The organism is Aquimarina discodermiae (assembly GCF_040786235.1).
Taxonomy (GTDB): domain Bacteria; phylum Bacteroidota; class Bacteroidia; order Flavobacteriales; family Flavobacteriaceae; genus Aquimarina.
Genome location: NZ_JBFMKP010000008.1, coordinates 115343 through 165779, shown reverse-complemented (window position 1 = coordinate 165779; position 50437 = coordinate 115343). Strand labels below are relative to the sequence as shown.

Here is a 50437-nt window from a genome sequence, read left to right as displayed (position 1 = left end):
TTAATAGTCGATGAGGGAGAGACGCATATTTCATTTGATATAGAATATTGTACAGACTTATTTACCGAGGCTACGATTCGACGTATGGCGTTACACTATAAAGAATTGTTAAGTAGCATTGTCGCAGATAGAGCAAGTAGTATTGCAGACTTATCAATAGTAACCCAAGAAGAGCAAAAAGAATTAGTAGCAATTTTTAATGATACAGATCAGTCGTATCCTTATGACAAATCATTGGCTACTCTTTTTAACGCTCAGGTAGCACAAACGCCAAATAACATTGCATTAACTTTTAAAGATAAAAGTTATACTTATCAAGAGTTGGACGAAATCTCTAATCGATTTGCCAACTATTTACAATCAAACTATACTATCAAGGTAGAAGATTTTATTGGTATTAAGCTAGACCGTAGTGATGATGTCATCATTAGTATACTGGCAATTATCAAATCGGGAGGCACCTATGTTCCTATAGATACTAATTATCCACAAGATCGTATTTCTTATATAGAACAGGATAGTAATTGCAAGGCGATTATAGATCGAGAGCTATTAGCATCGTATCAAAAAGAAGCACTTTCTTATAAGACCAACTTACCAGAGGTAGTTATGAACAGTGATGCCCTTGCGTATGTAATGTATACCTCCGGGAGTACAGGTACACCAAAAGGAGTAATGGTTACCCATCAAAATATCGTGAGTTTATGTACTTCTTGCGATTATATTGACTTATCAGAGGATACCGTGTTATTATCTACAGGTTCTGTTTCTTTTGATGCTACCACGATAGAGTTTTGGGGGCCACTTTTAAATGGAGGGCAACTGATCGTAACCGATAAAAATACCTTATTAAATACCGAAAAGTTAGGCACTACTATTTTAGATCATGGTGTTAATACATTATGGATGACTGCATCTTGGTTTCACCAGGTTACCGAGGAGAATTTGTCTGTCTTTAAAGGCCTTAAATATCTTATGGTTGGAGGAGATAAGGTATTATTCAATTATACAAATAAGGTGAAGGAGTGTTATCCAGACTTGAATATTATTAATGGATACGGCCCGACAGAAAATACGACCTTCTCGACGACACATCTCATACCGGCTGCTATGGATAGGGATATTCCTATAGGTAAACCTATAAAAAACAGTCAAGCCTATATTTTTGATACTACCATATCTCATTTACAACCTATTGGAGTGGTCGGAGAATTATGTTTGGGAGGTTCAGGATTGTCAAGAGGGTATTTGAATCAAGAAGAATTAACAGCAGAGAAGTTTATAGATAATCCGTTATCTCCAGGAGAACAGCTATATCGTACAGGGGACTTGGCTAGATGGCTGCCCGATGGTACTATAGAGTTTATGGGTAGACAAGATAGTCAGGTAAAGATTCGAGGATATCGTATCGAATTAGGAGAAATAGAAAATGCCTTACTAGAGTTTGAAAATATAAAGGGATGTTGTGTAGAAGTTAAAGAAGACCTAAACCGTACCAAACGTTTGGTAGGATATGTGGTTAGTACAGATAATTTTGATAGAGAAATTGTTCAAAAACAGCTACAACAAAAGCTACCTGATTATATGGTACCTCAACTATGGGTGAGCTTAGAATCTATGCCATTAACCTCTAATGGTAAAATCGATAAAAAGAGTTTACCAGAACCAGATACAACAGCATTGTCAAGCACTACCTATGTAGAAGCGAGTAACTCAATCGAAGAACAATTAGTAAAGATCTGGCAAGATTTATTGGGGGTAGAAAAAATAGGTGTTCATGATAATTTCTTCGAGTTAGGAGGAGATTCGATTATAACGATTCAGATGGTAAGTCGTTTAAAGCGATTTGGGCATCAGATACAACCTAGAGATTTATTCGAAAACCAGACTATTTCAGAACTGGAACAGGTAATCACCTCAAATACTCATAAAATAATCGGTGAACAAGGAATTTTAACCGGAACAAGTGAGTTGTTACCAATTCAAAAATGGTATTTCGAAAATGTTCATGTGGCAAATACTCATTTCAATCAATCCATGTTCTTGTCCATTGACAAATCTGTTAAGGATTCATATCTGGAAGAAGCTGTCAAGTTAATTGTTTCTCAACATGATGCCTTACGTTTCAGATATAAACAAGAAGGAGAGGAATGGATACAGACGTATACCGAGTCAGAAGGAATTTTGATTAGAGAAGATTTGAGCAACGCTAATGAAGAGCTATCAACATTGATTTCAGAAGTCTGCGATTCATATCAAAAAAGTATGATCGTAGAAAATGATCAAATCTTTAAAGTAGTTTTAATAAAAACTCCAGATTCAGAAGAAATGGATCGTCTATTAATTATAGCTCATCACTTGGTAATTGACGGGGTTTCATGGCGTATTTTATTAGAAGACTTCTATAATATTTTGGATGATTTAATAAATGAGAGAACGGTTAAGTTAGCAGAAAAGAGTAGTTCTTTTAGAGAATGGAGCACAGCTATAAAAGAGTATGCCAATAGTCATTCGGTATATGCACAACTACCGTATTGGGAATCTACTATAAGCGATTATCAAGTAATTCCTGTAGATAAAGAAGGTCAGGTTGCTACACAACTAGACATGGTAGAGTACAAAAATACACTGGATGAAGAACATACTTCATTATTACTAACAGAGGTACATAAAAGTTATGCTACAGAAATTAATGATATTCTATTAAGCTGTTTGGCACAGACCATTAATCAATGGTCATCTCATACAAAAATCCTTATTGGTTTAGAAGGGCATGGACGTGAGGATATAGCTAAGCATGTCGATATCAGTAACACAATAGGGTGGTTTACGAATTTATATCCTGTTCTATTAGCGATAGAAAATGAAATTTCTACAGAGAACCTTATTAAATCTGTCAAAGAACAACTTCGAAGTATTCCTGATAAAGGTCTTGGGTACGGAGCATTAAAATACCTTAATTCTTCAGAAGAAGTTAGAGATCGTCTATCCAAAACACAGTGGGATATCATCTTTAATTATTTAGGACAATTTGATAGTGCGGTAAGCTCTGATACAGAAAATGATAAAGATTGGTTTGGAGGAGCAGAAGAATTTTCGGGTCAACAAGTTGGAGAAAGAACGCCAACTAATAGTAAGCTGGAGATTAATTGCTCTGTAGTAGAAAAAGGGTTAACCATCAATTGGAGTTTTTCTTCCAAAGAGTATGAAGCGACAACTATAGAACAGTTGGCAAATAAATTCTTAGACAATCTAAAATCATTAATTATCCATTGTAAAGAGAAAAAATCTACAGACCTCACGCCGTCAGACTATGGATTAGGGAAAGATGTCGGCTATCAGGAGTTAGATGAGTTTTTTAATGAAGAATTAGACTCAGAAGAGATTTTCAAATTTTAAAAAAGAAAAAAAGTAATGCGCAATTTCATTGAAAAATTAGAGGCTTTAAATCTTTTTCTGGTTGAAAAAGATGGAGAAATATCATTGAAAAAATATAAAAACAGACCAACGATTCCATATGATTTCAAAAAAGATAGTGATCATATCATCCCATTTATAAAGAGTAATAAAACAGCATTGATCGAATTCTTAAGAGAGAATAAGAGTGTAAATGAGAGTACCAATATTGTATACAAATTAAGCCCTCTTCAAGAAGGAATATTGTTTGAAGGATTGTATAATACAGAGTCAAGTGCCTATACAGTTCAGATAATTCTTGACTTTTTTGACGGAGTAGATGCTGAAATCGTAGAAGCCTCCTGGGCACATGTTTTAGGCAATCACAGTATCCTTAGAAGTGCATTTTTTTATAAAGAATTAAGTATTCCGGTACAACGAGTATATGAAAATGTAACCTTGCCTTTTAAAGAATTGGATTACAGGTCATATACTGAAGCCGAAAAGGAAGAAAAAGTAGCTGACTTTCTTAAAAGTGATTATAATGCCGGTTTTTCTTTTAATGAAGCACCTTTATTACGAGTTACACTAATACGATTAGACGACCTGTCTTATAAAATGGTTTTTACCAATCATCATATATTACTTGATGGTTGGTCTACCGCTGTACTTCTCGAGGAGTTTGTAGAAACCTACGAGGCACTATCCAGAAAAGAAACTCTCGTAAATAGAAAAGAATATCTATATGAGGATTATATAAAATATGTTGCCAATAAGGATATCGAACAAGAAGAAAAGTTTTGGAAAAACCATCTTAAAAATATTGAATCTCCAAGCTTGTTACCTTTTTCGAAAACAATAGTATCCAGAAATGAGGTAAAGGGTAGTCTTAAAAAATCTAATTTAGGATTTGATACTTCTTTTACAGAGAAACTGAAAGAATATGCACAAGAGCATCATGTTACTGTAAATACAATTGTACAAGGAGTATGGGCTTTATTGGTGTCAAAATATACGGGTAGTAAAAATGTAGTATGTGGGGTAACGGTTTCTGGTCGTCCGTCAGAGTTAGAAGGTTCAGAACAGCGTGTTGGTTTGTATATTAATACCTTACCATTGTGTTTTAATCTGGATGAAAATCAGTCATTTTTAGAATGGTTGGTAGAATCACAAAAAGAGCACACAGATTGTAGAGAACACCAATATGTAGATCTTGCTAAGATTCAAAAATCTACAGGTGTACAAGGAGATTTGTTCGACAGTATTTTTGTCTTCGAAAATTACCCTATTTCTGATGCATTACTAGGCGAGGATGAAGATACTAAAAGTACTTTAAGTATCGGAAATGTTACGTTTAATGATCAAACAACATATCCGTTAACGGTGATCGTTAATTTGGATGATGAGTTGAAAATGAGTTTTGATTATAATGATTCTTATCTGGATGAAGATACCATATATAGAATTCAGGGACATTTTAAAGAGGTTTTACATCAAATTATTGATTTACATATTGGTAGTACACTGGCAGATATCGATATATTATCAAGCTCAGAACAAGTAGAGTTATTAGATACTTTTAATACTACCGACCAACCCTATCCAAAGGACAAGACATTGGTTCAAATTTTTGAGTCACAAGTAGAGCAAACTCCCGATGCGATTGCTTTGCTTTTTGAGGATTGTAGTTGGACCTATCGCGAGTTGGACGAGGCCTCTAACAGGATGGCACATTATTTACTGGCTACGTATACTTTTGATGTAGAGGATTTTATTGGAATTAAGTTAGATCGAAGTGCAGATTTGATGGTTAGTTTACTAGCTATTATCAAATCGGGATGTGCTTATGTTCCAATAGATGCTAATTATCCAGAGGATCGTATTTCATATATAGAATCAGACAGTAATTGTAAGTTGATTATAGATCAGGAGGTGATGCGCTCCTATGAGAAAGAAGCACTTCGTTATGGGGTTAATTCTCCAGAGGTGGTATTTAGTAGTGATACATTAGCTTATGTAATGTATACTTCAGGAAGTACAGGTACCCCAAAAGGAGTGATGGTTACGCATCAAAATATAGTGAGTTTATGTACTTCGTGCGATTATATAGATTTATCAGAAGATACCATTTTATTAGCTACAGGTTCTGTTTCTTTTGATGCTACCACAATAGAGTTTTGGGGACCATTGTTAAATGGAGGTCAGTTGGTATTAACCGACAAGGATACCTTGTTAAATACCGATCGATTGGCAGCTACTATTTTTGAATATAGTGTTAATACCTTATGGATGACAGCTTCATGGTTTCATCAGGTCAGTGAAGAAAACTTATCAGTTTTCAAAGGTCTTAAGTATCTTATGACGGGGGGAGATAAGGTGTTGTTTAATTATACCAATAAAGTACAAGAACGTTACCCGGATCTACATATCCTAAACTGTTATGGTCCTACCGAGAATACTACATATTCTACAACCCATCGTATATCGGGTCAAATGGACAGGGATATTCCAATTGGTAAGCCTATCAAGAACAGTCAAGCGTATATTTTTGATAACAGTTTATCATACCTACAACCTATTGGAGTTGTGGGAGAACTGTGTTTGGGTGGATCTGGACTATCGAGAGGGTATTTAAACCAGGAGGAGCTCACTGCCGAGAAGTTTGTGGGTAATCCTTTGGTCCCTGGAGAACGTATGTATCGTACAGGTGATTTGGCCAGATGGTTACCCGATGGTAGTATCGAGTTTATGGGTAGACAGGATAGCCAGGTTAAACTACGTGGATATCGTATCGAGTTAGGAGAGATAGAGAATGCTTTGTTAGAACTTGAAAGTATCAAGAGTTGTTGTGTAGAAGTGAAAGAGGATGAGCTAGGTACAAAACGTTTGGTGGGTTATGTCGTAGGTGTAGCCGGTTTTGATAAGGAGGCTACCCAAGAATCTTTGAAGGAAGTTTTACCAGATTATATGATCCCACAATTGTGGGTCGAGTTAGAAGCTTTACCGTTAACCAGTAATGGTAAGGCTGACAGGCGTAGTTTACCAGTACCAGATATGTCTACTTTATCGAGTGAAACTTATGTTGCAGCCAGTACTCCTACAGAAGAGACTTTAGTTATGATCTGGCAGGACTTATTAGTATTAGAGCAGGTAGGTGTACATGACAATTTCTTTGAGTTGGGCGGTCATTCTCTATTAGCAACCCGCCTAATAGCTATGGTTCGTAAAGAGCTAGAGGTAGAAGTTACGATCAAAGATGTTTTTACTCATTCTCGCCTAAAAGACCTGGCAATTTACATCGATAAACAATCAAAAGGGACTTCTTTACCAGCTATTATTACTCAGGAACGTCCAGAGCGTATCCCGTTATCATTTAGTCAGGAGCGCTTGTGGTTTTTAGATCAATTACAAGGAAGTGCAGAATATCATATTCCAGGAATTTTTGCAATCTATGATACGTTTAATACAGCAGTATTAGAGAAAGCCATTAATGAAGTTATAAATCGTCATGAGGTTTTACGAACTGTCTATAAAGAAAAAGACGGAGTCCCTTATCAAGAGGTTTTAGGTAAGAACAAATGGAAATTTGAATCAGAAATTGACGTAAGTGATCTGGAAGCAAATGAAATTTCTAAGATTATTGAGCAGGAAATCGATAAGCCTTTTGATCTAAGTAGTGACCATATGTTGCGTATTACCATTGTGACTGGAAGAAGGAGACAAAGGCAATTGATTTTTACGATGCATCATATTGCTTCTGATGGGTGGTCTCATGATATTTTGATGAGTGAATTATTGTCATTTTATCAAAATGGATTAAAAGGAACTCCTGTTCAAATGCCTCCACTACAAGTTCAATATGCAGATTATAGCCTTTGGCAAAGAACCTATTTGTCAGGAGAGCAATTAGATACGCAATTGGGGTATTGGGTAGATCAACTTTCAGGCATTTCACCATTAAATTTGCCTTTGGATTATACAAGACCTTCAGAACAAAGCATAAAAGGAGAAAGCAAAACCTTTACGTTTAGTGCTGCTTTAATGAAACAACTGAAAGCACTGTCTCAAGACAACGAAACTACTTTGTTTATGACACTATTAAGTGCTTTTAAAGTTTTAATGTATCGATATAGTGGTCAGGAAGATATATGTGTCGGGACTCCTATCGCCAATCGAGAACAAGAAGAAATCGCAGGACTCATAGGTTTTTTCGTCAACACATTGGCTTTACGAAGTGATTTGGGAGGAAACCCAAAGTTTTCGGATCTATTATCCCAGGTAAAACAAATGACCCTGGAAGCATATCAATACCAGCAGGTGCCTTTTGAGAAAGTAGTGAATAATGTGTTACAATCCAGGGATATGAGCCGTAGCCCATTGTTTCAGGTATTATTCTCTATGCAAGATGGGGTGACATCAAAAATAGCATCACCTACAGATTCTGGTGATATAGGATTAGAACCCGTACTTTCTGAAGAGCATATTTCTAAATTCGATATGTCTTTTACAGTTACAGAATTTACAGACGAATTAGAAGTGAAAATAACGTATTGTACAGATTTGTTTGCGACTCGTACTATCGAACAAATGGCCTTTCATTTTGAGCAGTTATTATCTTCTATTGTAACAACTCCAAAGCAAAATATAGACACATTGTCTATGCTAACTGTAGAGGAGGAGCAAAAATTAGCCATTAGTTTTAATGAGACCAAGGTAGTGTATGCTGCCAAAAATACTACGGTATTAGACTTGTTTATAGAACAGGTCAAAAACACTCCAGAAGCAATTGCACTACAATACGGAAATATTCACCTTTCTTATCGTGATTTGGATGAAAAATCCAATCAGTTGGCAAATTATTTATTGAAACATAAAAAAGAGAGTAATGAGATTATAGGTATCTGTGTATATCGATCTGTTGGGATGATTATTGGTCTTTTAGGAATTCTAAAATCAGGAAAAGCATACATGCCAATTGATCCTGATTTTCCTGTAGATCGTGTACAGTATATGCTAGAAGAAGCAAAAATAAAATCTGTAATAAGCGCTTCTTCGAGTCAAGATGTTTTAAAAGATATTGCAGGGCTTGATCTTATATTGCTAGATGTTGATAAGGAGGTTATCGTTAAAGAATCTAGTGAAACTCCCGATGTATCGGTACCTTCAAGTGATTTGGCATATGTAATTTATACTTCTGGATCGACGGGACGACCAAAAGGTGTCAAAATAGCACATCATAACCTATTCAATTTAATCAAAAATCAAATCGATTATTTTAGAATAGATCATAATGATAGGATTGTACAGACGGCGAACTATATTTTTGATGCTTCTGTAGAACAAATTTTTATCAGCTTATCTGCGGGAAGCCGTTTAGTATTAATTCACAAAGACGAAGTCCTAAATCCGGCTGGGTTTATAGAATTTATGAGAGAAAATGAAATCACTCATTTTCATACCACACCAAGTCTTTTAAAAATGTATACACCTCCTTCTGATTTATCAAGTTTGAAGAGAGTGATTGTTGGAGGAGAAGCATGTCCTAAAGAACTGGCCAGTGCATGGAATACCTACTACAAGTTTTATAATAAGTATGGACCTACAGAAAATACGGTTACTACAACCATAGCTGCATACGGAAAAGGAAAAACGATTGAAAGAGTGTCTATAGGAACACCTATTTCAAATACCAGAGTTTATATTCTTAATTCCAATAATGGAATTGTACCAATAGGGGTCGTAGGAGAGTTATGTATCAGTGGTGCTGGATTATCAGAAGGGTATTTAAACCAGCCTCAACTTACAGAAGAGAGATTTGTTGACAATCCATTTGAGGAAAATGAAAAACTTTATAAAACAGGAGATCTGGCAAGGTGGTTACCCGATGGAAGTATCGAATATATCGGTAGAAAAGATGACCAGGTTAAAATACGTGGGTATCGTATAGAGCTAGGCGAAATAGAGAATGTTTTAGCAGAGGTTGAAAGGTTAAAAAATAGTTGTGTAGTTGCAAAACCTGATAAAAACGGTACGAACCATTTAGTAGGATATATTGCAGCAGATAACCCTATAGATACGCAGGAACTACAGGAAAAACTTAAGTTGAAACTACCCGAATATATGGTCCCTCAGTTATGGGTTGCTTTGGATGAGATTCCATTAACCAGTAACGGAAAGGCGGATAAGAAGAATCTTCCAGATCCGGATATGTCTGCAATGTCTACCAAAGCCTATGTTGCTGCAAGTAATGTTACTGAAGCACAATTGGTAAGCATATGGCAGGAGTTATTAGGCATTGATCAAGTAGGTATCCATGATGATTTCTTTGAGTTAGGTGGTCATTCGTTACTAGCGACCCGTTTGGTATCTATGATTCGTAAGGAATTAGAAGTAGAAATATTAATCAGAGATATTTTTACGTATTCATCGATATCAGAGTTGTCTTTGCATATTACTACAAACTCGAGTACTACTTTATTACCACCGGTAGTAGTTGGAGATCGTTCTGGGCGTGTTCCGTTATCGTTTAGTCAGCAACGTTTGTGGTTTATCGATCAGTTAGAAGGAAGTGTTTCCTATCATATGCCCATGCTACTTTGTATAGATGGCGCATTAAATATAGAAGCATTATCAGCTTCCTTAAAAGAAGTGGTAAACCGCCATGAAGTATTACGTACGGTTATTAAATCTGATAACGGAGTTGCTTATCAGGAGGTTCAACCTGTAGAGAATTGGTTATTAGAGGTGATAAACCTAGATGGGTCTGACGATGTTACATCGATATTACAAAGCTTTATTGCCACACCATTTGATTTGTCGAGTGATTATATGTTACGTATGCGATTGTATGAGAAAGGAGGAAACGGTTATATTCTGGCTGGGGTATTACATCATATTGCCAGCGATGGTTGGTCAGAAAGTGTTTTTGTTAAAGAGTTTACCTCTTTATATGGCTCATTATCAGAAGGTGTAGTTTCTGATTTGCCCTCATTACCATTACAATACATAGATTATGCATTGTGGCAACAGGAGCATATAGAAGGAGCAGTTTTAGAATCACAGTTGTCCTACTGGCAAGAACAGTTATCAGGAGTTAGTCCATTAGAATTACCGACCGATTATCAACGTCCAATAGAACAGAGTACACGAGGTTCGAGATATGCTTTTGAGATAGATGCTGGTTTGCAGGATGACTTACAAAAGATTGCTCAGGAAGAGGGAGTTACTATGTTTATGTTGTTGTTATCGGTCTTCAAGGTATTGATGTATCGTTACAGTGGTCAGGATGATATCTGTGTGGGTACCCCGATTGCGAATCGAACCCAAGAGGAGACCGAAGGTATGATTGGTTTCTTTGTCAATACGTTGGCTTTACGTAGTAACCTAGGGAGTATTAACACTTTCAAAGAGTTATTACAACAAGTAAAAACAACTACTCTGGCAGGTTATGATCACCAACATGCTCCTTTCGAAAAAGTAGTAGAACATGTTGTAGAGACTAGAGATATGAGTATGAGTCCTTTGTTTCAGGTTATGTTCTTGTTACAAAACAAATCAGAGCAGGATGATCAGGGATTGGGAAGTTTAAAATTATCAGCATACGATGATTATGAGCAGGATTTGGCCAAATTTGATCTAACCTTTACATCAGAAGAATTAGAGGATGGCATTGCTTTCGAAATAGAATATTGTATTGATTTGTTTGCAGCATCCACTATCGAGCGTATGGCAATTCACTTTAAAGAATTACTGTCTGCTATCATTGCCAATAGCGAAGAGAAAATCATTGCCCTTCCTTTATTGACAACTATCGAACGAAAAAAATTACTACATACTTTTAATGATACTAAGGTCGATTATTCAAAAGAGGATTCGTTATTAGGATTGTTTAAAGAGCGTGTTCATTCACATCCAAAAGATACTGCATTAGTATTCGGAAACTCTACCTTGTCTTATAGAGATTTAGACAAGCTTTCTGACAGATTAGTTAGTTATTTAAAATCAGAGGGCGTTACTCCGGGTATTCGGGTAGGAATGTTATTAGACAGAGGGTTTAATATGATCATAAGCATTCTGGGAATTTTAAAATCAGGAGCTACTTATGTGCCATTAGATCCGTCGCTTCCGTTAAGTCGATTAGAATATATTTTGGAAGATTCTGATGTTTCTTATGTCATTTATAATGATGATAAGTTGCTGGATAATACTGGGATCAGCGGTTGTACATTTTTGAACAGTAACCTATTATCGTCATACGAGTGTTATTCTGGACCTATAGAAAGATCATTAGATGCTATAGCCTATGTCATGTATACTTCTGGAACTACAGGAGTTCCTAAAGGAATTCTGATCAAGGATGAGAACATACTGACTCTAATTTCTGAAGCAGATCCGATACATATAAAACCATCAGACCATGTATTGCAATGGTCAAATTATGGTTTTGACGGGTCTACCTATGAAATCTTCGGAAGTTTATTAGGAGGAGCGACACTTCATTTGATCGAAGCCCATGTAGCATCAGACGGAAACGAACTTGCAAAGGTCATAGGTCAGGAAAAAATCACGGTTGCTTTTATTACCACGGCATTGTTTAATGCGATTGCAGATAGTGATTTATCACTGCTTTCAAGTATTAGGATATTATTGTTCGGAGGAGAAAAAGTCTCCTTACTACATACCCGTAAGGCGTTCGAAGCATTGGGGCCAGGAAGATTGATTCATGTATACGGTCCTACAGAAACCACGGTGTATGTATTGCATCATGTGATCAATGCAATTCCAGAGAAGGCGTATACAATTCCTATAGGAAAACCACTATCAAATACAAGTATGTATGTAGTAGATCCTCAGGATCAATTATTACCAATTGGTGTAGTAGGAGAGCTTTGTGTAGGCGGTACAGGATTGGCCAAAGGATATCTCAATAAAGAAGAGCTTACTGCCGAAAAGTTTGTAAGTAATCCTTTTGTTGCTGGTGAGCGAATATATCGTACAGGAGATTTGGTTAAATGGTTAGACGATGGTACCATCGAGTTTGTAGGTAGAAGAGATAGCCAGGTAAAAATACGAGGATATCGCATCGAAACTGCCGAGATAGAAAGTGTTTTAGTCGAATTTGATAGCATTGCCACCTGTTGTATAGAGGTTATTACAGACACACAACAAAATAAACGTTTGGTGGCCTATGTAGTAGGAAATGAAGATTTTGAAAAGGCAACAGTTCTGGAAGCTTTAAAGAATAAGTTACCCGATTATATGATTCCGCAATTATGGGTAACGTTAGACACTATGCCGTTAAATATCAATGGTAAGATCGATAAGAAACGTTTGCCGGCACCAGACTTGTCGACATTATCAAGTCAAGAATATGTAGCACCAGTTACTACTTCCGAGCATAAGTTGGTTACTATATGGCAGGATTTATTAGGAGTAGAACGTATAGGTATTTATGATGATTTCTTTGAGTTAGGAGGGCATTCATTATTAGCTACTCGTTTGGTATCGATGATCCGTAAAGAGCTGGAGGTAGAAGTTGCCATCAAGGATATTTTTGTGTATTCTAAGCTGGTAGATTTAGGAAGGTATCTCGATAAACAATCTAAAGGTACTTTACTGCCAGCGATTACCCCGCAGGATCGTTCGGGACGTTTACCATTATCTTTTAGCCAGGAGCGTTTATGGTTTATTGATCAGTTACATGGCAGTACAGAGTATCATATGCCTCTTAATCTGGAATTAACAGGAGAGTTGGATGTAACTGTATTAGAAACAAGTTTTAGAGAGATTGTATCACGTCACGAAGTATTGCGTACCGTGATCGTATCCGAAGATGGAGTAGGGTACCAAGAAATAATGCCGATAGATAATTGGAAATTAGAAGAACTTGAAATCAACTCTGAAGAAGAGTTAGAAGCCGATTTATCCACTTTTGTAGGTCAACCTTTTGACTTATCTAACGATTATATGCTTCGCGTTCGTTTGTATCGACTAGGAGGAGATCGTTATGTGTTATCAATAGTTTTTCATCATATAGCCAGTGATGGTTGGTCTAATGGTTTGTTTATCCAGGAGTTTATGGAGTTGTACAGGGCCTTGTCTACTTCGCGTACTCCCGCTATAAAAGCCTTACCGATTCAATATGCCGATTATGCCTTATGGCAGCGCAAGTATATAGAAGGAGCTGTTTTGGATCAGCAGTTATCGTATTGGGAAGATCAGTTAACAGGTGCGGTACCGTTATCCTTACCGACCGATTACCCTCGTCCAGAAGTACAGAGTAATGAAGGAGCACGATTGTCTTTTATGATAGATAAAGCATTGAGTGACTCATTGCAGGCACTTTGCCAGCAAGAAGGAGTGACGATGTTTATGACATTATTGGCAGCCTTTAAGGTAGTATTGTCACGCTATAAGGGTCAGGAAGATATTTGTATAGGTACTTCTATTGCGAATCGTCCTCAGGAAGCTTTAGAAGATATGATTGGTTTCTTTGTAAACTCATTGGCATTACGAAGTGATCTAAGTGGTAATCCCCGTTTTACCGATTTCTTACAGCAAGTAAAAGAGGTTACTTTAGGAGGATATGACAATCAGGATGCTCCGTTTGAGAAGATAGTAGATCGCGTGGTCGAGGATCGTGATATGAGTAAGAATCCACTATTCCAGGTGATGTTTAGTTTGGATAACATCCAGGAAGAAAAAGAACAAGACATAGGTAATTTGGCAATAGAATCGTATGACCAGGATGGCGGAACCATTCAGTTTGATATGTCTATTGATGTGTTAGATACTGGCGAAGGTATTGCCGTTAGAATAGGCTATTGCACCGCTTTATTTAAAGAAGCTACGATAGTTCATATGGCTTCGCACTACGAGGAGTTGTTACGCAGTATTGTCAAAGATCCCTCAGAGACGATTAGAGATTTATCGATGCTTACTGCCCAGGAGGCAGGCCAGGTCTTGCATTTGTTTAATGCTACCGAGGTTTCGTATCCCTTAGAAGAGACTTTTGTAAGCCTTTTTGAAGCGCAGGTGTCCAAAACCCCTGATGCAATCGCAGTAAGTTTTGAAGGTGTTGATCTAAGCTATAAAGCATTAGATGAAGCTTCTAACCAACTGGCACATTACTTGCGCTCGCAAGGCGTAGAAGAAGATGCGTTGGTGGGTATTTGTGTAGAACGTTCTTTTGCGATGCTGATTGGTATTGTAGGTATTTTAAAAGCAGGAGGTGCTTATGTTCCTATCAAGCCAGATTACCCTGCATCGAGGATCCAGCATATTTTAGGCGATACCCAGAGTACGGTAGTGATTACCGATACTACCAGTGATCAGTTGATTACAACGAGCTATCCAGATGTGACGACAGTTGTTGTAGACTCAGAGGATGCTGTATATGCAGAACAGCCAATAACTAGTGTAAATGTTACTATTGCTCCTTCTTCCTTGGGGTATGTTATTTACACCTCGGGTAGTACCGGTACTCCCAAGGGAGCGATGATCGAGCATAGTGGTATGCTTAATCACTTACTACTAATGATCGATGAGTTGGATATGGACAGTGATAGTGTTGTTGCTTTTACAGCACCTTTTACGTTTGATATTTCTGTTTGGCAGTTGTTAAGTGGTTTACTTACCGGTGGTCGTATGGTGATCTACAGTGAGGAGATGATTTTAGATCCATTAGTATTACAAGGATCCTTACATGATGATGGAGTAAGCATTTTACAATTAGTTCCATCTTATGTATCCGGTTTATTAGATATTGATTCGATCAAGGACTTACGTCATTTGAGCTACTTTTTAGTTACTGGTGAGGCAGCCCATCACTCGTTATTAGAGAAATGGTTTTCTCGTTATCCAGAGATTCCAGTGGTGAATGCGTATGGTCCGGCAGAAGCCTCTGATGATGTTAGTTTACATATCATGAAGGAGTGTCCGGCAGAGGGTATTGTTCCTATTGGGGTTCCTGTAGCCAATATGGATATTTATGTGGTTGATGATAAGAATCAGTTATGTCCTATAGGAGCTGTAGGAGAGTTATGGGTAAGTGGAGTTGGTGTAGGAAGAGGATATGTAAATGATCCAGAGAAGACTGCCAATAGTTTTATAGCTAATCCATTTAAGGATAGTGGGTATAAGGTCTATAAGACCGGAGATTTAGGGAGATGGTTACCCGATGGTAGTTTAGAGTTTATCGGTAGAAAGGACAATCAGGTAAAGATACGTGGTTATCGTATCGAATTAGGCGAGATAGAGAATGTACTATCCGGATTAGAAGGTGTTGAGAGTTGTTGTGTACTAGCGAGTCCAGATAGTGATGGTAATAATCGTTTGGTGGGTTATGTAGTTAGCGAAGGAGGCTTTGATAGTCAGCAATTACAAGATGGTTTAAAGCAGCAATTACCAGAGTATATGGTTCCTGGCCTTTGGGTTGCGATGGATGAGTTACCGTTAACCTCTAATGGTAAGATTGACCGCAAGAGCTTACCCGATCCCGATATGTCAGAGCAATCGAGTAAGGGTTATGTAGCAGCAAGAAATGTTACCGAGGAGAAGTTGGTAGGGATCTGGCAGGATTTGTTAGGAGTAGAGCAGGTAGGAGTATATGATGATTTCTTCGAATTAGGAGGACATTCATTATTGGCCATAAAAATGATGAGTAAAATCAATAAAGCCTTTGAAGAAAAGTTGACCATTGCAGATCTCTTTCAGTATTCAACAATCGAGTTATTGGCAGGAAAAGTTGCTTCAAATTCAAAAGACGACAATAAAATACTCATTACTCTAAATAGTCAAGGAGATAAGCAACCCATATTTTGTGCGCCTCCAGGTGGTGGAACGGTTAATTGCTATGCAGATTTAGCACGTTTATTAGGAGAAGAACAACCTTTTTATGCGTTTCAATCTCCTGGTATAGATGGAGTTTCATCTATTTTAACCACAGTAGAAGAACAAGCAACGGTTTTTATAGAAGAAATGCAAAAAATTGATCCTCAGGGTCCCTATGCCATAGGAGGATATTCGTTTGGAGGGATGATAGCTTTAGAAATGGCATTGCAATTACAACGTAAAGGCTTCGAAGTTTCAAAATTATTAATATTCGATGCTATGCCAATGGCAGAAAATAATGAGTCAGCACCCAATGATTCGCTAGGAGAGTATTTATATGAAATAATCGATGTGTTAAACGATGAGTTTGGAGCCAATATTCGTATCGAAGATACCGACTTGATCCATAAACCAAAAGAGGAGCAATTACAATTCTTATATGAGTCGATTAAAAAATCAGATATGAGTATTTCTCAATCAGAATTAAAAGGACTTATCGAGGTTTCGGTTGCCAATGATACTTGTGTGTATTTACCAAAAATAGATAGTGAGTTAAACACTGATATACTACTCTTTAGAACAAAAGAAGTGACACTTAGTGAACAACAAAAACTTAAGAGCACGCTATACACTCAAGAGGATTATGGATGGCAAAAATTGACCAATAGAAAGGTAAAGGTTCATGAAATTCCAGGAATTCATGAAACGGTATTACAAAGTCCTAACGTAGAATACATCGAAGAGGCATTAAAAAAGTTTTTAAGTATTAAAGATTCAAACAAAGAGGTAATAGCTTAGTAACCTAACTTGATTGATATCAAGTATTCTATAAAAAGTGTCGATTCGAGTAATTTTTTGTAGTAAAATGGAAAAAAATTGTATCGAGAATAGCTTTTTAGTACTGAAATGCTAGTCATCTTGAGCTTGTCGAAAGGTCGATACAATCCGCCAAGGCGGATCACTCAAACTGACGCATTTCAGATTAATAAATAATTATAAAAGTTTAAAATAAATAAAATGAATAACGATCAGATAGTGTCAAATACCGAAGAACCCCGAGGTAAAGGAGGGATAAAAAAATACCTTATGTATTTATCCATCCTCATGGTTTCTTTGATGGGAACAAATTTGACCGATTTTGCATTAAGTGTATGGGTATTAGACCAACCCGAACAAAGCGTGTCTTCATTTTCGATGATATGGTTTTTTGAAGCTATTCCGGGAGTACTTCTAGCAGTTTTTATAGGTAGTTTTGTAGATAGGTGGAACAAGAAAATGATCATTGTTTATGGTCAGGTTGTAGCAGGAATTGGTAGTATTATCCTCATGACTTTGTACCATTTAGATATGTTACTACCCTGGCATATTATGATAATAGTAGGGATTGGTTCTATTGCTACCACTTTTATTTATACTGCATTTTTTGTGTCCTGTAGAGCTTTTGTATCTAAAAAGGAATTGATAAAGGCACAAGGGATTGCAGCCATTATATTTTCTTTTATAGGAATGGGAATCCCTATTCTAGCTCCGGTACTCTATAAGTTATTGGGGATCGGAAATATATTTTTAATAGATTTTGTAACCTTTTTGGTGCCTTTGGTAGCTTTTCTGGTATTAAAATTTGTGAAGGTCCCACAGTCAGACGAAAAATTCAGTATCTCTAGCGATTTTAAACTAGCAATTAACTTTATAAAAGAAAGAAAAGGAGTCATTAGTCTGATGGTGTTTTCTTTTATTTTTAGTTTTTTATACGGTGCCGTAGAGGTATTGTTTACCCCGCTTATTTTAGATTTTTCTGATGAGTATACATTAGGGATTGTGTTGTCTGTGGTAGCACTAGGTACTTTGCTAGGAGGAATGGTAATGAGTGAAGACAGAACGTTTAAGAGACCTGTTCGCTCAATGACCACGATTTATTTTTTGGCGGGGATCGTATACTCGTGCCTATTTATAGAAGTAAATGCATATACCGTTGCTATTATTGGGATGTTAATCGTATTTCTTTTTGCCATGGAAGGAATTATTGATGATGCTTTTATATTAACCATCGTTCCTATGGAAATACAAGGAAGAATTACTGGTTTTGTTGGGTTGATGTTAGGAGGAGCTGCTCCTTTGGCTTTTATTACTTCTGGAGCCATGGTAGACTTTTTAAAAGGTTTTGTAGAGAAAAACCCTATTTCCTTTTTATCTCATTTACCAGGTACAAGTGTAACGACGGCCATTGTGATCATTTTTGCCGTGTCGGGTGTATTGATTATGGCAATCTCTCTCTTTTTTAGAGGGAGTAATGCGGTTAAACAATTGGATCAATTGTATCGTACAGAATTGGCAAAAGATGATATCGATGAAACCGAAAAGAAAGAGGATGCTATTGATAATGATCAAAATGTAATAGATACGTCAAAAACAGAAGTGATAGAAGAATATGAAGAAGTAGTGTAATACCAAATTAGGAAATGAGGTAGACCCCAGCTATGAAATAGCTAGGGTACGATTATAAAATAACACACAAATTAAAATTGATAATATTATGGAATTTGGATTAATGTTTTTTGCCAGCAGCCAGGATTCTTTATCAGGTAATATCTATGACCTGGTAAAGCAATGTGCAATTTATGGAGATGAAAATGACTTTACTTCGATATGGATCCCAGAGCGACACTTTACAGAGTTTGGAGGAGTGTATAACAATCCTGCGGTATTACATGCTGCGATTTCGAGCGTAACCAAAAGAATACGATTAAATAGCGGTAGTGTTGTCATGGCATTACACGACCCTATTCGTGTTGCAGAAGAATGGGCAATGGTAGATAATTTATCAAATGGTAGAATAGGGTTGTCTTTTGCTTCTGGATGGAATCCCGATGATTTTGCATTTTTTCCAGAAAATTATGCCAAAAAACACCAGGTGATGTACGAAGGAATTGCCACCGTAAAAAAACTATGGGCGGGCGAGTCTATCGAGCGACTAAGTGGAAACGGAAAAATGACCTCGATAAAAATATTTCCATCACCAGTGCAAAAACCCATCCCCTTGTATAGTACCATAAGTGGTAATCCAGAAGGGTATAAAAATGCAGGTAAGTTAGGAACTAATATTCTTACCTCATTATTAGATCAAACCTTAGAAGAGTTGGCAGAAAAAATAAAAATATACAGACAGGCGCGAAGTGACAATGGTTTTGATCCAGCAACAGGTAAGGTGTCTCTTATGTTACACACCTTTGTAGGAGAAGATGATCATGCGATCAAGGAAGAAGCCAGAGCCCCGTATTGTAATTTCTTAAAACAGAATAAGAAAATTTTTGAAGGATTATCTCATAACAGAGGAAGAAGCAATACACTAGATAACCTTCCAGAAGATGAATTAGACGATTTCTTTAGCTTTTTATACGATCGATTTGCCACCACAAAAGGGTTGATCGGTACCAAAGAAACCTGTATACAAATGGTAAGAGATACAGAAGCTGCAGGCGTAAATGAGATCGCATGTCTATTGGATTTTGGACCACGATCAGAACGAGTTTTAGAAAATCTACAACATCTTAATGCCTTAAAAGAAGCTGCAAACCAAGTATTGGCATATTAGTATACAGTACAACATTCAACAAAAATAATTTACACAATCATTATTAATTCAAAATAAAGTTTAACCAAAGAATTTAACAAAAATGAAAGTACCTAGAGTAAGCAATATTAGCGAAGAACAGTTTATAAAAGAGTATATCATAGGATGTAAACCTGTTATTGTAACCGATGCGATGGAGAAATGGGATTTAGAAAAATTCTCTCCAGACTACTTAAAAAAAGAGTATGGAGATGAGTTCGTACAGGTATATAACGAATTATTTGACCTACAAACCGTTCAACCACTTGAAGAGTATATCGACAACAATTTTTATAGAACCGAAAAAGAAGGATTGTCTGATCAATACATGAGATGGTATACCAAACTAAAAGAAGTAGATTTCTACTGGTCTGATAAAGTTTTTGAGGGACTAACCCCTTCCTGGAGCCAGCCTTATTTTGTGCCTTGTACTTCTTTGGTAGTGCCAAGCAATAATGAGGCAGATCAACGAAATGTAAATCAGTACCATTACCCATACAAAGGGTTGTTCATTTCAGGAAAAGGATCCAGAACAAGATTACACAAAGATCCATTTACAAGTAATGCAGTATTATGCCAGTTTTATGGTGAGAAAAAGATCTTTTTATACAGCCCAGAAAAAGAAAATAGTGTGATGCATAGCGACGGTAGCTTTGTAGATGTTAAAAAACCAGACCATGCTAAGTTTCCTGATTTTGCTAATATTACTCCAGACTACGAAGATGTATTATCTAAAGGAGAAATTATTTTCTTCCCTTCAGGATGGTTTCATGATGTAACCTGTGCTACCGATAGTATTTCTATTACCTGGAATTTTGTGCATCTAGAGCAATTAGAAGGACTGTGTAAGCATATCGAAAATCACCCAGAAGACGATCAGTTAGAAATTTTAAAGTATTTCTTAAAAGATGAAATTTCTCAAGATGCTGATGCTAAGCAATTGGTAGAATTTTTGAATAATAAATTTAAACCAGCACTTACGTAACAAATTTTTTATTGCGTAATGCAAGTTATTTTTAAACGTGAGTTCGACGTAAGAAAATTTACGTCAGTCAGAGTGATTTTCGGCAGAGAATTGTATCGAAGACAAGTAAAATTTCAATTAAACCCAGTCATCATGAGCCCGACAAAAGGTCGATATTTATTGTAAAAAACCACTCGAATTAACGGTTTTTATAATGACCGGAATATTAATCGAACTCAGGTTTATATGAAATTATATCTAAAGAATTAGAAGTGGAACTTTAACGTAAGAGTAACACCCTCTAATTTTTAAATGCCATGATTTTATACAAAAATCATGGCATTTTTGATTTGTTAAGAAAACTCATTACAAACTTCATATGTTAGTGTCATATTAAACAAAAAATAGAAATGTTTTTAGAATCGAAACACTTTTTTATTGTCATTAATCACCTTGTCCCATCTGATAGATTTGTTAAGTCCTAAGGACCTTGTCGTTGACCATACTGATATATGGTTATGTTAACGTTCTCATTCCCATTAATAGATTTAATATTTACGAAAGTGGATCTGTCATCTCTTTTATTATTGGTTTCTGGATGGATATAAAAACTTCCATTCCCATTTCCTGGTCCAATCGAAACACTTACAAAGGATCCTTGAACTGTACTAACTTCCCAAGAAGTATTACTTATTACGTTTATGATGGCACTATCGTCATAGGCTTGAAAAATAATTCTTGTGGGTGAAACTGTTAACGCAATATTTATCCATTTTTCACCATACCAATCGCTTAAATTGTGCTTTGTGTTGTTAAATTTTGCTTTTTTAGTTTTGTCATACCAAAGTTTAGCCAATTCATTAAGGCCTATTTTACTTGGTTGCTTTCCCATTTCCTTAAAAATATCGGCAATGCTTATCTTTCCACTAGTTGGTAATGCCATTTTTTAATTCTTTAATTAGTGATCTAAGCTCTTTTATTTCTTCTTTTAAAGTTTTCACTTCAGCATGAAGTTCTTGTACTCCTTTTACAGCAAGAACGGCTCCCATTTTATCATAGGACATTGCATAATGTTCATTACTTTGATGTACCCATTCTGGAAAAACTTCTTTTACTTCTTGTGCAATAAACCCTAATTGTTCTGTCTGATCTTTTGATTCATCTTTCCATTTGTAATATGAAGGAGTTAATTGATCTATTTTATTTAGAAAATTCTCTCTTATAGGTTGTATATCTGTTTTTAATCGTATATCTGAGTAAGCAGTAACATTACCTGAAGCAATGGTGTTACCCCTACTATCAACTTTAAAACGATTACCATTAGGTCCTACTTGAAATTGCCCATCTGTTCTTAAAATTCCTGTGCCACAATAAATCCCTGAACCAAAATTATTGGCTGGATTTATTCGTAACCAACCATCACTAAACTGTATAATTCTCTTACCATCTCCAAAATAATAGTTTCCGTTAGCATATATATCGCCTGCTGTCCATATGTTACTCCCTAATGCTGCCCTTGGATTCCCATTTTCACACCAAACTACTTGGTGACCACCGGCCATTGTACCCCCTGTTGCATTGTTGGTATGTTTATACCCAAAACCATATAAGTTACCGAAATTTGAACCATTGGCTGCTATTTTATAAGCAGTCCCTATGGACCATATATGGCTTGTTTTTTTACTATCATAGATGCCATAAATTCCTGCTTGTCTACTGTTTGTAGAGCCTACAGATAATACCCCTGTAAATGTATCATTTGCATTGGATCGTATAAATGCGCTACTATCAAGTCCATCAAGTTTGTCACTATCTGTAGCTTTGGCGTTTACTGCTAAAGCTCCTACAGCTGCAGCGGTTGGCTTAAACCCTTCATGATATACTCTGTTATTTTTAACAAACATTTCTTCAGAGGACAGTATTCCTTGAGTTTTATCTAAATCAATTTGAACTGCTATATTGGTAAGTTTAGCAAAATCAGGTAAGCCAGTTGGATCTGTTCCATCAAGGATCCAATTTCTTGCAATCCATCCGCTAATTTGATAATTTTCTAAAATCCAACCTGACACTGGAGAAGTATCTGCATCTATGTAAACCTGAAGCATTGCGCCATCGTATGTAGAGTTTTCTTTAATTCTAACATATCTTATGGTACCTCCATTGCTATATTTTGAATTGGATAAAACATTAATTACATTACCATTACCGTAATGATGTGAAGCATAAAAATGCACTGTTTGATGATTACTTGATTTCGTATCACGTAAAACAAACATTGCACTTGCCCGATTACCTGGGTTAATAGCAATGGTATACCAACCTTTATTAACAGTTTTTGATGGAATTGCATACTGCCTTGCAAAACCTGTAGAATCTATACCATCTAATTTATCACTATCTTTTGCTTTGGTATTAGACCCTGTTCCAATAAATAAATTATTTACCCAATTTTGAGTGGCAACACGAACACCATTTTCAAAAATTGCACCATCGCTCTTTCGCATATAGGTGTCTTTATTGTAGATCCCAATATCACCATTTACAAGTATTTTCTTATCAAAATAAAAAGATTTTCTATCTGTTTGAAAATGAACATGAGAAGTGTTTTGTGGACCGATATCTACATATCCATGGTTTGTTTTTATCTGCAAAGAGTTATTTGTTCCTTTTCTTAACCTCGTATTTATATTCTTAATACGGAACTCTCCAGCATTTACATTGGCATTTGCAGCAGTATTAGTTTTAGCAGTGTCTGCATTAAAATGAAAACTATTATCAGTATCATTATAACTGATAGCATCTACATTACCTGCATCGGTATAATTAAAAATAAGATATTGACCATTCCAGGCTTGGTTTGCATCTATTCCCTTGCGCACAAAGCCTGTAGAATCAATTCCATCAAGTTTATCACTATCTTTTGCTTTGGTATTAGGCCCAGTACCAACAAATAAATTGTTTACCCAAGGTTGAGTAGCCAGAGGTACACCGTTTTCCAGAATAGGTCCAGATGATCTTATACTCTTAACTCTTAACTCTCCATCTATCTCTGCATTTCCATTTATTACTCTAAATTTATCTCCTTCTTTATAGCCTTCACTTGTTCCATGTGCTCCAAGCCACCCTCCAATTACAAACAAGGAGTTAGGTTGAAACATTTGCATACTAGAAACTTCATTTTTAATGGTTTTAGTATCTTGATAAACCCCAAGCTGTAATAATTGATCACCGCTTCCATTTTCCTTTGGAACGCCTCTAAATTGATAATTTATCCTACCAGAGCCATCATTAAAAGGTGTTACAGAAAATCCTTTATAAGTTCCAAAAGGATTTTTATGAGATGTATTAAACTCTCCATCGGTGCCCATATAAACCCCTGTAAAATCCTTTCTATTTATTACCTGTACTCTACCTGTAAAATCTCCTCCTGTTTTTGCAATATAGTCTATGTTTGGCCTTAGTTGTTTTATAGTAATTATTCTTTCATCCGATAAGGTAATCACAATATTTCCAGAGGGGTCGGTAGTAAATGATTGAATTGATACTCCATCATCAGTAAAATGCCAAAAACTATCTATTAAATCAGCAAACTGTTGTTCGGTAGGTATATCCGCTGTTTCAAAATATGTTTTAAGTGTATTCTTTGATTTTATTGCCATGATCTTTTATTTTGTGTTGTTTAATTTAAGGTAAATAGGTTATGTCGTTTTAAACCATTACTCTACCGCAAAGGATATTCCTGATATACTTGTCCACACTGCTCCAAAATTGTAGCATGTTATATCTCCATTAGATTTTACATCTATTCTAATAGTAATATTACCTGTTTTAACTCCGCTAAATATCAATTGCTTTGAAGGTCTAAAACCTGCAGGTAACTTGAAAACTACTACAGTTTTATCATTATTAACGGTTTGCCCTTTGATCACACCTTCTATAAATACAATATTATTCTTTTTTCTATATCGGGTACTTTGATAAGTTGATGTCCCATAATTGGTAATATTATTTTGTAATGTAGGAGTTTGCCAACCACTATCTTCTTCTTGATATTCAGTTATGGTTACGACTCCTGTTTTACCGTTAACACTCTTTACTAGTGAATGCTTCTCTGCTGCTCTTTTGGCTCCTTGGGGGGTGACAAATCTTGTGTCATCATTAGCAGATTCTACCTCGGCCAATGTTGCTTGTTCAACAATACCTTTTTGCGTGGTAGTTGCATTAGGTAGGTTTGCTACAAAATCATCTTCTATTCGGTTTAAAAAGCTGTCAATCAAGTCTTCATAATCTTGTTCTGTAGGCTTTAACCCTTTTTTAAAACGATTCTTTAGTTCATTTCTACTTTTTTCCATTTTGTAACTTTTTATCGAATTAGATTTGTATTTTCTATAATCATACTGCCAATACCTTGTTCCTCTTCAACAACTGTATTTCCCGAAATTGTAAGTATGTTACTTTTAAGATTGATCATTCCTGCAGAGTTTTCTACATCTACTTTAAAATGATGATATATCGGAAGCAAATCTTCATCAAGTATTTCGATACTTCCGTTTTGTAAGGAAGTCTCTGATAGTAATAACTGTACATCGTCTTCATTGGTTATTAACTCATGAATTTTAACCCAATTTCCTTGGGTATTCATCTTATAAATATGATACTTCCCATTATGAGTTTTTTTATTCCATTTTAAAATAACGGTATCAATTATTTTTGGATCTGAGGTAGGATCAAAACTATATTTTGGCTCTGGGGCTTCAGGATTGGTAGACTCTACAATACTACTTATTAATAATTTTGAAGGTTCTGAAGGTGCATATTCTGTAACAATAATTGATGCTGAATCTATACCTTTGGCATATTCTACTTCTCTTGATACAGTCACTCTATAAAATAGTGGATCTCCATATGGGATAAAATTAAGATCTCTAAAAGCATCGTTTACCCTCCATATACTTTCATTAATTTGGTTGTCTAACGTAAGATCTATGGTTTTTACCAAATCCATCGTTCTAATGGATAGTGCATTTATTGGATCGAGTGTTCTGTAAAGACTCAGCTTTCTAATATTCTGTTCTTTTTGATAACTATTCAATTCAATAGAAAGACCTGGACTTACTCCTACAGAAGGAGTAAGATGTTTAATTAACTTATCAGTTTTAGAAACCGAAAGATCCATAATTTTGCTGCCTAATTGATATAATGAAAAATCAACTAGCAAAGGGATATTATCTTCAATCAAAAGATCATAAAATGGTCTATTGTTCTTTTTAAAGAAAATGACCATGTTTCTTCTTTCTATGGTAAGCAGGCTGTTTTCATCATAAGAGATACATTTTGCAATTTGGATTCCATTTTTATAAACATACAGAAATCCATCTTCTTTGGCATATAATGAAAAATCGATATCGCTTATTCCAGAATTTTCATTATATGATGTGAGACCAAGCATAATATTGGTGTTGTCTAATACTTTATAACTTACAGAGCCATAAAAGGGAACATACTGATTTGTATTTCCACCGGTATCCCATGCATTGCTCCCAAAAATTTTAGTAACCGTATTGTCTACAATCTCTATATTGTCCTCATTCGTATAGGTTAAGGGTATTGCTGTACTTAGTAACGTTTCTTCAGCATAATACTGATCATCACAATGCAATTCAATATGAGATAAAGAAGTATCTTTTTTATGCATTGCAAGATCTAATAGCAAACCTTCAGGAATGGATTCTAATATCAAGGTATATAAAACCTGATCATCTTTGCTAAACAAAATTTTATTACCTTTTCGTTCTATCTTTAGAACAGAATTTTGGTCATAACTCCCTATTTCTTCAATATTTTGACCATTTTGATATACGAATAACTTATTCGCTGAATTAGCATATAGGGCATATTCAATTGTATTAAAATGATCATTTTTATTCATTCTAGAAAACCCAACCATTGCAGCACCGCCACTTGAGCATTGATAGGAAACAAACCCATTACCCTTCAAAATTTGCTTACTAGCTGTTCCTGCATCCCAATTATCATCCGAGGTTTTAACTATTGAATTTCCGTCGACCACAACAATATTGCTATTATCAACAAAATCCAATCGTATCTTTTGTAATTTAAAATTTTGTGAAGCCAATACAGGTAATATCCTTTTTATTTCTGGAGTTTGTGGAGCTCTCGTATTTACCAATTTAATAGGTCCTAGAACCGGACTAAAATCACTTAATTGCAATGTGTTGGCCATTTCTCTTGTCATATAGAAATAGATATTGTTAGAAGTTCCGTCGAGGGTGAAATCTGTAAATAACACTTCTCTGGTTCCTATTTTCTTAGCCATTGGTGCTATGTCAAAATCAGGATGATTAGGTTTCAATAAATTACCATTTCTATCCCGAATTTGCTGTTTTTTATTGACCGGCTGATATGGGTGTGAGTTAATTTTACTAAATAGTAAAGGTACTTCTGTTAAAGGTGCGAACGCATTAAAAGTCCCAAACTTAATATAATCAGTAAGGGTCGTATCTTCACCATCATCACCGCCTGGAATAATTACAGAACTAGGAATTAAATCTCCAGGAGTAACATTTGGAATGTTTTGGTTATTCTCATTATTAAACTTATTGATATCTGAATTAATAATGGAAAATAGTGCAGGATTATCTGGATTCGGAAATCTGTATCCATCATTAAAAGGGGGATATATCCCAAATTGCCCATTTTCGTTTACAGAATCATTAGTCGGGTATGTATAATCAAACCCTAATAAATTATTCCACCTGCTTGAGAAGTAAATATCTTTACCAAAAGACGCTAGTTTTTCTTTAATTGCAATTATGGTACCTGCTCTATAGAGTGTGTTTAAAATAGACTGATCATCAGATCTATAATATAGAACAGAATGGGGCTTATGTTTAAATACGGTCGTGAGTGTATAGGTAGCTTTACCGAAACTATCAGGTCTAGTTGCATATAAAGCTCCTTGCGGCAACTCTGGTTGTAAAGCATCGGTTACTTCCTGAGTAAACATCATTCCAGGAGTGCCAATTTGAGATTTATAAAAATCACCTGCAGTAGTATAGCTCTTATCAATACTACGTAAACCAAATATAGAATACTTGATTCCTTCTCCTTCATCTGGAAGCAAGTTCTCTTTGATTAGCCCCCAGTTCGTGTCTGCGTATAAGTATAATCGGTATCCTGGATAAAAGTTAACAGAAACTGCATTACCAGTCTCAATAGGATTATCAGAGGCATAGTTTATGACTACATCAGAGTCTTGTTCTGTTACAGGCTGGAATGTATCATCTATTGCATATACTATCAAATTATTAGTAGTCCCAATATTTTCGAGTTTAATTACTTTGAGAATTCTTCTCGGGCCATTAGGATCTGTAGAAGTATGAACTCTAATGATACCACCATACCATTCTACAGAGTTTGCATTGGCTGCAAATTGTGGATGTTGCGCCAAGGTTTGATTAAACTCAATTTTATATGTCCCTTTATGAATTTGTTCTGTAACTTCATTTGTATCGTTAACTGATGTTGCCTGAAGGACTTCTGATATTGTAGCGCTTAGTTCCCAAATACCTCTGGTTTTTTCTATCGTTTTTTCAAGATCGGTATCTGCACCTTGCTGAAGTATTAGTTCTCTATGAACAGCCCAATTAGGAACTTCTACCTTAAGAGAATAAGGATTGTTTGTACCCCAGCTAGACGACGATACCATATTTTCTATTGCCATAAAACCACCTTCTGCCTCTGGGCTTTGTAATGCTGAGTTTGGATTGGGTTCTATATTGTTTTGTATGGCATCGCCTATTTCTTTTTTATATACTACAAAAGTTGGCGCAACACCGGGAACTACATTAAGACTATGAATAATGAATTGATCATTTCCCGTAGCTAAAACTCCCCCTACAAAATGAGATGGAGGCATTCCAGTAGGAATTATAGGTATGACTTCTTCTCCTGTACTATGAATCTGATATGATTCGGTTTCAACAACGGCCAAAATCTCGTTGTTAGGATCTGTAGTGACTCTTTTTACCTTTCCAGTAATATTTTGTGGCACTTCATTTCGGAAGAAAAGTTCGATCTCTTCGGCAAATACCTCATCGCTATCTTTAAAAATGGCATTTGGATCTAATAAATCAGGATATTTTATCTCATCTTCTTCTGTAATCTTATAAGAGATCAGTTCCTGCTCACTATTATAATCAAATAAAAGCCTTACGATTGTATCATCAGATCTTGTATTTGCTTCAAGCATCACTTGCTCATCGAAAGACGTAAGTACAAATGGTCGTTCTTCTACAATATGCACCGCATTAATTCCTGATGGAGGTAATAATCTATTATCTGGTTTAAAAGTGGTCGTTATAGAATGACTAATGGTACTCTGTTGTGACCTACTAAACCAATTAATCCCATAAGAACTATATATATGTGTTCCTTTTTCTGTTTCGCGATGTACAAAAAGAGAATCTTCGGCATCTGGAATGTTAAGTGGTACGGTTTCAGGAATTTGATCTTCTCCAGAAATTAATGCATTGAAATACTCTGTTGTACTCGAAATTTCTGGTCTGCGCCAATCTGTCTCTCCTTCTTTTTTATATTCTATTCCTGCATACACCGGAGTAGTTTCCTGCGAGGTATTAAATTCTTCTTCGGTTTCATAAAAAGCTTGTGTATGATAGTCTTTTAACTCTTCTGTATATAAAGTAATATAACGTTGTTTCCCAGAAGCGGTATATCCTTCATTATCTGTGAGTCCTATAGTTACCTCACCATCTCTTTTAGGCACACCAGGCACTGGAGGTTTTAGATCCATAGGGATTGGTAAACGCTCATCTTGCCTTCCTGTAGGGATAGAAACGTATAAATGCTGTACTTCCTTATCCCTAACGCCATCACCTAGGTTACCTTTAGTCATATACTCGGTCATGTAAATATACTTCTCGGTATCACTATTCACCTCGGTGTCCAGATACCCTAATCCCATCATACGAGCCATATGATAATCTAAAGAAGCAATAAACAGCATATCGAGATTAGAAATTTCTATCGAATCGGATATGGTCTCTCCATCTACAGTTTCTGAATATGTTAGACTCTCTAATGCTCGTGGATTAAGTCCTTGATTACTTAATTCTATATATTTATTAATAATCTCTTTAAGATTTCTATCTCCTGCTTCTTGTGGTCCACTCCAACGATCTTTATAATTATCAAGATTTACAAAACAACCATCATTAAATTTTGGCCATCTACCATGAATTGTATTTGCAGTATTCTCTAATCTGCTAAAAGCTTCTGTATCGAGATTGGTTAATGCAAACTCACCTAGTTCAACCCATGTATTATTTTCATTCGCAGTAGAAATTACGGTACTATATAATTCAAATTTTATTTCTTTTACAACACAGCTAGTACCAAGATATCGTATACTTCTTATGTTTTCTGCTGATTGGTAGGTATCTGATAAAGCGGCTGATGTAAATGTTTTTCTTGCTACAATATTTTTGGAAGCACTTAGTTTGTTGTCATCTACAGCAAGTAATTCTGTTTTTAGAGTACTATTAGGAATGGTATCTAAAGCGATAAGCTCTGCAGAAAATACTAGCTCATCCTTACTTTCTATCTCTATTAATTGGTTTCCATATTGCCTAATAAACTCTAATGGATTTCCTGATAATGGGTTAATGGTTTGTCTTGCATTTTGATAAGCTAGCTGATTTCTAAAGTGAACAAAATATTTTTTGCTATTAATACGATAGATCCATAAGGTATTTTGATCATCTACCAGAGTTGGTGTTGTCGCCAAATCAATGGTAAGTTGTTCTTTGATGTATGGCGTTTTATACACCTTAACAAAATCATCGGGTTTGTTAAAATTAAGTTCATTACTTGCATGATTACCTTTTGGTAAATGTTGCTCTCCTAATTTGTTTTTAAACATCCATCGCAAATGTACTCCTGGCACACTACCATCGGTACCGGTAGAACCCGCAGCTTGCAAATAGAGATGTGGAGTTTGTAGGTAGCTAGTCTCATTAATTTCTATTGTAATTGGGCAATCTTCACCTGCATCTGTGATTATCCACTTAAATTGACTTATTATGCGCGCTCTAGCTTCTGCTCCTTTACAGTAATTACTATAGCCTCCATGAAACTCTACGTTTTGCTGTAGGTTTAACTGACTCCAGCCAATTAGTATAGCATCGTAGTTCTCAATAGATAGTTTTACTGTCAAAAACATATTATCCATAACAGTGACCTTGCTCACATCCCATCTTCCTAAATCAGCATTAAAAGATATAGCTCCGCTAAACATTTTAGACATGTTGGTAACGTTACTCACATTCCAATTACCTAGATTTGAATTGAAGGAAGTAGCGGCTTGAAACATATTGGCCATATTAGTAACTTTACTTACATCCCAATTACTGAGGTCCGAATTGAAGTTAATTGCAGCATAAAACATCCTTCTCATAGTAATAGCCTGACCTACATTCCAAGTGCTTAGATCTGAATTAAAGGAAGTTGCATTAGAAAAAATCCAACTAATGTCTGTTACATTACTAACGTTCCAATTACTTAAATCTGAATTAAATGAGGTAGCTGAACGAAATAAGCTATTCATAACAGTAACCTGACTTACATCCCAATTACTAAGATCTGAATTAAAAGAAGTAGCCGAACGAAAAAGACTATTCATTCCAATTACTTTTGATACATTCCAATTACTAATATCTGAATTAAATGAAGAAGCTTGATAAAACATCCAATCCATTCTAATAACATTACTTGTATCCCAGCTACTAATATCTGAATTAAAGGAAGTTGCGCCGTTAAACATGTGGGACATATCGGTAATATTACTCACATCCCAATTGCTGAGATCTCCATTAAATGAAGTTGCGCCAGAAAACATGTTTCGAAGACTTGTTGTCAAGGATAAATCTGGTGTATCAGTAGCTCTTAATGTTAAATTCTTACAGCCGTTAAAAGCAAATGCCAAAGAATCCCATTTCATAGTTCCCCATTGCTCTATGGTTAATATTTTATTCTGGTCTTCAAACTGAGAAAAATATATCCTAGGAAAGTTTCCGCTTATTTTTATGGTATGTATACCTAGTGCTACATACGTATGCGTAGCAGTACCGATTACATTAGTATCTACCGTACCATCCCCCCAATCAATAGTGTAATTGTAATCATAACCAGTATCAATAATAGGTATTGTTATAGACTCATTATTGGTTGTTGTTTCCCAGGTTGTGATAAAATAATTTGTTTCTTGAGAAACAAACTTAACACCGGCCGTTTGTGATGCTATAACACTATCAACAGTAAAAGACACAACAGCTGCTCCAGCTTGTGTAGAAGAGGTTAATATTGCTGTATACGTACCATCATTATTGTCGGTTACTGTACTTAAGGAACCTCTGGTAGTGGCCATAGTAACAGTACTACCCCCCGTATCGATATTTACTCCGGATGCATCTTTTAATTGAACTGTAATAGTAGATGTCGAAGTCCCATTAGCTTCTATACTGGTCGGATTGGCCGTAATAATCGATTGAGTAAGATCAACACTTAAACATTCTTCCCCTGCATCAAAAATACTCCACTTAAACCGGTTTATAATAGAGGTTTTAGCTTCTTTACCTTTACAATAGGTACTTAATCCAGCATAAAATTTGACTTCTTGTTGTAAATTCAATTGACTCCAACCGATGAGTAAGGCATCATAATTTTTGGTAGATAGTTTTGATTCAGTAAGTATTGTAAACATATTTGTAACATTACTCACATTCCAACTACCTATATCTTGATTAAAAGAAGTTGCTCTTCGAAACATCCCCTCCATATTAGTTACATTACTCACATTCCAACTACCTATATCTTGATTAAAAGAAGTTGCTACATGGAACATTTCTTCCATATTAGTTACGTTGCTCACATTCCAACTACCTATATCTTGATTAAAGGAAGTTGCTACATTGAACATTTTTTCCATATTAGTTACATAGCTTACATCCCACATACGAACATCAGGATTGAACCGAGTACCTCTAAACATTCGGGACATATTTGTCACCTTACCTACGTTCCAGCTGCTTACATCAGAATTAAAAGATGTTGCTCCATCAAACATCCCATGCATATTTGTTACGTTTTGTACTTGCCAATTGCTCAAATCTGAATTAAATAGTTTTGCATTAAAAAACATAAAGGATGTATTGGTAACATTACGCATGTTCCAATCACTTACATCAGAATTAAAAAGAGCCGCACTAGCAAACATACTCTGCATGGTCGTAACTTTACTTACATTCCAACTACTTAAATCACTAGTAAAAATACTTGCCCCAGAAAATGTTCCACTCATATTTGTAACATTGTCTACATTCCATTGACTTAAATCGCTTTCAAAAACTTTTGTCCCTGCAAACATATTTTGCATGTTAGTTACCTTACTTACATCCCAATTACTTAAGTCAGAGTTAAAAGATCTTGCAGAATGAAACATTCCATACATATCTATTACATTACTAACGTTCCAGTTACTTAAGTTACTTTCAAAAATCCATGCTAATGTAAACATGTTTCTCATAGAGGTTACACTACTAACATCCCAATTACCGAGATCGCTATTAAATGAAGTAGCTTGTTGAAACATTTGGGACATATTCGTAACCTGACTCACATCCCAATTGCTTAGATCAGAAGTGAAAGATTTTGCAGAACGAAACATGCTTTGCGTACTAGTAACCTTACTTACATTCCAGTTACTTAAATCAGCATTGAATAGCTCTGCGTAATAAAACATACTCCACATACTAGCAACCTGACTCACATCCCAATTCCTTATATCTGCATTAAAGCTCTTCGCTCCCCAAAACATACCTCCCATTGCAGTTACGTTACTTACATTCCACCTACTAACATCCCCATTAAAAGACGTAGCCTCTCTAAACATATTTGTCATATTTGTAACCTTACTTACATCCCAATTACTTACATCTCCATTAAATGAAGTAGCCCACATAAACATACTACTCATATCTTTTACCTGAGATAAATCTGGAGTATCGGTTGCGTTTAAGGTTAATCGAGAACAAGATGCAAAAGCATTACTCATGGATTGCCATTGTATAGTACCCCATTGCTCTATGGTTAAAATCTTATCTCTGTCTTTATGATTTCTAAAGTATAACATTGGAAAGATTCCAAGTATTTTTATAGTATAAATCCCTGGTACTTCATATGTATGTGAAGCACCTGTAGTTACATTTGTCTCTATAGCGCCATCTCCCCAATCTATGGTATAATCATACCTAGTTATTACAGTTGGTATTGATATAGACTCGTTTTCGGTTGTTGTTTCCCAGGTTGTTATAAAATAATCTCTTTCTGCCATTTTCTTTTACTTAACTATTAATTAAAACATCACTAACCACTACTTCATCTTTTACCTCATATCGATCCCCATTCCAGCGTAGGTATTTATATCTAAAATTGAGTGTCTTATCTGTAATTTGTATCGTTGTACTTTCTTGTTTCATAATGATGCATTGTGCGTAGTCTTTGGCATACAAAATCTTGAAATCGTTGTTTATATTTCCCGCTTGATTTAATACTGTAAAAGCCTGTTGACCTGGATTATTTTTTCCTGTAATAATATCTAATGGCGTTTTAGGGTCATTGAAGGGTTCTGGATTACGAACCAATATACCGACTGTAGTACCATCTGCATTTCTAATTACATTTATTTCTGTAGTGACTGGTGGATCCAAAGGTGGTATTTTTAAAATCCCTTCGGTTACTCTATCAAACCAATTAAGTTGATCGGTTTCTTTTTGATTACTATCGGCATTAGGACTTCCTGTCACCGTGCTATACGCTGCTCTTAGCTCTACTTTATTCACATCGATATGGACATCAAATAATGCCTGACAAATAGTATCGTTTTCATCTTTCATGAAATAGCTATTTACCTGCTCCTTGAAGTCCTTATATCTTGAGGTTTGGAATACAAAATCATGTACTTGTACCGTCTTGCCTTCAAAAATATTATTTACCAGAGCTGTATACATTTTTCTGGGTTTTAGATTTGTAATGGAAACCGTTCTTTTAAAACTTTTTGGGATGATCGCATCACCTAAGGTTGGTACGCAGTTTTGATTAGCCACCATATTTGCAATAAACTGATGATGTTCAGGAATAAGAGGTAATGTATCTTCGGTCCATTCACCTACTGTTCCTGGTATTGCTTCGATTTCTTCTATGGTTTCTGGTGGATTGCTAAAGGAAACTTTTTCTATTGGGTCTTTAACAATAATTTGCATTTCATTGGTAAGGGCTGGTAACCCATTATAGGGCTCCCAATTTGTTAACATGTGATATACATATGGTCGTGTAAAGAAAATCGCAATTTCATTGTTACCGCCTTCGGTACCATAAAACAAAGGTTTTGCTTGTAGCAGACTTCCATTGGCATTAGGATACGACCTGTTATAATTTATATAATTGCGTAACGAGGTTAAAGGATATTGATCAGGTTTTTCTATACTATCCCCATAATTGGCCTTAGGATCTATATGAAAATGTCCAACAGGTCCTGCCGTTCTAAACCCATAGTAATAATCAAAGAAATGCTCTGTACCATTGTCTACTGTATCAGATAGTTTAAAATGAATTCTATATTTGGTATTAGGTCGCCAGATAGGATCTATCGTTTTCGAAATTGCATTTACACTCTCCTGAAAATCTTCTTCAATAGCATCTTGTTGCGGAATATTAATGTTAAACTCATAATCTTCTACCGATAACCAACATACTTCATGCAAAAGGGTATAACATTTTTGTCCTTGAGGCGGCATAAATGGAGGTTGTGTTTCATAGTCTATATCCTCGTTATTAAAAGCATCTACCCCTACAATAAATGTATTTTCCATTTTCATGGCACCAATACCTCTAGGCGGTGGTAATGTAGCGCTACAAGCTTGTCTTTTGGCTTCGTCTAATTCTGAAAGCAATTGGTCATAGGTTTCTTTATCATTAGGTATTCCAACATTGATGTTAGAAATCCCATCATCCATGTTTTCATCATACGTGATGCTAAACAATGCTTCTATTTCTTCTCGTAGGCGATTGATCTCATCCTCATTAAAAGTCTCAGGGTCGATAACTACTTTAGAAATTGTATCTGTTTCACTTTCGAAGGTAAATTCTTTGTATAATTCTGAAGAAAACTTGTAGATTTCTCCGTTTGTTATCAATTCATATTGTACCAGATTAGAATCATCTGAAGAAACCGCTTTATAGAACCTGAAATTAACTCCACGAGCGGTACTGGTAAGTTTCATGGTTACTTTTTTCGATGGATTTGGGAATTTCAGTATAATAGCATTGGTATTGTCAATTTTAAGAGATTTACCAAAATCAAAAGGGCTATGTGCATTTGAAATTTCGGCATACTCGCTTCTGAAATAATTTTGACCATTCCTCAAAAATGATGTTCCTTCAATTTGAAAATAGAGTTCCTTTTGTCGATAGAAAAAATTTGGATCTATCAAAGGCACATGATATCGCCGTCTAAGTGGTCTATTTAACCAATTTGCACATTGTCCTTTTCGTATTTCACCTTCACAAAATAACGATGATGCAGTAATTCCTAGTTGTTCTGGTACAAACCATCCTGGTTCTCCTTGTTCTGTAAATGAGAAAGGATTATCGGTTAGTAATCTAATTTTACTATACTCTTTTCCTGTTTTTTGCCAATGTCCTATTTTGAGTTTGCTGAAATTTACATTAGTATCGGCGCCTTTTGCGATTGCCTCATAAGGATGATACTCTTCCCATCTCGAATCGTTTACCCAAGCCTTTATATTAATTTCTTTAATTGCATATTTGTGCTTTGTTTGCCGCAAAGAATTTCCTTTAACCGTTGCTTGTGGAGGGATCAAATCGGTATATCCTTTTGGAGGATTGTTGACTCCTCCTAATTTTGATCTTACTGCATTTGGTAACACTGCTTTTGTAAACTTGATATCGATATAACTATCTAGTGGTAACACAGCGAGGTTAAATGCACTATTTTCACCAGTTGTTTCATCAGTTATTTTTTGTAATTCAAAACCTTCGCCTGTAAGCATACTTACTCCTTTCACTAATTCTTCGGCACGTTCTGGCAAAAGTGGCGGAATTGCTTCTCTGTCTATATGCTTAGATTTTTCCCATTTTATTTTGGCAGTAATACATTTTCTAATTTTAATAAATCCGATTTTAATCCTACCGCATACCCGTACCTCGGCATATATAAGAAATGGTTTAGGTGCTTCAGCAGAAAATATTGAGTAAAAGGATATTCCTATTCGAAGTACCCAGAAGCTTACTTCGAGTCCTCCTCCTGCTTCTATATAGCCACCAATTTGTGGTTTCTCGAAGCTTATTTTTCCACCTATTTCGATAAACAACCAGGCTTTCACTTTGGCAGGGCCGAATTTTTTATCAAAAATAAATTCTGCTCTGGCTCCAGCTTCAATACCTTTTGCAGATAGTTGCAAGTATGCCTGTACAGTAATCAAATTCAGGATTCGGGCCTCGTTTGGTCTTTGTCTAGTACCTATGTTAATATACCAAGCCGATGGATTGTTAAAAAAGAATCCTGCCTGTATATTTATATACAATCGAATAATATCTCCGCTGTCTTGCGGAAGTTTGAAGTCTGCACCGATACCTGCTTCTATCGAGTTGTCTCCAAAAGCCAAAAATGCAAAGAAAGGAGGTTCTCCAGTATCGTCAAGCCCATATTCTTTGGATAAGATACTGGCTCTACCATCAATCAAGAATAGGCTAGGAATAGATAATAAAATCATTACCCGCGTAGAAAATACAGTTCCTCCCTCGGCGGTACTTATGGTAGCTCCAGCTCCTATGGATACAGGGTTCTTATATCTGGTGGTTTGCTCTGGATTACTGAATTTCTGGATATTGATCCCTCGTTTAGGATATACATAGTAATCATACCAAGTATCCTGTCCTGAGGTCAGTCCTACAGCTTCTTTTTCTGCTACATATCTGAATCCAAATAATCCCCTGAATCCTGTAAATGTTAAACCTGTAGCTGCTATTGGAATGGGTACAGGGATCTCTATAGAGGCATCAATGATAAATGCTGGGTGTTTTGGGATAAAACGCATCTCGGCACTCCCTGCCATTTTAGCTTTGGGCAATTTTACCGAAATTCCACCTGCATATTCTTTTGATACTCCCGGTTCTGGAATCGACACATACCCGTTGATAATAGCAGTTGCTGATGCAGGACTTGCATTACCTGGTATGATGAGGTCGACCGATACTGTTTTGATGTGAATATAGGAATCGTGGGGTTTGCCTTCTCCATCATCAACGGTGTAATAATACTTAACCCCATCTCCTCTTACATCAAAGCCTAATGGGTCTACACTGATAGCTCCATCAAAGCCCCAATAGTTATATTTTCGTAGCTGCCCACCATACTCCCGTTGATGAGAACCAAAGTTAATATTGGTGATACTTACATCTACAGGCCCTAATTGTAGCGAGAAATTAACAGGTACAGCTATAGACCCTCCTACAATTTCTAGGCTACCATCGCTATATATCCTTAATCGTTCTACGACTACTCGTGAAGGGGCATTTTCATCACCAGACAATAACTTTTTCATCACAGGATTGGTAAACTCAATCTCACAAGAAGTTCCTATAAAGAATGTACCATCTTCGCTGCCTACCTCTAGAGATTGTATATATAGATCCAACACCTGTGGGATTTTGATGGGAGCAAACCCATCTTTCTCTGATGCGGTGACCAGAAAATCTCCGTTATCATCAAGATGCCCTACGATATCTATTTCTGCAGGGTCACCATTACCGTCTTTAAGACGCGGTACTTTTAGGCCTCCTACAATATTAGAGCCTATGATTTTATTTTGTTTAAAAGAGATATCAAAACTAGAGAACGAAATTTCGAAGCCTTTATCTCCTATGGTTTTTACCAATTTTGGATTGGTTTCTGTGGGGTTGATCACTTCCAGAGCAATGGTACCCGAAATCCCCCCGGTACCTACCAACAAGTCATATCCTGCCAATCGCCCTGTAGTACCTGTACCATCCTGCTCGTTAAACCATTTTTTTGGTAGGGTGACTGCAGCATATTGTGCGTATACGCCTTGAAAACTGGCAGGACGACCATCTGCATCTGCCTCGGGTATATTTTCGTTTTGACTTAGATCTACTTTAAGACGTTGGATTTCTATGATTAGTCCTGTATTACCAATCATTGCTGGTGCCGTAGAAGATAATGCGATATCCAAGGTGTAACCAATCCCTTTGTCAGTGCTTACATAAAACAATGCCTCTCCAAAGGTGAAGCCTACTCTAGGCGCCCCTGTCTCTGGATCTGTTGGAGGGATTACCTCTAGCGTATTGGGATCTACAGGTTGTAATAGTTTTCTGGGAAAATCAATTCCTGCGGATAAAGCAAGTGTTGCCGAAAACTTAGGTAAGATGAGGTTTTTTATATATTCTTCTACATCATCGGTTGGTAGTAATGACCTGAAAAAATTATTGAGCTTTTTTTTAGTGTCTTCTATGTCATCACTAAGGATATATGTCGATAATATAGCTGCTTCTGGACTGGTATTGAGTTGTGAACGTATGGCTTCTAGTATAGACAATACAGGATTGTTACCCGGATCGGGAACATTAATTTTTAAATCTGCAATGGCTTGTTCTACATTGGTAGTGTCCCCTGTGGGTTCTGTAAAAATATTAATGGCATTAGCCACCACTTGCGCTTCTGTAATATGAAGTGCCTGCAATCCCAAACGATAAAAATCCTCTAGCGAAAACGAAAATCCATTAAGATCAAAGGATTTTAAATAAGCTAATATAGGCCACTCATACTGTACCGTAATCGGAAAAGAAGATATCGTACCATCTGTAATATCAGGGTTAAGTACCATATATATCCCTGTGCCTGGTATCTCTAATTCTAAACGATTTTTACTGATGATACGCAGACTATAAAATGCTTGATCCCCATAGCCACTTTTAGAATACTGTAGGTCTTTATAATAGATATTGTCAAGCAACCCTGTAATAGCTTCTTTTAGGAAACCTAATAGTTCTGGCAACTCCTCTGGAGTAATAATCGTCGATAAGGTAGGATAATATCTCGTTGTAATTGGTACTTGTGGCATTATATCGGGTTCTTATTTTTTACACTTTTGTCTTTAACTATTCATTGTGCTTAGCGCACATATCAGCTTTTATTGCTCAAAAAAGGTATTTTACGTAATAGGATTGGTAGGCAGCACGGGTAAAATATCATGATAATATGAACTTTGATCCAAGGGCAATACTGCCATTACTTTTGGCATGGTTTGATATTCTTCTGGAGTATATACCTTATCTGGATCACCTAATTTCGAATTATTTATACGTATTGATATAGGTTCGTATTTGCTATTAGGTTTATAAGAAAAACTTATCAATTCGGGTAGTAATTCAGGGAGGTAATAATCAGGATTATAATAATATTTTACACCGAATTTTGGTTCTTCTGTTTCTATATTCAAGTCTATCATAGCTAATAACTCATTTTGGGCAGTATAACATTCTTTTCTTTTGCCTTTAATCACATTGTCATGATATAATATGAAATCCCAAGCTGTGTGCCCATAGGCATTGGTTTGTTTATTATAATAAAACATCCATATCCCTATGGGGGTTACATATTGATCAATATAGTCTTGTACATTTTCGTCTGGTTTTAAATAATACCCCCCCCCCCTTCGACGAGGATGTTTAGAAAATTTTTCAAACCGAACGACTTCATTATTTTCTAAATAGTATTTATCGTATTCTTCGAGCTGAGAAGCCTGCGCTTCTGTTATGACGTTTTGTAACCGGTCTCTATATATAATTTCTTCCATAATTTTTAGTTATTTTTTTAGTAATTAAAGGGTAATTCTGGCCCTAAATCATAATATCCTCCTTCTTTTACGATCGCAAAATCTATTTCGTCATTTTTAAAGGTTGTACTATTGTTTGCTATAACATCTCGTAAATCCTCTAAAATATCTTTATCTAAGATCTTTTCCAGATCATTATATTTTGCAAATCCCTTTTTTTGAAAATATTGAGCCCGCCCAGCAAGTCTTGTTCTGCCTTCACTCCGTAATTTTTCAATAATAATTTGCATAAAATTATCAAAATCATGAGGTTTCATTTTCATAGCAAATTCGAGGTCATTTGGATTACCACTATCCGGTATTGGCGTATTAGGGTCAATAGGGTCTCCCTGCTTATATTTCCTATTTGCCGAGCCTTGTATAATATAAGTTACATCGTTTTTCCAATCAAAGTCTATAAAAGCACCTTCAAAATCATATTCATCAATGAGGTTGGAGATTCTTTCTGATAAAAAGTCTCTGGCCTCATTACAAAACTTTTTATATTGAATCAAATTTAAAAAGCCAGAAGGGAATCCTCTTTTTAACACTTCTAAGTAATAAAACGAGATTTGTTTTTTTAATTCGCCTAAAGAAATTAATTTACTAACATCTTCATTTCCTATTAAACTCCCAACCCTTACAAAATCACTGTTTTTATTGACAAATGTATTTCCTAATACTACTGTATATTGTTGTGTGTGTTCCACAATTTGGGATATATCTTCAATAGAATAGTGATCTAGGTCAAAGCTCTTTTTTCTTAAATTTTCATTCGAATCGGTCATTAATTTTTTTGTCAGCTCCCTAACTCTACTTGCATATTCTGCAATGATTTCTGCTCCAGAAGCTTTGTTGGCAAATTGTAGGATAAGATAAGCAGGGTCTTGTGCCTGGTCTGATCCTCCTAGTGCCTGTCTTACTTTTTGGGTTGCGGCATCAATATCATCGGTTTCTACTACACCTGCTGCCTGTGCAACGCGTTGTGCCTGTCGTGAAGCTACTACAGAAGCAATACCATCGGCAGATAGTGTGGCCATTTCTAACCAAAACAAAAGTCCTCTTAGGTTTTTACAAAAATCATTATTGTCACAATCGTTTTGATCTACAAAATTTAACAGGAAACTCATAGTAGTTACCGTGGCATCTACAATCCCAATCACCGAGGAGGCATAATGTATTTTTGATAAATGTCGTAAGTGATATAGTTTTGTGGCATTACCAACCACTGTAACCGCCAGAAGTCCTTCTATAATTATCCCTAAAACGGTTTGTATATCATCACGATCTCCAGCGTCGTCTATGTATTTTAGCATAAAAACGGGAATAAGCGAATTGATATTTCCGCCACCTATATTTACAGGCGCTCCATCTACAGTTTGTATGGGGATTTTGGTTTCTTGATCGGTGTCAAACAGACTTATAGGTTGATATATCTTATAAGTACCGTATAATACAGGAGCCTCTTTTCGCTCTGCTCCATTGGCTATTTTTAGATGCTTATCTTGATACGCCTTGATATGTTCTCCATCAAAATTAAAATCATGATTATCCCTATATACGCCAAAAAGCTCTTTTTGGGATTTATAACATATTCGAATAGGAGCAGCTTCCTTTTTTAGTGAATTTCCGATATCTACAAATGCTTGTTCTATATTTGTTGCCTTGGGATGATATACTATCTCTGGATCATATGCTACATATCGAGTATAATAAAACTGCTTTGAAGGATCTGGTGTCGCAGAGGTTTGTATTTGTCCATTTGCATCAACATGTTCTATTCCTTCTAATTCATAAGCTATTTGATCATTAGTATCACGACGTATGAATCCTATAGCATCGTTTTTAAATGCCCCTGTAAGATAATCATAGGGGTTGTATTGACTCACAATCCATAGTTGATACAAGTACTTACAAAGTGCTCCTTTGGTATTGTCTACTTGCCAATCCGTATCAAATGCCCGATTAGAGATGTTTTTCCCCAATTCGGTTATTTTCCAATTGGTACTCATACTCTCGTATAGGCGTTCAAAAAGGGTAATCTGTTTTTGACCGTCCAGATATTTTTTGCTAATCAATTGTTCAAGAAATATATTGATGTCGTTTGATACAGGATTATCAAAGGATCGTATTACTTTAATCACCAATTGTTCTGCTTCTTCTCTTAGGAATATTTCTGATAAAAAATTATTTGTCACCAAATAATCCAATATTTCAATTTTCTCTTCTACAGTAACTGGAATCAAAGCATTAAAAGGCATTCCCATTGCAAGACTTATTCTTTTACTCAAAATACTGCTCTCTTTTATTTGAATAAGTTTTATTCTGAAAGAATTATAGTATTTTTTCAATTCATTATATAAGTTATTAAGAATCTCTCTGTTGGCACTTTTTATATAAGCATCATAATTTTCAAAATCTTTTGAGTAATTCCCAAATAGTGCTATTAATGTTATCACTTCCCATACACTAGGTTCGTTATTATACCCTCCCAAAAATTCTTTATAAATGTAGGTGTCTATATTATGTATATACTGAGCGATATCGGCTCTAAGTTCTAATGGTACACGATTTTCTGGGATACCAAAAAAATCAGAATAAAATTTATAGGCAACAGAATTGCTCGGAATTCTATCACAATCTAAAGCTTGATCTGCAACAGAATCTTTTATGGCAATTGGTTTTTCTCCAAAAAAATCTAGCACGTTTTCGACAATATAAGGTGCTTTAAACAACCCAAAACAAATACTTTTGTCAAAAGCTAACCCAAGTTTACGTCTTTCATAAATAATAGTGTCTCCTTCTGTTATGATACTTCCGTTATTATCCTTTTGTTGCGGAATTGCATCGATAAAATCAGCATCTAAAAATCTTGAGCGGTTAAATTCCTGTTTACTTACTCCAATATCTGCATAAAACCGTAGTACTTGATTAAGAACTCTATACCCTGCGTATTTTCCAGATTCTTTTCCTTCTGTAGCATGATAAATATTTCCTTGATATTCGAAAGATTTGAGATACCCTGTGTTAAAAAACTTAAGTGTACCGGGAGTCATATTACTAATCCGAACAATTCTTCCGTTTTTTAGAATTACTGCTTCTGCCATATCTTATAAGTCAAAATTTGGAATTATGATCTCTTCTGGATTAAACAAAGAAGAGGTGATTTTTGAAAACTCGGATGAAAAATACATTTGGTCATCCAAACTATAAATATGTAGCGCTTCACTCAACTCTATGACTTGTAATACGCCATCAGAATTTTCCATCAAAATGCATACTTTATATTTTGAGAAGGAAACTTCATTTACCTGAAAATTTTGATAGTCAATTTCTTTCAAAAAAACCGAAGTATTTATTCCTTTGGAGATCTCAATAGCATTTTTTAAAAGATCATTTTCTTTTCTAGTCAATCCTAGAATATATTTGTTTTTTTGGATATTTTTTGAAACTTCTATCTTTAATCCTGTAGTTGTTTTTCCATTGTCCGAAAACATAATGGTCTCTAAAAAATATGGAAGCGCTATTCTATAATGATTATCATCCTTTTGTGAATATTGAATCGTACTAGCACTTTGGGTAGCGTTTACAGGGTTGGTTGCGTTAAAAATTCCTAAACCCAACCCTCTAATCAAAGAAGTTTCGTAAATCACACGATCCTGAATATTTGAAGTATCCCCTTCTTGATAAGAAGACTTATCATTTATGATTTTAGTTTGTGTTACAATTTTTGATTTATCCTGTTCAAAAAATGACAAATTGTATAAGTGGCTTACACTGCTCCTGATTACCTCTTCGTTGACACTGGTAATTAAATGCTCTATACCCACCGGACCAAAAAGTGTATCTATGGGTTTTATTTTATGTTCAATGCCTGTAGTATCTGTTGCTTTTAGTTCTGTTCCTAAGTATAGTAGATGAATATAGTTTGCAATATTGACTTTACCCGTAGCGCCATCAACTGCATTTATTGTTAATTTTATAGGATTGGTCAATCCTGTAGGTATAGCATTACCATTAGAGTTTGCTACAGTTTCAGGAATCAGTTGCGTAGCGGTAAGAAAATTGTTTTCTGCAGTATCTGCCATAGTGGCTACTTGTCCATAAAGTAATGGTTCTAAGCCGTTACTGTATACTAATTGCAGATATATACTGTTTTGATCCTCACTGTGGTTTTGTTCCTGACCCTGAATAATAATCGGCCATTTATGATGAGGATACGAATAGGAGGGAATCTGATTTTGTGAAACTCCCATTCTGATGATATCTTCATTGTCAACTACTTCTTTATAGGTGCCATAATAATCATAAGATCTTCCTAAATGCCCTTGTATTCTAATATATACTTTGTTTTTGGTGTTAAAGAAAGAAATTATGTTGTTATACAACTCATCTCTTTTTATAGAAGATTTAGTACCACTGGTATATACCTGAACTTTATTTTTTTCTGTACTATAAAGTCCATAAAAAGCTGCCGGGTCTATAAAATGATGTATTGCCTCTCTATATTGTTTTTCTGAGTATCCCGATGGGATTATGGTAGTGTTGATTGAGCATTGTGTGGCACGGGCATATTTCAAATCAAACAAAAAACCAGTGTCTGATTTGTTTGCTTTATAATCTCCGTTATGCAAAACAATATCCAACCCGTATTCTCCTGTAAAATTCCCTAATTCTGTACCTGCAGGAATCATAGGAAACTCAAAAGGTTTTAGCGTTTCATTACTATCATCTCCATAAGCATCTGCTTTAAAAAAATAATCGTCGATTAAAGTGTCGTTTGTTTGATTAGCGGGGTCATATCCTATCCATTTTGCAGGAAATGTAGTAATGGTATCATCTAACCCTCTAAGTTGTTTCCAGATCAATTTTATAAATTCTGAACCTGAATCAGAATCGGCGAATGATGTTAATTCGGTATTCCCAGAAGGGATAAAATCAGTTTTTTTTAACCCTCTATAAATAACGTATTTAATTGGTAACCCTTTAATGGGTTGTCTTAAAGGACGCAGTATAATATTTACCTTACTACTTTCTGTATGAGGTTGTAAAAAAACCTGTCCCGAACACATAGCGTATGCCTTGGCATCAGTATTCGTAGTAAATCCTGAGGTAATCCTGTATTGTGTTTGTTCACTACCGACAACCGGCCCAAAAGCCTGTTCTTGTGTTTGATTACTTGACAATGCATCTACATCGGTAAAGAAGAAAAAATCTGCCATACGTTAGGGGTTATTTTTATGTTTTAAAAATTTTATATAGAGGTATTGACATGTTTATGTGTCAACACGAATTTTTTCCTAGAAGTTATTTCTAAGATTAGTACTATAATCATCTAATTTGGAAAAATAAGTAGTAAGCCAGGTAGGAAGGAACAAACTACATTCCATATATAGAAACTTATTAATAAGTCCCTTATTTATGACATAAAATTAGAAAAAAAAACTACAAACTCATTTTTACAAATGTTAAGTAAGTGTTAATTTGTTGTTGGGATATAATTCGTATGTGAATAACATGCTTTTTGTGAAGGGATTGTGTGAAAATCAGGAAAAAGCTATTAAAGGTGAAATTTTACAGGAATCAAAAGCAAAAAGAAATAGCAGCTTTGTTTTTTGAGTATTCGATAAATTGATACTTAAAATACAATACATTGATTTTTATCTCTCATTGACTCCTTATCCCAGATTATAATGTGTTTGTTGAGCTGTGTCAAAATATGATGATCTTGATTAAAATGTTTGGACGTTCCTGATTTGGGGTACATAAATTATATTTCTAAACCAGCATAAAATTTTGCATTATAATTTTTTGTGATTTAAAAACCATTCACACAGTTATTTAGACCATTCATACAATCAAAGCCACCATTCATACAATTAACTAAAATTTATCAATAATAAAATGTAATTTTATAAGAACCTTAAAAACCTATGATCATGTACAAACCAGCTTGCCATTTTACACTTTTTTAGCAATTTCTTTATTCTTCTCTTGTGAAAAAGAAGAAAGTTTTGAATCATCCCCAACTACTTTTATAAAGGCAAATAGTACTATACTATATCAAAACCCTGATCACCATCTAACTCTATAGAATCAGGTTGTGTTATATCTAAAATCGAATTCAACTTAATATTCACACATAAAATCATTAAATAACATGAAAATTCTTTTATCTTATTCTAAACTTTTAGTTTTGGGAATAGCAATATTGTGTACTATTTCTTTTACAAATGCCCAGCAATCTCAGGCAAAACCGTCAAAAAAACAAACACTCAAAAATCAACAGGTGTTTAGTAGTGATCAAGGTTCAATAGATTATCGTAACATCGTGCTCAAAAGAGAAGACGCAATAGAGAGAGCAAAATTTGAATTTGAGCGTTTAAAAGATCCCTCGGGTAAAATTCCACAGGGAATTCGACAAGCTGAAATTGAATTTTCTCGTAAGATCGCCATTGGAGATGATGCTGAAAAATCATTACAACGGGCATCAAAATCTTCTAAGGGGTCAAGTTTTTCATACTGGAAAAACCGAGGACCGGGTAATGTAGGGGGCAGGACTAGGGCAGTAGCCATAGATCGTAATAATGAGAATGTGATCTTAGCTGGTGGGGTGTCTGGTGGTCTTTGTAGATCAAAAGATGGAGGTCGTACCTGGAGAAAAGTTACAAGACGATTTCAAAACCCTAGTGTAACTGCAATTGTACAAGATCCTCGCCCTGGTAAAGGATCAACGTGGTATTATGGTTCAGGAGAACGAGTTGAAGCTGGGGTTAGTGCAGAAGGAGCTTTGTTTCAGGGGAATGGGATCTTTAAATCACAAGATGGAGGACGTACCTGGAGAGAACTGAAGGCTACAATTAATCAAGATATTGGTGCTTTTGACTCTGCATTTGATTTTATTAATGATTTGGTAATCAACCCTACTAACGGAGACTTGTTTGTTGCTACTTTTAGTGGACTGTTTCGATCTCAAGATGGAGGAAATACTTTTGAAGAAGTGCTACAAACGGGGCCTGACAGTTTTGTAGAGGTAAGTATTACATCTACCGGGATACTTTATGCTTCAACATTTTATAATGCAGCTCCTAATGCAGGTTTTTTTACCTCTAACAACAATGGAGAGACCTGGACAAACATTACACCCCCTAATTTTATTCAGTTCTACGGAAGAAGTAAAATAGGAATAGATCATTCGAATGAAGATGTCGTATATTTCTTTACAGTAAATCTGAATTTTACGATGGATCCAGCGGTTTTATATAGATATGATGCATCAGCTACCACACCAGAAGAAACCTGGGTAGACCTTACTGAGAATTTACCATTCAACTTATTCGTAAATTTTGGCCTTGGTATTTTAAACCTTCAAGGAGGATATAATATGGTGTGTGAAGTACATCCAACACAATCAAATATCGTATTTGTTGGTGGTACATGTTTATACAGATCAACTACAGGATTTACTACACTAGCAGGAGCAGAATCCTGGATAGGAGGCAATGGGCCGGGCGAGTTAGATATTTTGTTAAACACTATTGGTAGAGGAGCAGCCTATACCAATCAACATGCAGATCAACATGCTTTAGTATTTTTTCCGTCTAATCCAAATAAAGCTATTGCAGGTCATGATGGGGGATTATCATTAACCGAGGATATTACTGTGGTAAATGAAAAGGCAGAACAAGTCACCTGGGAATCTCTAAATAATAATTATATAACCACCCATTCTTATCATGTTGCTTTTGATCCGCAGTCTGATAATGAAAATCTTTTAGCAGGATTTCAGGATAATGGTACTTGGTTTACGAACTCTACAAATCCTAATGATGATTGGGATGAACAATTAGGAGCTGATGGGGGGTATAGCGCTATTGCAGACAATGGAAGAACACATTACGTTTCTGTTCAAAATGGGATCATTCGTCGCCTTAACTTAGATGAAGAAGGAAATAGGGTATCTTTCACTACCGTTCACCCTGCAAGCGCAAACGGATTTGCATTTGTAAACCCTTTTGTATTAGATCCTAACAATGATAATGTAATGTATGCTCTGGCAGGAAATACGATTTGGAGAAATCATAACCTGGATGAAGTGCCATTATCGTCTCTTGAACCCACTGAAGTAAATTGGGTAAATTTAAAAACATCTACTGTAACCGAAGGTATGGTGACAGCTTTAGACTTATCCAAATTCCCGGTAGCTAATAGACTGTATTATGGGACTAATCAGGGTCAGGTGTTTAGAATGGATAATGCTAATGTCGATGGGCAACCTGCGGTAGATCTTACCACAGGTAAGGGGTTACCAGTTGGGTATATTAATGATATTAACGTAGACCCTTCAAACTCTGATCATGTTATTGTTACTTTTTCCAACTATGGTATCCCGAGTATTTTTGTTACCGATAACGCGGGAGAAACCTGGACCAATATTAGTGGTAATTTAGAGGAAAATCCAGATGGATCAGGTAATGGTCCTTCGGTAAGAAGTACTGCATTTTTTGGAAGTAGCCATGATGGCTTTGAAGCGAGACTCCAAAAAGTATATGCGGCAACTAGTACAGGTTTATATTATGCCATGAGGTTAAACGGAGAAAATACAGTTTGGAGAAAAGAAAATTTTAGAATAGGAAACGCAGTTACCGATGAGGTAGCCGTTAGAAAAGATGGATTTATAGCTATTGCATCAGGGGGTAGTGGCATATTTAGTGCCCGTTTTCCAATCTTCAACGAGCTACCAGAGCCTACGCTAAGTGTTGCATTTCCTTTAGATGATTTTGTAATACTTAAAAATAGTGAAGATACCAAAATAAATATTACCGGTTTATTTGTACAATCTGAGGGGTTACCCATTGATATCGAAGTAACCAATACCAATCCAGAACTAGTGACGGCTACTTTGGAAGGAGATATTTTGACGCTGTCTTATGCTTCAGATACTATAGGAGAGGTATCTATTGGTTTTATTGCAACTTCTGGAGAAGAACAGGTTTCTGAAGGTTTTACCGTCAAGATAGAAGAAACTTCAATTTATGAGCAAATAAATCCTGAAGTAACTAATATAAGATCTCAAAATTTTGTGGACTTTGGGGCTATTACTCAGTCAGCTGATGATTTTGTTGTTCCCGAAGGAAATATCTGGAATATCAATAGAATATTAGCTTTTGGTAATGCGAGAGGAAATCCTATCTTCAATAGCGCTACCGTAGTTATTTATACTAACAATGATGGAGTTCCTGGTGATGAAGTGTATAACAGTGGAGAGCTAGCTCCTACATCAGATTTAAATGATTCGAATCTAAATATAACTCTTCCTGAAGTGGTTACTTTAAAAAGTGGTAAGTATTGGATATCGGTATATGCAAATCTGGCATTTAGTTCATTTGGTAATCTATGGTTTTGGTCTTCTCAGGACAATACTGTAGGTAATGAAACACAGTTTATTGATCCTTTTAACCTATTCTTAACTGGCGCCATAGATTGGACAGCAGCATCTGTAGCACTTATAGAAATACCATCACCCATGGATCAAAGGTTTCAGATTTTTGGAGACGTTACTGGTTCAGATGAAGTTAAGACTGGAGCAACAGCAATACAGCTGGCATCAGTAAAGGCTTTTAGAAG

14 protein-coding genes (1 of these 14 only partly in view) are annotated in these 50437 nt (G+C 35.7%); 6 read left to right on the top strand and 8 right to left on the bottom strand.

Annotated elements, in window-relative coordinates; genetic code table 11:
• The 5 genes from ABW636_RS07005 to ABW636_RS06985 form a co-directional block, all read left to right on the top strand.
• Positions 1-3399, top strand: a 3399-nt coding sequence (locus tag ABW636_RS07005; protein WP_367589249.1) for a non-ribosomal peptide synthetase, incomplete at its 5' end; no start/stop codon positions are given.
• A gap of 15 nt (positions 3400-3414) precedes the next feature.
• Complete coding sequence (locus ABW636_RS07000; RefSeq protein WP_367589248.1) at positions 3415-17025, top strand: non-ribosomal peptide synthetase; 13611 nt, start codon at positions 3415-3417, stop codon at positions 17023-17025.
• 219 nt (positions 17026-17244) lie between these two features.
• The gene (locus tag ABW636_RS06995; protein WP_367589247.1) at positions 17245-18672 is read left to right on the top strand and encodes an MFS transporter; all 1428 of its coding nucleotides are present in this window, start codon (positions 17245-17247) and stop codon (positions 18670-18672) included.
• Between the two features lie 88 nt (positions 18673-18760).
• Positions 18761-19819 carry a MupA/Atu3671 family FMN-dependent luciferase-like monooxygenase gene (locus ABW636_RS06990; RefSeq protein WP_367589246.1) on the top strand — a complete coding sequence of 353 codons (1059 nt, stop codon included), beginning with the start codon at positions 18761-18763 and terminating at the stop codon, positions 19817-19819.
• An 82-nt stretch (positions 19820-19901) separates the two neighbouring features.
• Positions 19902-20822 (top strand): cupin-like domain-containing protein, encoded by a 921-nt coding sequence (locus ABW636_RS06985; protein ID WP_367589245.1) that lies wholly within the window; start codon positions 19902-19904, stop codon positions 20820-20822.
• Between the two features lie 460 nt (positions 20823-21282).
• Here the strand turns inward: ABW636_RS06985 and ABW636_RS06980 are convergent, their stop codons facing one another.
• The 8 genes from ABW636_RS06980 to ABW636_RS06945 all read right to left on the bottom strand — a co-directional run bounded on the left by ABW636_RS06980 (position 21283) and on the right by ABW636_RS06945 (position 46032).
• Positions 21283-21744: a BACON domain-containing protein gene (locus tag ABW636_RS06980; RefSeq protein ID WP_367589244.1), complete on the bottom strand. Its 462-nt coding sequence runs from the start codon at positions 21742-21744 to the stop codon at positions 21283-21285.
• A complete protein-coding gene (locus ABW636_RS06975; RefSeq protein ID WP_367589243.1) occupies positions 21728-24460 on the bottom strand; it encodes a tail fiber domain-containing protein in 2733 nt (910 codons plus the stop codon). The genes ABW636_RS06980 and ABW636_RS06975 overlap by 17 nt, the downstream gene beginning before the upstream one ends.
• Before the next feature lie 57 nt (positions 24461-24517).
• Entirely contained in the window at positions 24518-25153 is a 636-nt protein-coding gene (locus ABW636_RS06970; protein ID WP_367589242.1) for a hypothetical protein, read from the bottom strand.
• Between the two features lie 11 nt (positions 25154-25164).
• Positions 25165-34230: a BspA family leucine-rich repeat surface protein gene (locus tag ABW636_RS06965; protein ID WP_367589241.1), complete on the bottom strand. Its 9066-nt coding sequence runs from the start codon at positions 34228-34230 to the stop codon at positions 25165-25167.
• Between the two features lie 10 nt (positions 34231-34240).
• Positions 34241-40057 carry a hypothetical protein gene (locus tag ABW636_RS06960; RefSeq protein WP_367589240.1) on the bottom strand — a complete coding sequence of 1939 codons (5817 nt, stop codon included), beginning with the start codon at positions 40055-40057 and terminating at the stop codon, positions 34241-34243.
• A gap of 90 nt (positions 40058-40147) precedes the next feature.
• Positions 40148-40792 (bottom strand): hypothetical protein, encoded by a 645-nt coding sequence (locus tag ABW636_RS06955; RefSeq protein WP_367589239.1) that lies wholly within the window; start codon positions 40790-40792, stop codon positions 40148-40150.
• 17 nt (positions 40793-40809) lie between these two features.
• On the bottom strand, positions 40810-43917 hold the full coding sequence (locus ABW636_RS06950; RefSeq protein WP_367589238.1) for a hypothetical protein: 3108 nt from the start codon (positions 43915-43917) through the stop codon (positions 40810-40812).
• Between the two features lie 3 nt (positions 43918-43920).
• Positions 43921-46032 carry a hypothetical protein gene (locus ABW636_RS06945; RefSeq protein ID WP_367589237.1) on the bottom strand — a complete coding sequence of 704 codons (2112 nt, stop codon included), beginning with the start codon at positions 46030-46032 and terminating at the stop codon, positions 43921-43923.
• 938 nt (positions 46033-46970) lie between these two features.
• On the opposite strand from ABW636_RS06945, the gene ABW636_RS06940 reads away from it, so the two are divergent.
• Positions 46971-50437: the 5' portion of a T9SS type A sorting domain-containing protein gene (locus ABW636_RS06940; RefSeq protein WP_367589236.1), read on the top strand. The gene runs 247 nt beyond the window's last position; the window shows 3467 of its 3714 coding nt (coding positions 1-3467); it begins with the start codon at positions 46971-46973; its stop codon lies off the right edge, out of view.

Bases quoted from the DNA above. Each gene is read 5' to 3' on its own strand.
- ABW636_RS07000 (WP_367589248.1), top strand. From the start codon at position 3,415: ATGCGCAATTTCATTGAAAAATTAGAGGCTTTAAATCTTTTTCTGGTT.
- ABW636_RS06995 (WP_367589247.1), top strand. From the start codon at position 17,245: ATGAATAACGATCAGATAGTGTCAAATACCGAAGAACCCCGAGGTAAA.
- ABW636_RS06990 (WP_367589246.1), top strand. From the start codon at position 18,761: ATGGAATTTGGATTAATGTTTTTTGCCAGCAGCCAGGATTCTTTATCA.
- ABW636_RS06985 (WP_367589245.1), top strand. From the start codon at position 19,902: ATGAAAGTACCTAGAGTAAGCAATATTAGCGAAGAACAGTTTATAAAA.
- ABW636_RS06980 (WP_367589244.1), bottom strand. From the start codon at position 21,744: ATGGCATTACCAACTAGTGGAAAGATAAGCATTGCCGATATTTTTAAG.
- ABW636_RS06975 (WP_367589243.1), bottom strand. From the start codon at position 24,460: ATGGCAATAAAATCAAAGAATACACTTAAAACATATTTTGAAACAGCG.
- ABW636_RS06970 (WP_367589242.1), bottom strand. From the start codon at position 25,153: ATGGAAAAAAGTAGAAATGAACTAAAGAATCGTTTTAAAAAAGGGTTA.
- ABW636_RS06965 (WP_367589241.1), bottom strand. From the start codon at position 34,230: ATGGCAGAAAGAGATTATTTTATAACAACCTGGGAAACAACAACCGAA.
- ABW636_RS06960 (WP_367589240.1), bottom strand. From the start codon at position 40,057: ATGCCACAAGTACCAATTACAACGAGATATTATCCTACCTTATCGACG.
- ABW636_RS06955 (WP_367589239.1), bottom strand. From the start codon at position 40,792: ATGGAAGAAATTATATATAGAGACCGGTTACAAAACGTCATAACAGAA.
- ABW636_RS06950 (WP_367589238.1), bottom strand. From the start codon at position 43,917: ATGGCAGAAGCAGTAATTCTAAAAAACGGAAGAATTGTTCGGATTAGT.
- ABW636_RS06945 (WP_367589237.1), bottom strand. From the start codon at position 46,032: ATGGCAGATTTTTTCTTCTTTACCGATGTAGATGCATTGTCAAGTAAT.